The 57,671-nt window shown below is 44.5% G+C and carries 47 protein-coding genes and 1 pseudogene (1 of these 48 running past the window's edge); 31 read left to right on the forward strand and 17 right to left on the reverse strand.

Features of this window, described 5'->3' with window-relative positions; genetic code table 11:
• The first annotated feature begins 207 nt into the window (after positions 1 to 207).
• The 7 genes and pseudogenes from ACFI6J_RS11370 to ACFI6J_RS11400 all read left to right on the forward strand — a co-directional run bounded on the left by ACFI6J_RS11370 (position 208) and on the right by ACFI6J_RS11400 (position 5,937).
• Complete coding sequence (locus ACFI6J_RS11370) at positions 208 to 1,560, forward strand: alkaline phosphatase PhoX (RefSeq protein ID WP_278344175.1); 1,353 nt, start codon at positions 208 to 210, stop codon at positions 1,558 to 1,560.
• A gap of 273 nt (positions 1,561 to 1,833) precedes the next feature.
• A complete protein-coding gene (locus ACFI6J_RS11375; RefSeq protein WP_155279885.1) occupies positions 1,834 to 2,010 on the forward strand; it encodes a hypothetical protein in 177 nt (58 codons plus the stop codon).
• Positions 2,011 to 2,017: 7 nt separating this feature from the next.
• Positions 2,018 to 2,485, forward strand: a pseudogene (locus ACFI6J_RS11380) (catalase-related domain-containing protein); the annotation flags it as partial.
• Between the two features lie 161 nt (positions 2,486 to 2,646).
• Complete coding sequence (locus ACFI6J_RS11385) at positions 2,647 to 3,261, forward strand: ankyrin repeat domain-containing protein (RefSeq protein WP_278344173.1); 615 nt, start codon at positions 2,647 to 2,649, stop codon at positions 3,259 to 3,261.
• A gap of 136 nt (positions 3,262 to 3,397) precedes the next feature.
• On the forward strand, positions 3,398 to 3,538 hold the full coding sequence (locus tag ACFI6J_RS11390) for a hypothetical protein (protein ID WP_239240177.1): 141 nt from the start codon (positions 3,398 to 3,400) through the stop codon (positions 3,536 to 3,538).
• Between the two features lie 82 nt (positions 3,539 to 3,620).
• Positions 3,621 to 4,673, forward strand: a complete 1,053-nt coding sequence (locus ACFI6J_RS11395) for an aldo/keto reductase (RefSeq protein ID WP_278344172.1) — start codon at positions 3,621 to 3,623, stop codon at positions 4,671 to 4,673.
• 109 nt (positions 4,674 to 4,782) lie between these two features.
• Entirely contained in the window at positions 4,783 to 5,937 is a 1,155-nt protein-coding gene (locus ACFI6J_RS11400; RefSeq protein WP_239260144.1) for a Na/Pi symporter, read from the forward strand.
• A gap of 93 nt (positions 5,938 to 6,030) precedes the next feature.
• Here ACFI6J_RS11400 and ACFI6J_RS11405 read toward each other — a convergent pair whose 3' ends face one another.
• Positions 6,031 to 7,194, reverse strand: a complete 1,164-nt coding sequence (locus tag ACFI6J_RS11405; protein WP_014977485.1) for a DcaP family trimeric outer membrane transporter — start codon at positions 7,192 to 7,194, stop codon at positions 6,031 to 6,033.
• 257 nt (positions 7,195 to 7,451) lie between these two features.
• Here ACFI6J_RS11405 and acs point away from each other — a divergent pair, with 257 nt between their 5' ends.
• Both acs and ACFI6J_RS11415 read left to right on the forward strand, forming a co-directional pair.
• Complete coding sequence (acs, locus tag ACFI6J_RS11410) at positions 7,452 to 9,398, forward strand: acetate--CoA ligase (protein ID WP_014977484.1); 1,947 nt, start codon at positions 7,452 to 7,454, stop codon at positions 9,396 to 9,398.
• Positions 9,399 to 9,416: 18 nt separating this feature from the next.
• Entirely contained in the window at positions 9,417 to 10,061 is a 645-nt protein-coding gene (locus ACFI6J_RS11415) for a response regulator transcription factor (protein WP_014977483.1), read from the forward strand.
• Here ACFI6J_RS11415 and ACFI6J_RS11420 read toward each other — a convergent pair.
• The 4 genes from ACFI6J_RS11420 to rimK all read right to left on the reverse strand — a co-directional run bounded on the left by ACFI6J_RS11420 (position 10,021) and on the right by rimK (position 13,510).
• Positions 10,021 to 11,010: a hypothetical protein gene (locus ACFI6J_RS11420; RefSeq protein WP_014977482.1), complete on the reverse strand. Its 990-nt coding sequence runs from the start codon at positions 11,008 to 11,010 to the stop codon at positions 10,021 to 10,023. The genes ACFI6J_RS11415 and ACFI6J_RS11420 overlap by 41 nt on opposite strands.
• Before the next feature lie 68 nt (positions 11,011 to 11,078).
• Entirely contained in the window at positions 11,079 to 11,513 is a 435-nt protein-coding gene (locus ACFI6J_RS11425; protein ID WP_014977481.1) for an ATP-dependent zinc protease family protein, read from the reverse strand.
• Positions 11,514 to 11,530: 17 nt separating this feature from the next.
• Entirely contained in the window at positions 11,531 to 12,562 is a 1,032-nt protein-coding gene (locus tag ACFI6J_RS11430; RefSeq protein WP_278344171.1) for a succinylglutamate desuccinylase/aspartoacylase family protein, read from the reverse strand.
• Positions 12,563 to 12,604: 42 nt separating this feature from the next.
• A complete protein-coding gene (gene rimK / locus ACFI6J_RS11435) occupies positions 12,605 to 13,510 on the reverse strand; it encodes a 30S ribosomal protein S6--L-glutamate ligase (RefSeq protein WP_039216404.1) in 906 nt (301 codons plus the stop codon).
• Positions 13,511 to 13,786: 276 nt separating this feature from the next.
• On the opposite strand from rimK, the gene ACFI6J_RS11440 reads away from it, so the two are divergent.
• Positions 13,787 to 14,410, forward strand: a complete 624-nt coding sequence (locus ACFI6J_RS11440; RefSeq protein WP_014950819.1) for a mechanosensitive ion channel family protein — start codon at positions 13,787 to 13,789, stop codon at positions 14,408 to 14,410.
• 47 nt (positions 14,411 to 14,457) lie between these two features.
• Here ACFI6J_RS11440 and ACFI6J_RS11445 read toward each other — a convergent pair whose 3' ends face one another.
• Positions 14,458 to 17,901: a PAS domain-containing hybrid sensor histidine kinase/response regulator gene (locus tag ACFI6J_RS11445; RefSeq protein ID WP_462557540.1), complete on the reverse strand. Its 3,444-nt coding sequence runs from the start codon at positions 17,899 to 17,901 to the stop codon at positions 14,458 to 14,460.
• A 257-nt stretch (positions 17,902 to 18,158) separates the two neighbouring features.
• Between ACFI6J_RS11445 and ACFI6J_RS11450 the strand changes: the two genes are divergently transcribed.
• The 4 genes from ACFI6J_RS11450 (at position 18,159) to ACFI6J_RS11465 (ending at position 22,757) form a co-directional block, all read left to right on the forward strand.
• On the forward strand, positions 18,159 to 18,425 hold the full coding sequence (locus ACFI6J_RS11450; RefSeq protein WP_014950817.1) for a DUF4212 domain-containing protein: 267 nt from the start codon (positions 18,159 to 18,161) through the stop codon (positions 18,423 to 18,425).
• Positions 18,426 to 18,428: 3 nt separating this feature from the next.
• Complete coding sequence (locus ACFI6J_RS11455; protein WP_014980378.1) at positions 18,429 to 20,135, forward strand: sodium:solute symporter family protein; 1,707 nt, start codon at positions 18,429 to 18,431, stop codon at positions 20,133 to 20,135.
• A gap of 98 nt (positions 20,136 to 20,233) precedes the next feature.
• On the forward strand, positions 20,234 to 22,063 hold the full coding sequence (locus ACFI6J_RS11460) for a putative nucleotidyltransferase substrate binding domain-containing protein (RefSeq protein ID WP_278344169.1): 1,830 nt from the start codon (positions 20,234 to 20,236) through the stop codon (positions 22,061 to 22,063).
• Between the two features lie 4 nt (positions 22,064 to 22,067).
• Complete coding sequence (locus ACFI6J_RS11465; RefSeq protein ID WP_278344168.1) at positions 22,068 to 22,757, forward strand: 3'-5' exonuclease; 690 nt, start codon at positions 22,068 to 22,070, stop codon at positions 22,755 to 22,757.
• A 32-nt stretch (positions 22,758 to 22,789) separates the two neighbouring features.
• Here ACFI6J_RS11465 and ACFI6J_RS11470 read toward each other — a convergent pair whose 3' ends face one another.
• The 3 genes from ACFI6J_RS11470 to ACFI6J_RS11480 all read right to left on the reverse strand — a co-directional run bounded on the left by ACFI6J_RS11470 (position 22,790) and on the right by ACFI6J_RS11480 (position 25,053).
• A complete protein-coding gene (locus ACFI6J_RS11470; protein ID WP_101565962.1) occupies positions 22,790 to 23,770 on the reverse strand; it encodes a GGDEF domain-containing response regulator in 981 nt (326 codons plus the stop codon).
• A 134-nt stretch (positions 23,771 to 23,904) separates the two neighbouring features.
• Positions 23,905 to 24,324 (reverse strand): MAPEG family protein, encoded by a 420-nt coding sequence (locus ACFI6J_RS11475; RefSeq protein WP_014950813.1) that lies wholly within the window; start codon positions 24,322 to 24,324, stop codon positions 23,905 to 23,907.
• 222 nt (positions 24,325 to 24,546) lie between these two features.
• Positions 24,547 to 25,053, reverse strand: coding sequence for a fasciclin domain-containing protein (locus ACFI6J_RS11480; protein WP_462557534.1), 507 nt, complete (start codon positions 25,051 to 25,053; stop codon positions 24,547 to 24,549).
• Positions 25,054 to 25,338: 285 nt separating this feature from the next.
• Between ACFI6J_RS11480 and ACFI6J_RS11485 the strand changes: the two genes are divergently transcribed.
• Complete coding sequence (locus ACFI6J_RS11485; RefSeq protein WP_462557532.1) at positions 25,339 to 26,499, forward strand: tetratricopeptide repeat protein; 1,161 nt, start codon at positions 25,339 to 25,341, stop codon at positions 26,497 to 26,499.
• 93 nt (positions 26,500 to 26,592) lie between these two features.
• On the opposite strand, the gene ACFI6J_RS11490 is transcribed toward ACFI6J_RS11485, so the two are convergent.
• The 5 genes from ACFI6J_RS11490 to ACFI6J_RS11510 form a co-directional block, all read right to left on the reverse strand.
• A complete protein-coding gene (locus ACFI6J_RS11490; protein WP_014950810.1) occupies positions 26,593 to 27,432 on the reverse strand; it encodes an isopenicillin N synthase family dioxygenase in 840 nt (279 codons plus the stop codon).
• A 169-nt stretch (positions 27,433 to 27,601) separates the two neighbouring features.
• Positions 27,602 to 28,813: a NupC/NupG family nucleoside CNT transporter gene (locus ACFI6J_RS11495; RefSeq protein ID WP_014950809.1), complete on the reverse strand. Its 1,212-nt coding sequence runs from the start codon at positions 28,811 to 28,813 to the stop codon at positions 27,602 to 27,604.
• A 12-nt stretch (positions 28,814 to 28,825) separates the two neighbouring features.
• Positions 28,826 to 29,449 (reverse strand): uridine kinase, encoded by a 624-nt coding sequence (gene udk / locus ACFI6J_RS11500; RefSeq protein ID WP_014950808.1) that lies wholly within the window; start codon positions 29,447 to 29,449, stop codon positions 28,826 to 28,828.
• A 208-nt stretch (positions 29,450 to 29,657) separates the two neighbouring features.
• Positions 29,658 to 30,611 carry a hypothetical protein gene (locus tag ACFI6J_RS11505; RefSeq protein ID WP_462557529.1) on the reverse strand — a complete coding sequence of 318 codons (954 nt, stop codon included), beginning with the start codon at positions 30,609 to 30,611 and terminating at the stop codon, positions 29,658 to 29,660.
• Entirely contained in the window at positions 30,611 to 31,504 is an 894-nt protein-coding gene (locus ACFI6J_RS11510; RefSeq protein ID WP_014977471.1) for a PhnD/SsuA/transferrin family substrate-binding protein, read from the reverse strand. Before ACFI6J_RS11510 ends, ACFI6J_RS11505 begins: the two co-directional genes overlap by 1 nt.
• 384 nt (positions 31,505 to 31,888) lie before the next feature.
• On the opposite strand from ACFI6J_RS11510, the gene ACFI6J_RS11515 reads away from it, so the two are divergent.
• Positions 31,889 to 35,098 carry a TonB-dependent receptor gene (locus ACFI6J_RS11515; RefSeq protein WP_014977470.1) on the forward strand — a complete coding sequence of 1,070 codons (3,210 nt, stop codon included), beginning with the start codon at positions 31,889 to 31,891 and terminating at the stop codon, positions 35,096 to 35,098.
• A gap of 188 nt (positions 35,099 to 35,286) precedes the next feature.
• Positions 35,287 to 35,970, forward strand: a complete 684-nt coding sequence (locus ACFI6J_RS11520; protein ID WP_014977469.1) for a type 1 glutamine amidotransferase domain-containing protein — start codon at positions 35,287 to 35,289, stop codon at positions 35,968 to 35,970.
• A gap of 84 nt (positions 35,971 to 36,054) precedes the next feature.
• Here the strand turns inward: ACFI6J_RS11520 and argR are convergent, their stop codons facing one another.
• Entirely contained in the window at positions 36,055 to 36,519 is a 465-nt protein-coding gene (gene argR / locus ACFI6J_RS11525; RefSeq protein ID WP_014977468.1) for a transcriptional regulator ArgR, read from the reverse strand.
• Positions 36,520 to 36,756: 237 nt separating this feature from the next.
• Between argR and mdh the strand changes: the two genes are divergently transcribed.
• A complete protein-coding gene (mdh, locus tag ACFI6J_RS11530) occupies positions 36,757 to 37,695 on the forward strand; it encodes a malate dehydrogenase (protein WP_014950802.1) in 939 nt (312 codons plus the stop codon).
• A gap of 311 nt (positions 37,696 to 38,006) precedes the next feature.
• Here the strand turns inward: mdh and ACFI6J_RS11535 are convergent, their stop codons facing one another.
• Positions 38,007 to 38,819, reverse strand: a complete 813-nt coding sequence (locus tag ACFI6J_RS11535) for a hypothetical protein (protein WP_342339986.1) — start codon at positions 38,817 to 38,819, stop codon at positions 38,007 to 38,009.
• Between the two features lie 133 nt (positions 38,820 to 38,952).
• Between ACFI6J_RS11535 and ACFI6J_RS11540 the strand changes: the two genes are divergently transcribed.
• A complete protein-coding gene (locus ACFI6J_RS11540) occupies positions 38,953 to 39,984 on the forward strand; it encodes an alpha/beta hydrolase family protein (protein ID WP_342339987.1) in 1,032 nt (343 codons plus the stop codon).
• A 63-nt stretch (positions 39,985 to 40,047) separates the two neighbouring features.
• Here the strand turns inward: ACFI6J_RS11540 and ppc are convergent, their stop codons facing one another.
• Positions 40,048 to 42,669: a phosphoenolpyruvate carboxylase gene (ppc, locus tag ACFI6J_RS11545; RefSeq protein ID WP_039216389.1), complete on the reverse strand. Its 2,622-nt coding sequence runs from the start codon at positions 42,667 to 42,669 to the stop codon at positions 40,048 to 40,050.
• A 233-nt stretch (positions 42,670 to 42,902) separates the two neighbouring features.
• Here ppc and ACFI6J_RS11550 point away from each other — a divergent pair, with 233 nt between their 5' ends.
• The 12 genes from ACFI6J_RS11550 to dinB all read left to right on the forward strand — a co-directional run.
• On the forward strand, positions 42,903 to 43,523 hold the full coding sequence (locus ACFI6J_RS11550; RefSeq protein WP_014950800.1) for an FKBP-type peptidyl-prolyl cis-trans isomerase: 621 nt from the start codon (positions 42,903 to 42,905) through the stop codon (positions 43,521 to 43,523).
• A gap of 299 nt (positions 43,524 to 43,822) precedes the next feature.
• Positions 43,823 to 45,001, forward strand: coding sequence for an enoyl-ACP reductase FabV (gene fabV / locus ACFI6J_RS11555; RefSeq protein ID WP_462557522.1), 1,179 nt, complete (start codon positions 43,823 to 43,825; stop codon positions 44,999 to 45,001).
• A 512-nt stretch (positions 45,002 to 45,513) separates the two neighbouring features.
• Complete coding sequence (locus tag ACFI6J_RS11560; protein WP_278344132.1) at positions 45,514 to 46,854, forward strand: Na(+)-translocating NADH-quinone reductase subunit A; 1,341 nt, start codon at positions 45,514 to 45,516, stop codon at positions 46,852 to 46,854.
• Between the two features lie 3 nt (positions 46,855 to 46,857).
• Entirely contained in the window at positions 46,858 to 48,060 is a 1,203-nt protein-coding gene (locus tag ACFI6J_RS11565) for an NADH:ubiquinone reductase (Na(+)-transporting) subunit B (protein ID WP_014950797.1), read from the forward strand.
• Positions 48,050 to 48,814: a Na(+)-translocating NADH-quinone reductase subunit C gene (locus ACFI6J_RS11570; RefSeq protein ID WP_014950796.1), complete on the forward strand. Its 765-nt coding sequence runs from the start codon at positions 48,050 to 48,052 to the stop codon at positions 48,812 to 48,814. Before ACFI6J_RS11565 ends, ACFI6J_RS11570 begins: the two co-directional genes overlap by 11 nt.
• 10 nt (positions 48,815 to 48,824) lie before the next feature.
• Positions 48,825 to 49,457, forward strand: coding sequence for an NADH:ubiquinone reductase (Na(+)-transporting) subunit D (locus tag ACFI6J_RS11575; protein ID WP_014950795.1), 633 nt, complete (start codon positions 48,825 to 48,827; stop codon positions 49,455 to 49,457).
• A gap of 3 nt (positions 49,458 to 49,460) precedes the next feature.
• Positions 49,461 to 50,069: an NADH:ubiquinone reductase (Na(+)-transporting) subunit E gene (gene nqrE / locus ACFI6J_RS11580; protein WP_014950794.1), complete on the forward strand. Its 609-nt coding sequence runs from the start codon at positions 49,461 to 49,463 to the stop codon at positions 50,067 to 50,069.
• A 20-nt stretch (positions 50,070 to 50,089) separates the two neighbouring features.
• Positions 50,090 to 51,322: an NADH:ubiquinone reductase (Na(+)-transporting) subunit F gene (gene nqrF, locus ACFI6J_RS11585; protein ID WP_187447203.1), complete on the forward strand. Its 1,233-nt coding sequence runs from the start codon at positions 50,090 to 50,092 to the stop codon at positions 51,320 to 51,322.
• Between the two features lie 135 nt (positions 51,323 to 51,457).
• The gene (locus tag ACFI6J_RS11590; protein ID WP_334039689.1) at positions 51,458 to 52,483 is read left to right on the forward strand and encodes an FAD:protein FMN transferase; all 1,026 of its coding nucleotides are present in this window, start codon (positions 51,458 to 51,460) and stop codon (positions 52,481 to 52,483) included.
• A 9-nt stretch (positions 52,484 to 52,492) separates the two neighbouring features.
• A complete protein-coding gene (gene nqrM, locus ACFI6J_RS11595; protein ID WP_014950791.1) occupies positions 52,493 to 52,726 on the forward strand; it encodes a (Na+)-NQR maturation NqrM in 234 nt (77 codons plus the stop codon).
• A gap of 302 nt (positions 52,727 to 53,028) precedes the next feature.
• On the forward strand, positions 53,029 to 56,619 hold the full coding sequence (locus ACFI6J_RS11600; RefSeq protein WP_462557517.1) for an FG-GAP repeat domain-containing protein: 3,591 nt from the start codon (positions 53,029 to 53,031) through the stop codon (positions 56,617 to 56,619).
• A 278-nt stretch (positions 56,620 to 56,897) separates the two neighbouring features.
• Positions 56,898 to 57,671: the 5' portion of a DNA polymerase IV gene (dinB, locus tag ACFI6J_RS11605; protein ID WP_462557515.1), read on the forward strand. 300 nt of this gene lie beyond the right edge of the window; 774 of the gene's 1,074 nt are visible here — the first part of the coding sequence; its start codon is at positions 56,898 to 56,900; the stop codon falls past the right edge of the window.

Genomic DNA, 57,671 nt, shown 5'->3' on the forward strand with positions numbered 1-57,671 from the left:
AGCGCACTTAGGTGCGCTTTTTTTATGCCTGCGATTTAGTTCGTGATTGTTGTGCCCTCTGAAACAAGCCGTAAAGCCATCCATGGCGGCTTCGCAGCAGCGTCCCTGCTGCTGAGAGTTCTAGATTGAATAAGCGCCACCCCTTTGTTGTGATACTGTAACAATTAAAGGGTACTATGCTCTGTTTATCAGTTTTGCGAGATTTTCATGATTACACGACGCCAGTTTTTAGTGGGTTCTTTGGCATTTGGTGGCCTAGCTAGCAGTGCTTTTGGTAAAAAGTTGGATTTGGCGTCTATGCCGATTAGTGAAGGCTATGGTGCACTAATCGCCGACCCTCAAAAGCTGCTCGATTTACCTAAAGGCTTTAGCTATAAGGTTATATCAAGCCTTGGAAATAGCATGTCTGATGGTATGCATGTACCTGACAGAGCGGACGGTATGGGTTGTTTGCCTGTAGAAGGCAGTAGCGACAAAGTGGCGCTTATACGTAACCACGAACTGCACCCCAAACATTTGAGTGCTCAGCCACAGTCTATTCAAATGCATACTAGCGAGTTGGCCTATGACAACTATCATAGTGGCGTTGCTTTACCAGGCGGCACCACAACCATGGTGTATAACCTTACTACCAAAATGGTAGAGCGAGAGTTTATCAGTCTTGTTGGAACGGTAAGAAACTGCTCGGGCGGCACTACGCCTTGGGGCACGTGGCTAACGTGTGAAGAGTCCGTAGACCGACCTCATGGCCCGAACGGCGATGTGGTAAGCAAAGATCACGGCTACATATTTGAAGTACCTGCAAATGCTGACTCACTCATTGAAGCTAAACCACTTAAAGCAATGGGGCGCTTTAACCATGAAGCGGCATGTGTTGACCCCAAAACAGGCATTGTTTACCTGACTGAAGATCAGGGTGACAGCTTGCTATATCGCTTTGTGCCTAACGAGTACGCTAACTTGGCAGCTGGCGGCCAATTAGAAGCCCTGGTAGTAAAAAACAAACCTCAGTTTGATACACGTAATTGGAGTTCCACAACTATGCCATTGGCGACGTGGTTCGACGTTGAGTGGATAGCATTAGACAACCCAGAAAGCCCGAACGATGACTTACGCGCTAGAGGATATGAGAAAGGTGCTGCCTTATTCGCTCGCGGTGAAGGTATACATTGGGGTGAAAATGAGCTTTATTTTTGCTGTACTAATGGTGGCCAAAAGCAGCTCGGTCAGGTGATGAAACTTGTTCCTTCTGTAGATGGTAAACAGGACAAGCTTCAGCTATTTTTAGAAAGTGAAGACAAGAACTTATATAACTTCGGCGATAACTTAACCGTATGTCCAAACGGGCATCTATTGGTGTGCGAAGACCAATATACCGACATTGTTGATAATCACTTACGCGGTGTTACACCAAATGGAGAAGTGTATAACTTTGCAAAGCTCCATGCGCAAACTGAACTTGCCGGCGCGTGTTTCTCGCCTGACGGCAATACGCTTTTCGTGAATATTTACTCTCCAACGAAGACCTTAGCTATAACCGGGCCATGGCTTGAAGGTTAGAGATCAGAGGTTGGAGACCAGATATTACGGTTATCTAGAAAACTGGCGTCATTTATTCTTATTGCTTTAAAATGGCGCCGTTATCCCCCAAGTGTGAACTGCAAATTTCTATCAACCTTTCTTTCGTCACGCATCATTTACTTACTTTCATACCTTTTCTCGATTAGCTAGTATCTTTACAATCAAATAAGTTGATTATATGAATCGTTTTAACCCGTTTTAATAGTTTTGTTCAATTAATGATAATGCTCTCAACTTAAGAAGGAGAGCCAAATGAGCGCACTATTAAAAAAGCTAACAACGGCGAATAGCCACCGTGTTTCCTCCACAACCAATCAACCCATTCGAACGCAATGCAATTACGCTGATAACTATTATGGCGACCAAGTTTGCGTAGAAGTCAAAGCCCCTAAACCTCGTACCAACCTTCATGTGGGAGTACAGCTGTGAGAACCTCAAAAATGCGGTTATTAATAACCACGAACAGCATGGTCAGCTACGCACAACGAGTACTAATCGCGATGTGAACTACCAGCCAAGCCGACGTCTTGATCTTAACGAAGATCCAGCGTTCCGTTACTCAAGCAAACCGCTTGCAGGTATGACGCAACAAATTCCGTTCTACAAAGAGCAGAACTTTAAACAAGCAGGGGAGTTTTTCAGAAAACTAACCAAAGAAGGCCAGCAAAACCTGATTAATAACTTAGGTGGAGCACTGGCATCGGTGCCTGAAGAAGAAATCCGCGTCATTATTAGTGCATATATGTACAACGCAGATAAAGACTACGGCAAAGGCGTAGCGAAACTAGCAAAAGCACCAATGGCTAAAGTTCGTCAAACGGCGAAAGACTTAATGGAACAGCAAGCTGCACGTGCCGCTAAAGCAAAGCAAGTTGCTGAAAGCCTGACGGCGCTAATGCAATAAACCCAAGCTACTAAAGTCAGAGCTACTAAAATCAGAAGTACTTAAGTCAGAAGTACTAAAAGGTGGGCTATTTATCGTTGGTAAATAGTCCACCCAATGCGTAGCTACCTAATCTCAAATATTACTTTCCACTTTTTGCGTCGATAAATAAAGAGGGCACAATGTCTATTTTTAAGCACTCACTACTATCAACACTGTTCGTTATTGTCACTCTATTCAGCTTCGATGCCAGTGCTGTAACACAAGTAACTAGCGCGGCGGACAAACCTGCGCAATCAGCTTCGCTATCTATGGATGCACTAAAAGTGCGGTATTTCGACGCAGCTAGAGAAGGCGACAGCACCATGTTGCAAGCCTTTTATAACGCTGGGCTAGATGTAAACGTCGCAGATGAAAAAGGCTATACAGCACTTATTCTTGCGGCGTACCACGGTCACACTGACACCGTGAACTTTCTTATTGAGCAGGCGAAGGTAAACCCGTGTCAAGAAGACAACCGCGGGAATACTGCACTTATGGGCGCTATATTTAAAGGTCATGTCAGTGTGGCAAAGCAGCTGGTTTTTGCCGATTGCGATATAGACGAAGAAAACGCAAATGGGCAAACGGCCCTAATGTTTGCAAGCCTCTTCGATAGACAAGAGATTGTAAGCAGCCTAATAGAAAAAGGCGCAAATCCCAAGCATGTAGATAAAGCTGGTAACTCAGTGGCAGATATAGCCTTGTCGCAAGGCAATTACGCGCTGGCTGAGGCACTGAACAAAGATAATAAGTAGCTTACCTCACCGGCTTTTAGTTGCTGCGCTCACGTCTATCGTGTTAATTCTGGTATTGATCAAGAGTTTTGCGACATTTCACCGCGCTTTTGTTAACTTTCTTACTTTCTTTTATCGCTGTAAGCGTCAGTATCAAATGATTGATACGAGAAAGTTAGGGTTTGCAGAGTTAAAATCACTCGCAGAATTGGCGAATGAAATGGTCGAGTCCAAAAGAGATATTGAGGCGCGGCTAGCAAGTGTAGAAGCCGAGTTGGCCACTAAGAAAGCCTCATAACCACAGAGGGCACTTTTATTTCTTAAGCGGTCGACTCATTATTGCATCAATAAGGTATAAGCCAAGCAAGGTAGAAGCAAAAATGAAGTTTAACCGCTTAGGAAATAGCGACTTACAGGTGTCGGATGTGTGTTTGGGCACAATGACATGGGGCATTCAAAACACCCAGCAAGATGCAGATGAGCAAATGGCGTTCGCCCTGGATAAAGGCGTGAACTTTGTCGATACGGCCGAAATGTATCCTGTTCCCCCAAATGTAGATACCTATGGCGATACAGAGCGCATTATCGGCAATTGGATCTCGCGAAATGAAGCAAAGCGCTCTGATATTGTATTAATGACTAAAATCGCCGGCAGTGGCTTAAAATACATTCGCAATGCAGGGCCCATTACAGCTGACGCTATCGCAAACGCACTCACCTATTCATTAGAGCGCTTAAAGACCGATTATATCGACGTTTACCAGCTACATTGGCCAAACAGAGTAACACCACATTTCGGTAAGCATTGGCCGGATGGTGCTGATCCAACCAAAACCAGTCGAGAGAAAGAACTGGATGGTATGCGTGATATCCTTTTAGGCATTAAGCGCGCGTTGGATGAAGGGAAAATTAGACACTGGGGGCTGTCAGATGACACGCCTTGGGGCATTCACGCCTTTCTTACACTTTGCAAAGAGCTGGATATGCCGCTACCTGTTTCTATTCAAAATGAATTCAGTTTGCTCCATGCGAAAGACTGGCCATATTTAATCGAAATGTGTGAGCTAGAGAATATTGCGTATTTACCGTGGTCACCGCTAGCAACGGGTATGTTAAGTGGTAAGTATCAGGATGGAGCCAGACCGGAAGGTAGTCGTTGGACACTAGCTCAGCGTATGGGGTTATTTAGAGATAAAGCGCCAGCGCAGGCAGCTACAGCTGAATATATGAAGATTGCAGAAAACGTAGGAATAACACCTTCGCAGCTCGCGTTGGCGTGGTGTAAGCAAGTGCCTGGTGTTACCTCAACAATTATTGGTGCTACCACTGTGCCTCAACTTAAAGAAAATATAGATGCGTTTGATATTTCACTTTCGAAGGAAACATTGGACGACATTCACGGTGTACTAAGGCAGTATCCTTTAGGCTTCTAAGCGAATTTTTTTCTTCCTAAGATTGGCGGGGTAGCACTTCACTCCCCGTCATTTTTGTGTAATACGCACGTCATATTATGAGCTTTTCAAGTATGAAGTTGTGCGTATTATGTCAATGATTGACCCTCAACTAGCCAAGAACAGTGTGCTAGAAAAAGCACATAGCTGGCGTAAGTGGCTTCTTTTAGCCTTGTTAGTCTATGTGATGTTATTAGCTGTCAGCATGATCGGCAGCGGATTCAAATTTGCTACTGGCGACCACGCGAAATCTCTTTTTAGTTTTGCTTCTAATCCTGTCATGGGATTGATTATTGGTATGGTGTGTACCGCACTTATTCAGTCTTCAAGTACGGTTACCTCTATTATTGTCGGAATGGTAGCGGGTGGTTTACCCATAACTATCGCTATACCCATGATGATGGGCGCCAACATTGGGACCAGTATTACCAACACCTTGGTGAGCCTTGGTCATGTTGCAAAAAAAGATGAGTTTCAACGAGCCTTCAATGCGGCCACTATTCATGACTTCTTCAATGTGCTGTCGGTACTAATTTTCTTACCTCTTGAAATGGCGTTTGGTATTTTGGAGTTCTTAAGTGCCCAATTGGTTGCGCTTATCCATACAGGTGAAGCCATCGGTGTGTCTGGTGTTAATCCTATTAAAGCGATGACGCAACCGGTAACAGACATAGTTACACAAGCATTCTCCTTTTTACCTTCTATTTATCCGGGCGTAGCGAAAATAATTCTTGGTATCGGCCTTATTATGTTTTCAATTACCTACATGGGTAAAATTATGAAATCACTTATGGTAGGCAAGGCAAAGGCGTTATTGCATACCAGCATAGGAAAAGGGCCACTCTCTGGAATAACGTCGGGTGCTGTGATGACAGTGCTAGTGCAATCCTCGTCAACCACCACATCGCTCATGGTTCCTTTGGTTGGCAGTGGAATTTTAAAAGCTAAGGATATCTATCCGTTCACATTGGGCGCAAATATAGGCACATGTATCACTGCGCTTATCGCAGCGTTGGGTGTAGTGGGGGTTAATAGTGGATTTGCACTACAAATAGCGCTTGTGCACCTGATTTATAACGTTCTGGGCGTTACGCTTATTTACGGGCTGCCTTTATTGCGCAATATTCCGCTCAATTTGTCTTATCAATTATCAGTGATAGCGGCAGAGCGGAAAATGTACGGCGCAGCTTATATCGGTGGCTTATTCTTTATTATGCCTTTGGGTATTATCTTCACTACTATGTAGCTAATGTAGCGCGCCATTCTATTTTTCTGTATGCACAAAAAAACGGCGCTGATGAGCTCAGTGCCGTTTCTCTTTTTTAACTTAGTGCATGTATTAGAATGCGTATTTTGCTGAAACTTGGAAGCGGTTCATGTCGCCTTCAAGGCCGGCTTCAATTTCACGCTTTGCGAAAGCGTATTCAGCGCCAACGGTTAGCGCTTTAGTTGGCGAGTACAAGTAGTTTACACGTGTGCTATAAGTGCTTTCAGTGGTAGCTAAACCCGTTAATGATACGTCATTGTCTGCTTCAAACGCCGAGAACATGATGCTACTGCGCGCTTTTTCGCTCCACTTGTGACGATACGCAACGCCGTAACCTGTTGAGTCTATGGCTTCAAGGTCGCCGCTTTCGGTAAGTACTGCACCATTAACTGCGTTTAGCGCAGAGTATCTGCCTAAACCTTTACCCGTGTTGAACGTGAAGCGAATATCGTCGCCATTAGACAAATTGTATTTACCGGTTACCGATACACCAAAGCTGGTTTCGTCCGCATCAATGCCAGCGGCATTATCGTAAGACAACTGTCTTAATAAGCCCGCTACTTTTACATAACCCCAGTCATACTTTGACGTATAGGCAGCTACAAAGTCTGGAACGCTGCTGTCGTCACTCGTAATTCGGCTACCACCGCCAAATGGCGTAATGGTTGATTCTGGGTTTTCAAGCGCAAGCTGTAGGCCGCCGTTGGTATATCTCACCATAACTTGACGGGCAAAGGTGATGCCGTCAGTGGTACCAATAAAATCAAGTGATTCTGGTAATGAACCTACGTCCATAAAGGTCGTCCATGTTTGGCCCACCAACCAATTCTTGTAAGTTAAGTACGCGTGGCGTACTCGCGGAGTGTAGGAGTTACTGATTCGCTCATCACCGCCGCTAGTTACAAGGAAGTCGAGTTCGAATACACCGTTAATTGTGTCGCCTTCAGCCGTAGGCGTTGACGTTGCAAAGCGGAATCGTGACGTTCTGATATGCGCGTCAAATTGTGGATCTTCGTCAACGCCACCAACAGGTGTTAGTGAAGGAATATAGAAATCGCGACCTACGCTACCTGATGCAATGGTGCCATCTGAGTAGTCACTAACCATAGCGTCGACTTTAACGTAGCCTGTGAATTTCACACTTGTGTCGCCGATTGTTGCTGCTTGTGCTGCACCTGTAGATGCTGCCAGGCACAGCGCTACTGCTGTAACCGTATTTTTTATTTTAGCTTTCATCGTGTCTGTTCCAAAAAAGTGGTTAAATAAATGTAAATTCAACGTTAACATTGCTGATTGTGTACTTATTATCTAAAAATTAAATAAGCCAATGGTCGCATAAGACTATAGTCGTAATGCTTTTAGTCTAACTTTTTAACTAGCACCTTAGTTGTAGGCTGCTAAGACCAAAGTCTCATTTTGCTTTGTGGGTGAATGGCTAGAGTGTTTCACCATACAACAAGAATTTTACATCATTGATATTGGAGGCAATCTTTATGACCGCCAGCAAAACTTATCCTGTGCCTGAGAACATTCTTCAGTCTACACATCTAACCGCATCTCAATATGATGAGATGTATAAGCAATCTGTAGAGCAACCTGAAGCGTTCTGGGCTGAGCACGCATCCATGCTTGAGTGGTATCAAAAGCCCACCAAAATTAAAAACACAATGTTTGGTGAAAACGATGTGTCTATTAAGTGGTTTGAAGATGGTGAGTTAAATGCCAGCTATAACTGTATTGACCGCCATCTAGCTGATAATGCTACAAAAGTTGCCTTTCACTGGGAAGGTGATTCACCAGAAGATAGCCAAGATATCACGTATCAACAAGTGCACTATGAAGTTTGTAAATTAGCGAATGCACTTAAAGAAATGGGCGTAGCAAAAGGTGATCGTGTTGCGATTTACATGCCGATGGTACCCGAGGCTGCCTACGCCATGTTAGCGTGTGCCCGAATAGGTGCAGTTCACTCAGTGATTTTCGGTGGTTTCTCACCAAACGCAATTGCCGATCGTATTAATGATAGCAACGCGAAAGTGGTCATTACGGCAGACGAAGGCCGCCGTGCTGGAAGAAGCATTCCGTTAAAAGCGAATGTAGATAAAGCGCTGGCTGGCGATGCATGTCCATCTATCACTCACGTTTTAGTTCATAAGCTAACGGGTGGAGACGTAGACTGGAATGCTAAGCACGATGTGTGGTGGCATGACGCTGTTGATGGCGTGTCAGCGCAGTGTGAACCAGAGGTAATGAACGCGGAAGACCCACTGTTTATCCTCTATACATCAGGCTCTACTGGAACGCCAAAGGGTGTAGTACACACTACGGGCGGGTATCTCTTATATTCTGCGATGACCTTTAAATATGCTTTTGACTACAAAGAAGACGATGTTTATTGGTGTACCGCTGATGTAGGCTGGATCACAGGCCACAGCTACATGGTTTATGGCCCAATGGTGAACGCCGCATCACAAGTGTTCTTTGAAGGCGTACCAACTTATCCAGACGTTAAACGTATTGCTCAAGTAGTAGAAAAATACAAAGTAAATAGTTTATATACCGCACCAACTGCTATCCGCGCATTAATGGCGCACGGAGATGTTCCAACTGAAGGGTGTGATGTCTCATCGCTTCGCCTTTTGGGGACAGTAGGTGAGCCTATTAATCCTGAAGCATGGGAATGGTACCACCGCGTAATTGGTATGAGCCGTTGTCCTATTATCGATACATGGTGGCAGACAGAAACAGGTGGACACATGATCCTGCCTTTGCCTGGCGCTACGGAGTTAAAGCCTGGCTCAGCGACTCGCCCATTCTTCGGGATTCAGCCAGCGCTATTTGATGCTGACGGTAATGAGCTTGAAGGGGCAGCAGAAGGTAATCTTGTTATTAAAGACAGCTGGCCGAGCCAAGCTCGAACGGTTTATGGCGATCATCAGCGCTTTATCAACACCTACTTTAGCGCATACAAAGGTGTGTACTTCACCGGTGATGGTGCTCGTTGCGATGAAGATGGCTTTTACTGGATCACTGGTCGTGTAGATGACGTGCTAAACGTTTCTGGTCACCGTTTGGGCACCGCTGAAATCGAAAGCGCACTTGTTGCCCATCCTAAAGTAGCTGAGGCTGCCGTTGTTGGCTTCCCACATGATATCAAAGGGCAGGGTATCTACGTTTACGTAACACCAAATGAAGGGGTTGAAGCAAATGAAGCCCTTACTAAAGAGCTTAAGGCGTGGGTGCGTCAAGAGCTAAGCCCGATTGCTACACCTGATATGATCCAATGGTCTCGTGGATTACCTAAAACCCGCTCTGGTAAAATTATGCGCCGTATTTTGCGTAAGATTGCCGCCAATGAGCATGAGCAATTAGGTGACACATCAACGTTGGCGGATCCATCGGTTGTTGATACACTGATAGAGGAACGTCTAAATAAGTAGAAACTAAGGATATAGACAATGATAACCCTTCTAATCGCTGATGATCATCCGCTGTATCGCGATGCACTAAGAGGCGCGTTGTCGTTGTCACTTCCAGCCTTAACCCTCAAAGAGGCGGGAGACCTTAACACTACAGTCGATATTCTCAACAATGAGGATATCGACTTATTGTTGCTTGATTTGCACATGCCGGGTAGCAATGATTTGTTTGGCTTGCTGCATATTCGAAAACTCTTTCCCGAACTTCCTGTTGCCGTAGTCTCTGGCACAGAAGACACCACACTTATTTCAAAGATTATTAGCGTGGGCGCGCTAGGGTTCATCCCCAAAACTGCCAGTGCGCAAGATATTGCAAACGCCGTAGAAGCAATTCTGGATGGCGATGTATGGCTACCTGATAACTTAAGTGAAGACGTTGATGAGGTGAATGAAGAGTTCTCTGAATTAGCGGATAAAGTTGCCTCGCTAACGCCCTCGCAATACAAGGTGCTTTGTTACATGCGAGACGGCTTGCTGAACAAGCAAATTGGCTTTAATTTAGATATCGCAGAGGCCACGGTTAAAGCGCATGTCACTGCTATCTTTAAAAAGTTGGGCATAAACAACCGCACACAAGCGGTACTTATTGCTTCACAACTTGAGTTGGAGCCGCCAGCTCAGTAGCGTCGAACTTAAGCACGGCTTCTGAGGTAGCAAATTCCGGTAAGAACTTTTCCAATGCCAAGCGGCTTTGTTCACTTAGCAAAGGATTGTCAATTTCAATAACCGTTCGCCCTTCGGTAAGTGCCATACCTTCTCTAAAGTTATCATGAGCTAACAGTAGCTCCTGAAACTTACCCGTTTCGAAGAGCCTTAACAGACCCTCAGCTATCCGCCCTGCTAATGCCTGATTGTCGCTTCCTACAAAGAAAAAGATGGGGCTTGGGTATGAAATGATAAGGTGATCGTCGATAGTCAGACCGCGTGAGAGCGCCTTGTCAGCGAGTTCTTCTTTAATTTCCATAACACTTCTTGGAAACATATCAGCGAAGCCTTCCGAAACAATGCGAAATGACGCCCGGTAGGTCGTTTCCAACACCGGGATATCGTTTGCGCGAAATATCTTCGTATCGGGCCAGTCGTAGCCCAAAACCGCTCGGTATGCTCGTAACGCGTTTAATGACTTTACTTCTTTAAGTCGCGTATCGCCTTCTCTGACCAGCAGTGCACGCTTACCAAAAAGACCCGCCATAATGGGAATGCGAATGGGCAGGAACTGACGTTCACGCTCTGTCGAGGTAACGCTCCACGTCACGTCTAGCATGTGGTGTTCAAGGCTGCGTAGTTGACGCTCTTGCGCCGTTTCTTGGTCGCTGACAATCAGTTCAAAAGAGCCGTATTGAGGTTCAGTAACGCGCAGTGATTCTGTGAGAAGACGTTTAGCGTAGGCGTATACGGCGTCTCGCCCAGGGTGAATATTTGGCAGGCGGAGAACGGTGTGAGGTAAGTCAGTACTTACCTCGTTTGTGTTTTGCTGCTGAGCATTAGCACTCAATAGTGTAAATACACTCAACAGCAGAGAGGCAACACTTAGGGCTTTTTTCGTAACGTCCATATTTTGTATTTCATGCACTAAACGCATGCCTTACTGCAAGTTGCCGCAGGTTTTAACGCTGAATATCCATTGGCAAACTTGTATTGCTAGTCTTTTCCCGTCAGCAAAAAGTCGTGCTCGGGGTCTACAATAAATTGACCCCTCATCGCTTCTCTTCCGAGCAGCATCAAATAGGTCATTTCAGAGCGGTCCGTTAGGGTTAACTGAATATCCCACTGGTACCCGTCCATTATTATAGGCGTAATTATAACATAGCGCTTCTCAAGTGTAGCCGTTGAGCTTTTTACGCGTTTTTGTCCTTCTACACGTGCTTCTCTGCGAACCACGCGTTCAACGTTGTGAATGTCGGGATGGATATCAAATTTAATCCATAATTCACCGTCTTGATCAAACTCTTCAATGTTGTCAACATGAAGTGAAGACGTTGCCGCCCCTGTATCAACGCGTACGTTCAAATCAGAGATGGCGAGTTTTGGTAAATCGCACAGCTCTACCGCACCAACAATTTTTTTATTGTTCATCAGTTTTTCTACCAATTTTATAAAACAGGACCCTGTTCTGGTGGCAATAAATTGTCTTGTAATAATTCTACGTGTTCTGCAACAGTATCAGGCTCTGAAAAGTATGCAATGTGGTATACCGCTTCACCTTCTTGGGTAAGTGGAATATTTTGTTTACCAATTACAACACCTTCTGCAGGGCTTTCAAGGCTATCTAAATAATTGCCAAACGGATCAGCAATAATGGCCAGTTTGTCACCTTTTTCAACATGGTCACCTAGCTGTGCTAAATGCGTCACAAATCCACTTTCTGGCGCGCGAACCCATCCACTTTGGCGCGCTATAAAACGCTCGATACTGTGGCCCTTACTGCGGCTTTTATTCAGCATGCCCAAATGACGCATGGTATTAATAATGCCTCTTACGCCGGCACGAATAGAAAACTCGTCATAACGTAACGCTTGGCCTGCTTCGTAAAGCAGAATTTTAACGCCACTTTCACTGGCCGCTTCGCGCAAAGAGCCATCGCGTAACTCTGCGTTAAGTAGTACAGGTACGCCAAACGCTTTTGCCATTTCCAGTACTTCTGGGTCGTCTAAGTCAGCGCGAATCTGTGGCAAGTTACTACGGTGTATAGCGCCGGTGTGAAGGTCAATGCCGACATCGCACTTACTTACCACTTCTTTGAAAAACAAGTTGGCTAACCTACCGGCAAGCGAACCTTTTTTACTCCCTGGAAAACTGCGGTTCAAATCGCGTCTATCGGGTAAATAACGAGACTGGTTTAGTACGCCGTACACATTAACCATAGGCACCGCGATAAGGGTTCCTCTTATCCGCTCAATCGCTTTTGAGCGGATAAGTCTGCCTACTATTTCGATGCCATTTAATTCGTCACCGTGAATGGCTGCGCTGACGAACATAATGGGACCTGGTCGCTTTCCTCGTTTAACGTAAACCGGAATGCTCATATTGGTGGCCGTGTACAGCGGCGGCATTTCTAACTCAATCTTTTTTGTTTCGCCAGGAGCAATGTTTTCACCCCCAATTTTTAAAACATCATTTACCACTAACGTTTTCCTATAATTACGTTATTGCATAGGTTAAAAGGGTTAGCCTTTTCCACGGGTTTTCGTTTTATGCGGCTCGGCACTCTTTTCAATGAACTCAATAATCATGCTGGCAACGTCTTTGTTAGTTGCTTTCTCGATACCTTCTAAGCCCGGCGAAGAGTTTACTTCCATTACAACAGGGCCGTTGTTCGAACGAAGAATATCCACGCCACAACAATTTAGTCCCATCGTTTTAGCCGCATCTACCGCTGTTTTGCGTTCCGCTGGACTTAGGCGAACTAAACTTGCCTGACCGCCACGGTGAAGGTTAGAGCGGAATTCCCCAGGTGCTGCTTGGCGCTTCATCGCTGCTACAACTTTTCCACCTACCACAAAGCAACGAATATCTGCACCGCCCGCTTCTTTAATGAACTCTTGCACTAAAATACTGGCGTTAAGACCCATAAAGGCTTCAATGATCGACTCTGCCGCTTTTTGCGTGTCTGCCAATACCACGCCAATACCTTGCGTGCCTTCAAGTAACTTAATAACCACTGGGGCGCCGCCAACCGTCTTAATAACATCGTCGATTTTGTCAGGGTGGTGTGCGAAGCCTGTTCTCGGCATACCGATGCCTTTACGTGATAAAAGCTGCAACGAACGCAATTTATCTCGAGAACGGCTGATAGCAACCGACTCGTTAAGGCTGTATGTGCCCATCATTTCAAATTGGCGAACGACTGATGTGCCGTAAAAGCTAACAGACGCACCTATTCGAGGGATCACTGCATCATAGTAAGGCAGTTTTTTACCATTATAGCGAACAGACGGTCGCGCGCTCGTGATATCCATGTAACAGTGCATAGTGTCGATAACGTCAACTTGATGCCCGCGAGCCTGCCCAGCTTCGACTAAGCGTGAAGTAGAGTAAAGACGAGGATTTCTAGAAAGAATTGCAATGCGCATTATAAAAAAGCCTGTAGTTTGTGTTTTATTTTGTCGTTTTATCGACCAATCTACTACCACGTTAGAACGTGATTATTAATTAGACAAGTCATTTTTGCGCGCATACTAATAGAAGTGATAGGGAGTGTCTTACGAATAATTCTTGTTGTGTCGATTGCTTTTAATGCATGAACTTGTCTGTTATTCACGTTAGCATTAGAGCGCGTCGGCCTTTTTAACGTAAAATCAGAATTTAAGGTCAGTCTGCTTAACGAAAAAATGTAAGGATTTGGGTTAATGAATGAGTGGTGGCATGGTTTTTTGGCGTGGTTAACTCAGTACCAGTCAAATGTCGTGTGGAGTGGTTTGGTTTTACTAATTTATTTGGCGATGTCTCGTAAGTTGCTGCCAAAATTAGAAACCAACATCGTAAAGTCAAAGCTAAAATCAAATAGTGCTATTAAAGGACTTTTTGCTGCACGGGTTATTGTCGCTACAGTATCGTTAGCCTTGTTGTTGCTAGCGTGGGGGATCGATTTTTCTGGGCTCTTAGTGCTTTCCACTTCTATCATCACGGTAACCGGTGTTGCGCTTTTTGCTAGTTGGTCACTCATCAGTAACATCACTGCGTACTTTATTTTGCTCACAAACGTAGCGTATCGCAGAGGTAATTATGTGCGCATTCTCGACGGCGATAATTTCATTGAAGGTGTGATTGCCGATGTAGGGCCGTTTAGCACGCGCTTGCTTACCGCTGAGCGTGAAACCCTCATGTATCCTAATAACCTAATTTTAACCCGTCCTGTTTTGCTCAACCCTAAAGAGAAGTGGGGAGCAATGGGAAAAGTGGTGGCAAAGTCGAGCGTAGAAACGCCGGTGGTTAAAATTGAAGAAAGTAAACCACACGACGAATTACTCTAGACGTCTTTCCTTACGCATATAGCGAAAAACCTGCAGCGAGCTACTAGCTACACGTTTTTCGCCTCCCTGATGTAGCGCGTCATACTTTGAAGTAGTGCGCGCAGTTTCGCTGGTTTTAGCGGTTTAGCTAAGAAGTTTACGCCTTGGGCTTTACACTGTGTAACTAAGCTTTCATCTGGTGTCGCCGTTATAAGCGCTGCTGGCACCACAATATTAAGTCGATGTCTTATCTCTTCAATCAAAGCTAGCCCATTTTTCTCGCTGTCATGACTGAGCTGATAATCCATGAGTAAGATTTGAGGCTGAATAGTCTCACAGACTTTCAACGCGTCATCCCAGTTGTTCGCAAGCACCACATTGATTCCCCATTTCTGTAATAGGGTCTGCATGGCATCTAAGTTCTCTCTTTGATCGTCCACGCAAAGCACGTCCATACCTGTAAATGTTGTACTGCGTGGCTTTGCTGTAACGTTGGATATCTGTTTTGGCTCAGCTTTATCCAAGCTAAACGCAAAGCAGCTGCCTTTGCCTATTTTCGAGGTAACACTAATATCGCTGTTCAACTGCAGACTTAAACGTCGAACAACCCCCAAGCCAAGACCTATACCGTGTTCCTTGCTTTCGTTTGCGCGGAAAAAGTCACCAAAAATGCTGTCTTTTTTATCGGTAGATATGCCAATGCCTGTGTCGATAACTTTGAAATAAACGGTGTCTTTGACAGGCTTGATAATGAACAAGACGCGGCCATTTTCCGTGTACTTCACCGCATTTGAAAGCAAGTTTTGCGTTATTCGGTATAAGTACGTTTTGTCAGCTTTAACCCAGCACGGACGTATAATCGCTTTAAAACCAAGTCCTTTTTCCCGCGCGCGCATTGCCATTTCGTCCACAAGTGGTGACAGCAGGGTCCTTACATCAATAGACTCAATATCGGGTTTCATTTCACCTTGGTCTAAGCGTGCAATATCCAGCAAAGTGCCAATCAGTGTTTCACTAGACGTCACGCTATGGCTAAGCTTTTGAATAATGGCTAGCGCTGACTCAGTCAGTTCTTGTTCTTCAAGGGCGCTCACGTAGAGCTTGGCCGCATTTAGCGGCTGCAACACATCATGGCTTGCGAGCGCCAAGAAACGGGTTTTACTGGCATTGGCATCTTCTGCAGCCTTTCGTGCCCTTATCAGTTCTTTCTCGGCATCAGAGCGCCGTTCTATTTCAAGTCGAAGCTCGGCGTTTATGGAGTGTACTTCTTCAGTACGCTTCTTAATACGAGCCTCAAGGTCAATGTTTGATTCTTCAAGCGCTTGCTGTATTTCCATGTGTCCGGTGATGTCGTTGAAGCTTGTTACGAAGCCTCCGCCAGGTAAAGGATTACCTACCATTTCAATAACCCGTCCATCCATTCGTTGTCGCGTGAAGCGATGGGGCATACCAGAGCGCAAATGAGCCAGCCTTTTTTCTACTTCACCGTCTACGTTATCTGCGCCGAACTCACCTTGTGATGCGTTATACCGAATAAGCTTTTCTATAGGCGTACCCACTGCCAACAAGTTATCCGGGTAAGTGTAGAGGTTGGCATAGCGTTTATTCCACGCTACTAAATTTAAGTGTTTGTCGACTACGCTAATGCCTTGGTCCATGTTTTCAAGTGAAGTGAGTAGTGCAGTCATATTAAATTGCATGGCTTGCGTTGTGTCATCGAAGAAGTTGATAACCTCGGTAAAGTCCATCTTCTTACCACGCAATGCGCTGTCTAGCAGTACTTTGGCACTCGATGCGCCAATAACGCCACCCAAGGCGCGTTCGCAAAATGATAAAAACGACTCATCCGGCGTATCGTCGTGCTTTAATTGGCAATTATTGAGTTGCTGATATTGCTCTAACAATTGTTCACAACGCCCAGATCCCATAAAGGTCGACAATAGCGTTATGAGATCGGAGACGGTCACGTTAGTTGCCTGAGCTTTAACGGTGTTGTTAGTGGAAATGGCAGGGGACACAAAGGCTTCAGCTTGCATTCTGTCGATAAGACGCTGCGGTGCAAAGTGTGAAAAGAGTATGTAAACAAAGGTGTTTGCCGCTAAGCTGATCATAGCGCCTTGGCTAATGAGTTCGTTTTGCTCCATTTGTGAAACTTGCTCGCTCACAATAGGAAGCACAAGCCATAACACCCAAATCACTAATCCCACCATTAGCCCTGCGTAAACCCCGTGCGCATGCGCGCGCTTCCAGTAAAGTCCGCCAACAATGGCTGGCATAAGCTGGATAACTAACGAGAACGCAATAAGCCCAATTGAATGAAGCGAGCGGCTGCTGGTCATTTGCTGGTGGTACAAAAACGCCATAAGCAAGATAAACGCGATGACGATACGGCGAATAAGCCTGATTTTGCTCGACACGTCCTGTTTGTCATCGGTATTGCCTGTAAATGCAAGAATACGCGGCAGAATCACATCGTTGGTGAGCATAGTACTCAGTGTGAGTGTTGCCACAATGATCATAGCTGTTGCGGCAGAGAGCCCACCTACAAAGACAATCACTTGAAGAAGAACTGACTCTGAAAATACAGCTAGTGATAGTACGTAAGAGTCGGGCTCGATATTAGCGCCAGCAAAAATAGCTTTGCCTGCAATGGCGATAATAGGAATTACCGCGGAAATAATGGTCAGGTAGAGAGGGAATAACCACCTTGCCGTGCGCAGATGACCTAGGCTTAGATTATCAATAATGGCAACGTGAAACTGCCTAGGCAAACAAACAATGGCCGCTGCCGCCATGATAGTTTGAGCGATGAAAGTAAACGAACCAAACTGCGCCAAGGCTATTTCATTGGTGAAACTTTCGAAGAATGGACCAGACTGGGTGCGCTTCCACGCACTATAACCAACGATGGCAACCAGCACTAACGCCAGCAATTTAATGGTCGATTCGAAGGCGATAGCCAGCATCAAACCCCGTCGGTATTCGGTGACGTCCGTTTGCCGGGTACCGAAATATATTGCGAATGCCGCGATGAAGCCAGTGGCGGCAATAATAATGCCGTTGCTGTTAGGCTGCTGAGTAAGAAGTTGGAAAGTAGCGCCCACTGCTTTTAATTGGAGCGCGATATAAGGAATAGTGGCAAGGAGCGCGATAAGCGTAACTACCAAAGCTACGGTTTGGCGCTTTCCATAGCGCGACGCGATGAAGTCGGAAATGGTAGTGATGTGTTGCTTCTTGCTGACGAGGGTTAACTTGTAAATAAACTTATAACCCAAGACGTAAACGAGAATAGGCCCAAGCATGATTGGCAGGTAAATCCAGGTGTCTCTACTTGCTTGGCCTACCATGCCGAAAAAAGTCCATGCGGTACAATAAATAGCGAGGGCCAGCGAATATATAGCGGGATGTGACGTTAGTGCTCTAGCGGTGGGCGAGTTCTTTTCACCCCAACTCGCCAGTGAAAACAGCAAGAAGAGGTACAGTACTGCAAGTGTTACCCAACCAAAAACCATAACGTTCCTTTTAACTTAGTTTTAACAATGCTGTCGCTATTATAATCATTTCGACCATGGTCTACCTACGACCATGGTCTCATTTTGAAATTTTAAAGGCAGGTCTAGAGTAATGCGCGAGCTCCTAAATGCTTGACTTTGCTGCCTGTGATTGTCTTTCCTCAATCACGTAACACGCAGCAATAACGTTAACAAAGCCGGGCGTTAGGAATATGTAAAATCATAACAATCAATTAACCTGACATGAGGGTGAAACAATGGCATTTAGAAACGAAGAGGACAAAAAAGCGTATTGGAGGGAGAATCTCGCTCTTCTCGCCAAGCTTTTAGTCGTTTGGTTTATCGTATCATTCGGTGCCGGCATTATTTTTGTCGATATCTTAAATGAAATCCAATTTTTTGGCTTTAAATTAGGCTTCTGGTTTGCGCAGCAGGGCGCAATTTACGTATTTGTTGCATTGATCTTTGTCTACATGGCGAAGATGAACGCCATGGACAAACGCTACGGCGTAGATGAGGAGTAAATCATGGACGTTCAAACTTTAACGTTTATTATCGTCGGCGCATCGTTTGCGCTTTATATCGCTATCGCTATTTGGGCTCGCGCAGGCTCAACTAACGATTTTTACGTTGCAGGTGGCGGCGTACCTCCCGTTATGAATGGGATGGCAACGGCAGCAGATTGGATGTCGGCAGCCTCGTTCATTTCAATGGCGGGTCTTATCTCATTCATGGGGTATGACGGTGCAGTATATCTAATGGGGTGGACAGGTGGTTATGTTCTACTTGCGCTTTGTTTAGCTCCCTATTTACGTAAATTTGGCAAATTCACGGTACCTGACTTCATTGGGGATCGTTATTACTCACAAACCGCGCGTACGGTTGCTGTATTTTGTGCAATCTTCGTTTGCTTTACATACGTTGCAGGTCAAATGCGTGGCGTAGGTGTGGTATTCAGCCGCTTCTTAGAGGTTGATATTGTGTCTGGCGTGGTTATCGGTATGGTTATCGTGTTCTTCTACACGGTACTTGGCGGTATGAAAGGCATTACTTACACGCAAGTTGCACAGTATTGTGTAATGATTTTCGCCTACATTGTACCAGCGGTATTTATCTCTATGATGGTAACAGGACATATCCTGCCGCAAACCGGCTTTGGTGCAACCTTAGCAGACGGTTCGGGGGTGCATATGCTGCAGAAACTCGATAATTTGTCTGTCGAGTTAGGCTTTAACGAATACACCTCAGGAACAAAAAGTACCATTGATGTATTCTTTATCACCTTTGCGTTAATGGTAGGTACAGCGGGTCTTCCACACGTAATCGTTCGCTTCTTCACTGTGCCTAAAGTTCACGATGCGCGTAAATCTGCAGGCTATGCACTAGCGTTTATCGCAATTCTATATACCACAGCACCGTCACTAGCAGCGTTTGCCCGTGTGAATATGATCGAAACCATTAATGGACCTGAAATGACGGGAACTAGCTATGAAGAAGCGCCGTCGTGGATTAAAAACTGGGAACAAACTGGCCTTATCTCATATGAAGATAAGAACGGTGATGGCAAGATGTTCTATTCGGGTGACGAGCGCAACGAAATGAAAGTTGACCGCGATATCATGGTATTGGCTAACCCTGAAATTGCGAACTTACCTGCGTGGGTTATTGCACTCGTTGCAGCGGGTGGTGTGGCAGCAGCACTGTCAACGTCCGCAGGCTTGCTGCTGGTTATTTCAACCTCTGTTTCCCATGATTTACTGAAACGAAACTTTATGCCAAACATTACCGATAAAGCCGAGCTCATGTATGCGCGACTTGCTGCTGGGGTGGCCATTGTCATAGCAGGTTACTTCGGTATCAATCCGCCAGGCTTTGTTGCACAGGTGGTGGCATTTGCCTTCGGCTTAGCGGCGTCGAGTTTCTTCCCGGCAATTATTATGGGTATCTTCAGCAAGCGCATGAACGATAAAGGTGCTATTGCTGGTATGATTTCAGGTATTGCCTTCACTGCGGCTTACATTATTTACTTCAAATTTGTAAACCCAGCGGCCAATACGCCTGACAACTGGTGGTTTGGTATTTCTCCTGAAGGTATTGGTACCTTAGGTATGATGGTGAACTTCATTGTGGCTTTCCTTGTGTTCAAAGCAACAGATGAAGCGCCAGAAGAAATCCAAGAACTGGTTGAAAGCATTCGTTATCCTAAAGGAGCGGGTGAAGCATCAGCGCACTAAACTAATGTTGCCTTAAGATAGGCTTTAGCAAAATAAAACCAATCTACTGGCGAAAGTGAGTAGGTTGGTTTTTTCTTTTTGTGAACTGGACATTTCCTATGACTGCGATGGCTAAACAAGTTGAAGACTTTCTCAACACATCAGCACCTTTTGACGTGCTGGATAAAGAGCAAAAGCTTGAGCTAGTAAAACATACTGAATTGATTTACCTGACAGCGGATAATGTGGGCGACCTGCAAAAGGGCAAATCGTCACTTTTTCTTATTCAAAATGGACAGTTTTCTGTCCAAGATTCAGATGCCCCTTTACGCCATTTAAGTGAGGGCGACTACTTCGGCTACACCAATATAATGGAAAAACGTAATTTTTCATTAAGCATCAGTGTAGACAGTCCAGGTCTGGTTTACTGTTTTGAAGCGTCTGCTGTTACCCCGTTATTTGAACTGCCAGCAATTCGAAATTTTTTTGATGGGCTGCGCAATAATGCCCTTCAAAACCATGCTATTTCCGATAGTAACTCCATGTGGCTTTATAAAGGGCTTGAGGATGTTATTAATAAGTCTCCCGTGTCGGTGGACGTAGAAACGTCAATAACAGTGGCGGCGCAGATCATGACGAATCAAAAGGTATCGTCATTACTGGTTACACGAGAAGATAAGCTTATTGGCATTATCACCGACCGAGACTTACGTTCAAGAGTGGTTGCCGCCTCTCTCGATATTCATCTTCCAGTCAGCCATATAATGACGCCTAATCCTGCACAGATAATGGGAAATAGAACGCTATTTGATGCCTTGGCGCTTATGACCGAAAGGAACATCCATCACCTACCCGTTATCGACCAGCAAACGCTTGTGCCATTGGGTATGGTGACAGCCAGCGATATCATTCGTCATCAGCGTGGTAACGTTCTTTTTATAATTGGAGAGCTAAGCAAAGCGGAGAACCTTTACGAATTAACACGGCTATCCTGGCAGTTGCCGCATTATTTCTCTGCTCATGCGAAAAAAGCAGGGGACTATGACATTGCTGGCAAAATTTTATCTCAAGCTACCGATATTATGACAAGAAAGCTTATTGGCTTTTTCCAACAGGCTAACGGGAAAGCCCCCATGATGTTTGCGTGGCTTGTTTATGGATCACAGGCAAGAGAAGATCAGACGATGGGTTCGGATCAAGACAATGGACTGCTTCTTGCTGAGCGGCCAAGCGAAGCGCAAGCAGAATATTTCGCAAAAATGGCTGATTATGTGTGTAACGGTTTGGCCAAATGCGGCATTAAACTGTGCGATGGTAATATTATGGCGAGCAATTCTAAACTTAGACTCTCGCTTGAAGACGCCATTGAAGAAGCTAAGCGATGGGTAAAAGCACCAACTAAAGATGCGATTATGCACTTTAATATTTTTCTTGATGTTCGCTGCGCAGCCGGGGATATAAGTTTATTTAAGCAGTTGCAGCGTCAAAGAGCCCCCTTGATGAAGCAAAATATGTTCTTAGCAGCGCTTACGAGAAATAGTAACGAAATATCGGTTCCGCTTTCCATGTTTCAAAAGTTCATTTATGAAAAAGGCCGTAGAGAGAAGGACGTTATCGACCTTAAAACCCGAGCCGTGGCCTTAATTAACAATATCGCCCGCATATACGCGCTAGCTGATGGTGTGACGTTGCCTAACACACTTGCCCGGTTAGACGCGCTATCGGAAAATTCACAGCTCTCAAAAAGAGATGCGACTAACCTACGTGATATTTGGCTGTTCTTAAATCGTTTGCGTTGGCGTCATCAGTTGGAAAATAAAGTAACGGACAATCGTGTGTCGGTTTCAAGTTTATCATCGATAGAAAAGCATCAGCTAAAAGCCGCATTCAAGGCTATAGAACGAACCAATCAAGCAATGGTTATGAAGTTCTCTGGCGGCGTAAGTTAACCCCATGATAACGCGAATAATCGAAGCCTGTGCATCGGTACTGTTTGGGAAGCGTCAATTCAGAAAGTCATTACGTGATAAAACGTTGGGCGACACCCCTTTGGCGTCTGTTGATTTAGAGCTCACATCGTTAGACCCTGTGACAACTCAAATTACATCGATTGGCTATGTAAGTGGTTCAGCTGGAAAAATTACGCTTTCCTCCAGTGGCTATCACGTTATTAATACGTCAGCAGACTTAGGACAAAGCCCTGTAATACACGGATTGACCTTAGATATTTTGCAACAAGGCGAAGGCTTAGCAGACGCCATCAATTCATTGCTACCACTACTGAAGACACATGTTCTAATTTTTCACAATGCGCGATTAGATTTGATGGCGCTTGATAGTGCCTTCAAACGGTGTGGATTACCGCAGATGGAAGTGCTCTATGTTGATACGCTTCAGCTCGCACTTTATCAGTTAAACAAACAACATCAGGTGCTACCGAGTAATAGTGCAACGCTAACGGTTTGTAGGCAACGGTTAGACTTACCCGCGTTTCCTGAACACAACGCACTAGATGATGCGTTAGCGACAATGCAGTTGTTTTACGCCCAGCTAAATGAATTGGGAATTACTTTGGAGAATTCACTCGAGTCTTTGGCTCACACGAATGCTGTTGGCCGTTTTAAGCTGGGAGTACCGCATTAGCGTCTAAAGCAAGGCAATGCTAATTATAGTGCCTAGGCCTTAAGTTTTGTGGGGTGACTCGGTGCATTTATTTTGCCAGCGCTTACCGCTGTCGGCGCCACGAGTTGATTCCGTCCAGAGGTTTTAGCCACATACAGATTTTTGTCTGCTTCTAACATGACGTAGTCGATAGTTTTATTGTCATCAGCATGCTTGACGGCTAAGCCTGCACTTAGCGTAACGCGCTCATACTCAGATGCCGCATGAGGAATATTCAGGTCATAAACCGTTCGCAATAAGCGCTCAGTGACGGCCTTCGCACCGTCTACATCGGTGTTAGGCAGAATAACCAAAAACTCTTCACCGCCAATTCTTACTAATTTGTCCATAGGTCGAAGTAGGGCGTCGTTGATCGTTTTACTGACCTTCCACAAACAGCTATCGCCATCTATATGACCATACATATCATTAAACAGTTTAAAGTGGTCAACATCAAAAATAACCAAGGAGAGAGGAGTAACATTACGCAATCCATCTCTCACTAAACGGGGTAAATAGTCGTCTAAATAGTGACGATTGTAGGCACCTGTTAACTTATCTACATAGATAAGCTTTTCGAGCAAATCGTTTCTAAGCTTGTGATTGATGTGTGATTTTACACGATTGCGTAGGGTACAAGCGTTTACCGGCTTCACCACAAAGTCAACGCAGCCAGATTCCCAACATCTCGACTCTTCTTCATCACTTGACGAAGAGGTCACGAAAATAATAGGAATGTGAGCACACAACGGCTTTTTTCTTAACAATGCGGTGGTCTGATGCCCGTCTATTTCGGGCATTGAAACATCCATGAGGATTAGGTCAGGCGTATGGTACTTGCAATATTCAATTGCTTCTTTACCTGAGCCCACAGAGGCGCAGGCGACTGTGTCTTCAAGTAAAGTTTCCAGAACAAGTCTGCTGCTGGCTTGGTCGTCGACAATCAGTACTTTGCAATCTGCTAAAGTTCGGTCGCCAACTTGTTCAATATACACAAGTACTCCTAAACACAAAGGTGAGTGTTCAGGTTCAAGAGTACGCCTAATTTTAGAAAATGTGGATTAACCAAAAGTTTAATATTTAACCATTTGGTTCAATTTCACTCTTATCTTCTTACTTTATATCGTTTCTAGGAAAACAAATTAAACACTGCAAGACCAAATACGCCGAAGGTACACAGCGTGCCTATCATATAAAAATAGCTTCTTGGGCTTGGATTTTTTTCTGTAGCGATTGCGTAATACAGTCCCATATGAATGATGCGACTTAGCGCGTAAATCCAAACAAGTGCTGCAAGTATGCTGGTTGATGCGCCAAGAAAAATGCAAAGAAGAGCTGGGAGCGTAAACTGATGAATATTTTCGAGCGAATTGTGAAATGTTCTGTGGCTTCTGAATACGAAACTATCATGACTCAATTCCTCGCTGACTTTCCCTGGAATATAGCGAGACTGTTTTCTGTGAGCGATAGCGGCAACGATGTTTTGCACGAAAACGGTAAAGCTTATAAGCAAAAGGCCCGCAATACTATATGTGTAGACTGTGAACACGTGAACTCCTTTCTTTATTCCTTGAATGGATTCAGACGACTGGTTAGATGACAACGAAGGCCTGTTTAAACATGCGTATGTTAAACATGCCCGTGACCAACTAACCGTTTAATGTTTCTACGCCGAGACTTGTTGAAGAGATCGAAGCACATCCATAAATCGATGAACGAAAGCACTAATTTTTAGTGCTTTCGTTTTCAGCGCTTTTCTTTGCAAGAGGGATTACAGCGCCGCTTTAACATCGTTTGGAAGCAACACGGTATCGATCACGTGAATAACACCGTTACTCGTCATGATGTCGGCTTTGATCACATTTGCGTCGTTTATCATAACCTTATTCATATCAGTTGAGACCATTACCTTGCTTCCTTCGACGGTAGTGGCATCAGATAGCCCAGCTACATCTTTTGCTGTGACTTTACCCGTTACTACGTGATAAGTGAGAATTTTAACAAGGGTTTGCTTATTCTCAGGTTTCAATAGCATTTCAATGGTGCCTGCCGGGAGTGCAGTAAAAGCTTCATCGGTGGGAGCGAAAACAGTGAATGGCCCGTCTCCCTTTAGTGTAGTGACCAAGTCTGCAGACTTAACTGCGGTGACAAGTGTTGAGAACATGTCGTTGCTTGCTGCGGTGTCGACAATATCTTTATGTCCATCCTTGGCATGATGGCCAGCAACCGCTGAGGCACTCAATACAACTAAGAAGAACGCACTAATTAACTTTTTCATATTCTTTCCTTTTACCTATTAAATTACGTTAAGTGAAATTCAACATCCTTCGTTTCGCCAACTACTGACCTACGCCACTGAAAGCTACTGAATTGAGAATTGTTACGGCACTTCATGGAAATTTGATGATTAACTTTGTGTAATGCCAAGTCGCAATTTATGAGCACCTAAGGAAGCGAGAAAAATTATGCGTTGAACGAGCTTTAAAGTGAGATGTAAATAAAATGTAAATTAAAGGTGCGCTGCTATACTTAATCTATCGAGTAAATAAGAAAGGTGCCTATTATGAATGCTCGACTCGCTGTTCCTTTGTTGTTATGCATAGTGCTTGCCGCTTGCCAATCTACTGATAATCAGCATGTAAAAGCTGCGCCCACTTTGTTAAACGACAGTCTCTTTCCTTCCTATACGTTATTTCCCGTAGAGTCTTCAGATGAAATTTTTTACTTAGACGAAGACGCACAGTTTTTTGCTGAGCAAGCAGTCTATGAAAAAAGCGCGCTGCAAAAAAATGTAAAAGGGTTAGTGAAGGCCATATTTGACCATTCTGATCAGGGAATGCTTTACAGAAACGGCGCTAACACCACAGCAAATACTACGTTCAATAATAGAGCCGCGAATTGTTTGTCTCTTTCCATTATGACGTATGCGTTAGCGAAACATGTAGGGCTACAAGCCACGTTCTACGAAGTAGAAATCCCTGAATACTGGACTCGTCGAGAAGGGTACAGTTTACTAAATGGTCATATCAACTTACGAGTTCAACTTCCAGAAGATCCCAATGTCGTCTCTATTGGAGGAAGTTTTGCGGACGTGGATTTCGACCCCCAAACCCTCAGAAGTTACTTTCCTAGAATCGCTGTGTCAGAGGAAAAAGTTATAGCGATGTTCTACAACAATAACGGAGCTGATGCGCTTGTTGCCAACAGTTATACCAAGGCCTATAGCTATTTTAGGGCTGCTGCTACCATCGCACCGGAACTGGCCCAAAGTTGGGTCAATCTTGGAGTACTTTATCGAATGGCCGATGCATACGAACAAGCAGAGGCGGCCTACAAGCATGCTTTATCTTTGAATAGTGAAAACCTCACAGCATGGGAAAATTTATCGATACTTTACCGTTATCAAGATAGGTTTGAAGAGGCGAAAACAATCAACCAAATGGTGGATACTAAACGCCAAAGCAATCCCTTTTACCACTATATATTGGGTGAACAAGCTTTCGATAATGAAGAGTACGAGGCAGCGATATCATATTATTTAAAGGGACTAAAACTTGATAATACCCGTCATGAAATTCTGTTTGGATTAGCGAAAACGTATTTTGAAAGCGGAGACATAACCAACGCTGAGCAATACTTGTCTCGCGCTATCAAGCATGCAAACAACAGGCAAGACAAGTCTCGTTATCAGTCCAAATTATCAGCTTTAGCGAATAATCAATGAAGTGGGTGTTGAGAAGGTAGGCGGTATAATTTAGGCAAAAAAAAGCCGCAGACTAGCTGCGGCAAAAGAATAACACTACAAAAGGAACTTAATTTATATAACGCCCAGCTCACGAAGGCGCTCTTGCAGGTATGACCCTGCGGTATGACGTTCTGAAAGAACAACATCCGGTCTAGGGTGTAAAAATAATGGCAGTGAAATACGAGATTTCGTCATGTCAGCACCATCTGGGTTTACAACCCTATGCGTAGTTGATGGGAAGTATCCGCCAGACGCTTCTTGAAGCATGTCGCCAATATTCACAATCAAGTTCCCGAAATCACAAGGAACTTCAATCCAACTACCGTCTTTAGCTTGTACTTGCAATCCAGGCTCGTTGGCTGCAGGCAAGATAGTAATCAAATTAATATCTTCGTGAGCAGCTGCGCGAATTGCGTCTACTTCTTCATCACCTTTTAGTGGCGGGTAGTGCAGTATACGTAGCAAGGTCTGATCAGAATCTTTGATCATGTCACCTAGCGGTTGACTGTACTTATCGCTCACCTCTGAAGGAGAATGTTTTTCTATCCAACCCAATAGCTCTTTCGCTAGTGTGTTTGCTTCCCCATAGTATTGGGAAATCTGCGGGTGTAGTGCTTCTGGACACTGACCCCACGGATAGAAATGGTAATACTCTTTAATGTCTTTTTTCGTAAAGCCTTTGGCTACCTCAGATACGCTCTGAGGGAAAAATCCGTCTTGTTTACCCTTGTTGTACAGGTAATCGTTCTTCTCTTCACTGTCGAAGAAGCCCTGCCAATTGTCGTAAATACCTTGAACTAATGACTGTTGGATAGGGTGATTTTTTAAAACACCGAACCCTGTCTCGCGAAGTGACTTCACGAATTCTTCTTGTGCGTTTTCCGCTTGGTAATCAACAGCAACTAATTGCATAACTTTATCCCGTATATTTTGACTGCGGCATTATAAAGGTAGACGGGCTACAGAAAAAAGTCGCAGAAATTGACATAAATCAACCCCGCGAGGAATTTGCGCGTAATTTACAGAAACCTGACCAGTTAGTCTAGTAAAATCTTGACCAACTGGTCCAAATTAATGAAATTTAACCAAGAGAGAGGTAAAAGCCCGCTAGCGCGGCACTCATTAAGTTAGATAACGTTGCAGCAATAACAGCTTTTAACCCCAGTCTCGCAATTTCTTTTCTGCGTGTTGGTGCCATGGCACCAATTCCACCCATCAAAATAGCGATAGAAGAGAAGTTTGCAAAACCACAAAGTGCAAAGGTGATAATGGCCTGAGATGCTTCAGATAGCTGTGATTGGTTCTCTAGGAAGTTTAGGTAGGCAACAAATTCGTTAACTACCATTTTCTGACCAATAAAGCTGCCTGCAAGTTGCGCCTCCTCCCATGGTACGCCGATTGCCCATGCAAGAGGTTGAAGCACATAACCCAGGATCCCTTCAAACGTCACGTTTTCATAGCCAAATAACCCTGCTGTCCAGCCAATAAGGCCGTTAAACATGGCTATAAGTGCTATGAAAGCGAGTAGCATTGCACCTACGTTTAACGCAAGTTGCATGCCTGATGCAGCGCCACTGGCGGCCGCATCAAATACATTGGCGTAGCCGGTATCTTCCGCATCTACGTCATGTAAATCTTCATTTGGCTTACTGGTTTCTGGCAACATGATTTTTGCCATAAGTAAGCCACCTGGCGCAGCCATAAAGCTGGCTGCTAGTAAATACTTAAGATCTACCCCCATGCCTGCGTAGCCCGCCATTACTGAACCAGCAATTGACGCCAAACCACCCACCATAATGGCAAATAGCTCAGAGCTCGTCATGTGCGGAATAAAAGGGCGAACCACAAGAGGCGCTTCTGTTTGGCCTACAAAAATGTTGGCAGCAGAAGACATGGATTCAGGTCGGCTAGTTCCCAGCGCTTTCTGTAAAAAGCCACCGATAACCTTGATGATCAAACCCATTACTTTGAGATGATAAAGAACGGCAATAAGCGCCGAGAAAAACACGATAACTGGAAGCACGTTAAAGGCAAAAATAAACGCGATCGACTTGTCGCCAATAGGACCGAACAAGAAATTAATGCCTTCTTGGCTATAAGCAATGATGTTGGCGACAAAACGCGTCGCGCTCAACAATACTTCTTTACCAGGTTCAGAATACAGGACAAACGCGCCAACGGATGCTTGAATAGCAAATGCGCCACCAACGGTGCGCCAATTTATATTGCGTTTCGCTGATGATAACGCGAAGGCAATACCCAGAAGGACTGCAATGCCCAGTAAACTCACCATAGTAATGTTCCCTTAAAGAAGCGCTTGCTGAATGTGTGATTTGATCACATCTAATGCAATTTGGTTTTTGCCACCTTGCGTCACTACTACGTCGGCAGTGAAGCGGCTAGGTTCGATAAATTGATGATACATAGGCTTAACAGTTTCTTCGTACTGTTTTGCCACAGATTCAATACTACGACCGCGTTCTTTTAGGTCGCGCATCATTCTGCGCATCAAACAAATATCAAGAGGAGTATCAATGAAGATCTTCACGTCGTACAAAGGAAGTAGATCAGTACGAGCAAGTAGCATGATACCTTCAAGAATAATGACTGGCGCAGGATTTAGACGCTCAGTTTCAGGCAAACGTGTATGCGTTTTGTAGCAGTAATGTGGATAGTCAATAGGCTGACCATCGCGCAATGCTTGCAAGTGTGCTTTTAAAAGCTCATGTTCAAAGGCATTCGGGTGATCATAGTTGTTCTTCTCACGTTGCTCCATGGGAAGATGATCTTGCGCACGGTAATAGTGATCCTCGCGCAGCACTTGAACAGGGCGGCCTTGAGCACTGAAGCCGTTAAACAAATTTTTTGTAAAAAGAGACTTCCCAGAGCCAGAAGCTCCAGAAATGGCAATAATAAGTGGCGATTGCATAGTACTATAAAGCTGATTTTGTTGGTGCAAAGATACGCGTTTAGGCCTCGCGAATCAATGTTATATTCACAAGTTCTCGGTTTTTGGATCGGTCTTTGCTAGAACTTTACCGTATTTTCAAGGTATTGAAGGGCGTTTAGTCAGCTTGCAAAAAATACCAAAAAGTTCTCCAAGTGGTCAGTTTTTATTTGAACAAGTCAAAATATCGCTAGTTACCAATTATCTCTATATCGTCGTCTTTAATACTCGGTAATGCATACGAATGCTGCTTCGAGCGAGAGCCCTCACCTTGTGCTCTGGGCGGGTAGTAGGTTTCTTTTTCATCAACATAACCAGAGAATACATCATCGAGTGCAGCGCGTATTTCGCTGAGGGTTTTATCTAAATTTGCATTGAAATCTGGGCGTTTTCGCTTGGTATGGCCCAATTCGATTAATCGACCAAAACACTTGTTGGCCAGAGCCAGTAGTTCAGTCGGAACGTCTTTATGTGGCTGTAGAGGCTGATCGGGGTGCTCTATACAATATTTTACTAGAGCCGTGTAAAAGCACAGTGGTTTATTCTGCAACGTGATGGCTTTGTCATCGATTCCGTTAGAAATCGTTTTATCTTTTAAGTTGATTACGAGTTTTGGGGAAGGAGGGATAACTTCTTCTAAGGTTGCGCGTTTCCTTTTGGTTTTACTCGAAACAGCAAAAAATGGTGTAACGAGTAATGATGCGATAAGCGCAGTCCAACTAAAAGCAAAAGTACTGGTGACGGCTTTACTTCGCATCTCTACCTTAATGACTTGTTCAGCGTTGACGAAATTTGCCGTAAAAGACAAAGGGTAACCCGTAAAGTCTTCATTGCTCGTCACAATATCTTGGATTCCTCTGACTAGAACGGGGTAGTTTTCGTCCTTAAGCGTGCCGTTTAGTTTTCCAAGATAACGGTAAATGGCGAACTGATTTACAGGCGTGTTAAGGGTGTTGTTTCCAACGTCTAAAAACGCGCTGTCTAGGCTTACCCTTCGCTCTACCTTATCAAGTGCACGGTGAAGAGAAGTATGGTGTGAAAAGTATTGTGCAGTCAAAGCGATGCATTGGAAACATGCTAACAAGACAAGACCATTAAAGATGATAAAGGCTTTGGGCTTAAAATATATTCTCTTACTACCCATTAGTTACACCCTTCCTCTAATGTAATAGTTTTGTAATAAGGTCTAGGATGAGACATTGCAACTTCATGAATTACCGACTGTATAGCGCAAAATAAGTCTGTGTTTTGCGTCTGCATTTTCAAATACCATTGCATTCCACTTACACTTTCCTGCAGCGGCGTTGCATAGTTTCTTGAGAAGTTGTCTTTGTCTTCTTCTGCCCAATATGAGGAGATAATATCAATATCACCCGCGAGCAAAGCTCGTCGCAGTTCTTGGTGAGAACTGAAGTAAACAATATCTAAATTGGAGTCACTGAGTCCGAGGTTCTGCAAAACAGTTTTGGGAACAATATGACCAGAACGGCTGCTCGGATAATCGAGCAATCCTATCTTTTTACCTAGCAAGTACTCTTTAGATAGTAGAGGTCGTTCTCTTAGCGCGATAAAAAAAGCTGAGTAGTCAGGATGCGATGCTACTTTGGTTAATCCATAAATTTGGTCAGCCCCGAACGCATCTACGACATTACTTTTCACCAGCGCTAAATCAACAACGCCATGATTAATGTATCGAAAGGTATCGTAATCACTTTGGCCTATTGTAACTTTAACTTCACCGTATTGGCGCTTAATCGTTTTATCATTGCATAGGCGCTCGCTTGCCATTTCAGCAATTCTACCGTCAGTAACATACACAGAAAAGACGTCGCTATTGCCCTGTAAATCAGTTTTGCAGGTCAAATATTGACCGGTTTGTGGGGCGATGTCACTATACTCATCGGAATTTTGAAAATAGTTTATCGAACCGCACACAAGTGCAGCTAAGATAAAAATTATCCACTTTCCGGTAGCAACAATTCTGAAATTCGTCAAAAAAACGACCAAATGAATTAACGATTTATATAGTGATTTCATCAGTTAAGGTTATTTATTGCAATAGGTAAATTTATTTTATTGTGTTAACTCATTGAAAAATTACGTATTTTTATAAGTAAACCTGATTTTTATTAAACGCTGTTTATTAGTAGCATATCTGCCAAGAATAGAATCAGCTATTCGTCGCAGATTGACAATAATAATAACAAGTAAATTAACCTGACCATGTGGTCAAGTATTATTTTGCAAACTCAATAGCCTCGGGCGATTGCTGTTAAATAAAAATATAAAATTGTAATAAATTTGACACGAACCTTTACGACAATTTGTCGGGTTCAGTGAAAGTCATAGGTTTTATGTAGTACTTTTTGCACTACACTAGGCCGAGTAAAAAAGAATTTTAAACAAAAGGGAAACACACACATGAACTTCAAAGCAAAGCTAAGTCGCGTAGCGATCGCTGTTGCTGTTGCTGCAGGTTTGGCTGGTACAGCCACGGCACAGACAACAACGTCGTCTATTCGAGGCAATGTTGTCACTGAAGCTGGCTCAGACCTTTCTGGCGCGACAGTCACAATTAAACACGAACCAACAGGTACTTCCTCGGTCGCGACCACAAATGAAAACGGCACTTTTTCTTCGCGCGGTCTTCGCGTGGGTGGCCCTTATACTATCACTATTTCAGGTGATGGTTTCGTTCCTGCGAAAGTAGAAAACGTTTATCTTTCTCTAGACCAAGCGTTGGATCTTCCAATTCAACTTGAGTCGTCTCGTAGCACTGAAGTTATTACTGTAACTGGTAGTACTGCAGGCACTGGGTATACTAATGAAGCTCTTAGCACAAGTCTAGGTCTTCAAGCGCTTCAGCAAGTAGTATCGATTGACCGTGATATTACAGATGCGGCTCAACTTGACCCTTTTGCATCAGTAAACGTTCAAAGCGGTGGTTCAAAAGAGCTTAGCATTGCGGGTGCGAATAATAAGTTCAATTCTTTGACAGTGGATGGTGTAGCATTAAACGACCGTTTCGGCCTTAACGCTAACGGTTACCCTACTCAGCGCTCTCCAATTTCTTATGATGCAATTGAATCTTTGTCAATCCAGACCGCGCCGTTTGACGTTGAGTATAACGGGTTTACCGGTGGTACAATCAACGCTGTAACCAAATCAGGCACGAACGAATTCCACGGCTCAGTTGGTTACTATTACACTGACGATTCATTCGCTGGCGATAACAATGGTGATGAAGAATTCAATCTTGATTTCGAAGAAGAAACGTTTGTTGCCACTTTAGGTGGTCCGTTAATAAAAGATAAGCTCTTTTTCTTTGTAGCTTACGATAAATTTGAATCTGTAGCACCGCTTAATCGTGGGCCTGCTGGGTCAGGCGCCGTTAATGAAGTTCCAAATATCACGCTAGATGATGTTGCCCAAGTTTCTCAAATCGTTTCTGACGTTTGGGGCTTTGACATAGGCAACTTCCAGAAAGACGATGTACAAGACGAGAAAGTTCTTGCAAATATCGATTGGAATATCAACGATGATCACCGCGCTAAGTTTACTTATATGCTTACCGACGGTAACTCAATCAATGAGCAAAATGGTAACAACTTCCTAGCGCAAGACGAAGTACTTGGCGCATCTTCTGCGTGGTATGACCGCTCAGAAAAGGTTGAAAGTTTCATTGCACACGTCTTCTCTGACTGGACTTCAGACTTCTCTACACAGTTCAAAGTAGCAAAAACAACGCAAGCTACAGGCCAAGAGTCGCTAAATGGTTCTGAGTTCCCTAACTTTGCCGTTTTCCTACGTGAAGTCGATGGCGATGAAAATTACTTGACGATTGGTCCAGACCGCTTCCGTCACGGTAACTCTCTTGATCAGGACTTCTTCCAAGTTAAACTAGTTGGTATTTACACAACTGGCGACCATATCATGAAGTTTGGTTATGAGCGTGAAGAAGTTGACGTAAATAACCTATTTGCACAAAACTCTGAAGGTTCATACCTATTTAACAGCCTAGAAGACCTTGCAAATGCTGAAGCTTCTGCGCTGCTTTACAATAATGCTATTACAAACGATGAGAACGACCTTCGTGCGATCTGGGGTTACAACTACAACTCACTTTACTTCCAAGATTCTTGGGAAGCGACAGCTGAGTTAACTATTGACGCTGGTATCCGTTATGACTGGTATGAAGCTGAAGGCTCTATCCGCGAGAACCAAAACTTTGTAGACCGCTACGGCTATTCAAACACCAATGATGTTGATGGGCTGGATGTAATTCTTCCTCGTGTGTCATTCCAGTGGTATGCGTCTGATTATACAACTGTACGTGGTGGTATTGGTCGCTTCTCTGGTGGGGCGCCAAGCGTTTGGGTATCAAACAGCTACTCAAATGACGGCGTAATTTCTGACAATTATCAAGACTTTGGTTCTGGTCAGACATACCAAGTTCCTACTACACCAGATGCTGCTACAGGCCAGTACATTCCACAGAACATTCTTGACCAGCTTGCTAACATTGACCCAGATGGCGATGTGAACGCGCTGGCAGATGACTTTGATATACCTACAACTTGGAAAGTAAGCTTAGGTGTTGCGCACGAGCCAGAGATGGAAGAACTAGAAGGTTGGTTGTTCTCTGCTGATGTGCTTTACAACAAGCTTGAAAATGCTACTTACTGGTATGATCAACGCTGCGAAAACCCAGTTAGTACAGCGCCTGATGGTCGTGGTGTTTATGACTGTAGCGAAGGTCCAGAAGCTATCGTAACAAGCTCAATTGATGAAGGTGATTCAATATTATACGCCTTGTCTGCTTCAAAAGCTTGGGATACCTCTTATGGCTCATTCGACTTCTTTACAAGTTATACTTATGCTGACGTAGAAGATATCGGCTATGGTACATCTTCAACTGCGACATCTAACTACTCCGACTTTGCTGCTTATGATCGTCAACAACCACAAGCTGGCACGTCTAACTTCCAGACCGAGCACCTTTGGAAAATGCGCTTCAATTGGAAGAAAGAGTTAATTGACGGCTATGAAACGACTGTTTCAATCTTTGCCGAGCGTCGCTCTGGCCAGCCTTATAGCTACACATTCGATGAAAACAACGCATGTGTGCTAGATGTTGGTGGTGGTCGTTGTGCGCGTGAAAGCCGTAACGATGATGCAGGACACCTGCTTTACGTTCCAGATGGCATCAATGATCCATTGTTTGCAGCAACTTCATTTGGTGGTGACCTAGCAGCTCAGCAAGAGTTCATCGACTATATTAATAGTTCAGAGCTAGCTCAGTACAAGGGTGGAATTGCTGAACGTAATGGCGACAACTCTCGCTGGTCAACAATCATTGATGTGCGTATTCAACAAGAACTACCAGCGCTTTACCCTGAGCATAAGTTGACGGTTTTCTTTGATATAGAAAACTTCGGTAACCTACTGAATGACGATTGGGGCCGCATCGAGCGTACTCGCTATGAATATGAGCGTGCTGTAGTTTCTGCAAATATCGTAGATGGTCAATATGAATATTTTGACTTGAACAGTGATTCACGTATTAAAAACCTAGAAGTGCTTGACCAATCAGTATGGCAAGTTCAGTTCGGTATTAAATACGACTTCTAATTACTTAGTTTAAAAAAGTTGTAGTGTTAGGTGCCACTCTCCTTAACAGGAAGTGGCACTTTTTTATGTCTGCGATTTATCTCACACACCTGTTACTTACCGCGCATAGCCTTTGCTTATGATCTAAGTCCCTCCACTACACGAATTAACTGACGAGAAAATTTTTTAAATGCTCGCAAGGAGGGCTTATGACAAAACGTATGCTAATGGTAATGACGTCTCATGAAATAATGGGTGATACGGGTAAGAAAACAGGCATGTGGTTAGAAGAGTTCGCAGCGCCATATTACGCATTTAAAGATCAAGACTATACGATTACCCTTGCGTCGCCAATGGGAGGCCAAGTACCTATCGACCCAAATAGCCTTGCAGATGATGCGATGACAGACGACGCAATAAGATATACAAAAGATGAACTGGCGCGAAGTGCAATGGCGTCGACCATACCGCTTGAAGATGTGCGTGCTGAAGAATTTGACGCCGTATTTTACCCGGGCGGTCACGGCCCTTTGTGGGACCTTTCTGACAACGCGCACTCGATTAAGTTAATCGAAGACACAATTGCAGCGAATAAGCCTGTTGGTGCAGTGTGCCACGCTCCAATCGTGCTTAAGGACGTTAAAACTCCAGATGGCAAGTACTTAGTTGATGGTAAACAGGTAACTGGATTTTCAAACAGCGAAGAAGCGGCAATGGAACTCACTGACGTAGTGCCTTACTTAGTTGAAGATGAGCTAGTCAAAAAGGGTGGAAAATATGAAAGTGCCGACGATTTCGCCGTAAAAGTGTGTACTGATGGCTTGTTGGTAACGGGACAGAATCCACCATCGTCACGCCCCGCAGCAGATGCGCTAATTAAGCTTTTATCTTAGGAAAGCTTCAGTTAATTACCGAGTCAGAAACCGCATCTTGTATGCGGTTTCTTATTTTTTGATTGTCAGCTTTTGGAGCCATGGCTAAACGTTTTCAAATAAATCTTCAACGCGTTGTCTTAATTCTTCAATTCTTGTCACGTCAGCAGGGGCAATAAAAATCGTGTCATCACCCGCAATCGTCCCTAATACGCCATCTTTTTTACTCAATGAATCAAGTAGACGAGCAATAAGCTGTGCAGCACCAGGGCTGGTTCTAATGATTACCATTACGTTGTTGTGAACGATATCCAGTACTAGCTGTTTAAGAGGGCTTTTAGCCGTAGGCATACCTAGCTCTGGAGGCAAGCAATACACCATGTCACCTCGGGCATTTCGCGTGCGTACCGCGCCGAATTTGCTTAGCATTCTAGAGATTTTAGACTGGCTGATATTGTCGAAGCCTTGTGCTTTTAATGCATCAACAATTTCACCCTGTGAACCGTAACTTTCTGCTTTAAGAATTTCTTTAAAAGCTTTGATGAGTAGCTCTTGTTTTGCGTTTGCCATTAGCGCTCTTTTCTTTTTTGAGGGTTATCGTTAGGAATTATATTTAGTATGCGTATATTGTGCCGTACAGGTAGACTTTGCGCAATTTCTTTGCATAATCATTCATGATAATGAATATCGAGATAAAATCGCCATAAATAACGTTAATAAGACGATCCGGTGATTGAGTTTTCCCCCGCGTTGCATTAGTGTGACGTTCCGTTTAAATACGTGAAGTAATCCCATAGGAGAAATGGTATGAAAGTAGCCGTGTTAGGTGCTGCCGGTGGTATTGGTCAGGCGCTGTCTTTGTTGTTGAAAACACAATTGCCAGCAGGTTCAGATTTAGCGCTTTACGACGTAGCGCCAGTTGTTCCTGGTGTTGCCGTTGATTTGAGCCACATCCCCACTGCGGTAAAAGTAACCGGTCACGGTAAAGATGACCTAGCTGATGCACTAACTGGAGCAGACGTTGTTCTAATTCCAGCGGGTATGCCTCGTAAGCCAGGTATGGATCGCTCTGATCTATTCAACATCAACGCCGGCATTGTTAAAAACCTAATCGAAGGTGTAGCTGATAACTGCCCGAACGCGTGTGTTGGTATCATCACTAACCCAGTTAACACTACTGTTGCTATTGCAGCTGAAACGCTTAAAGCAAAAGGCGTTTACGACAAGAATAAGCTTTTCGGTGTAACGACACTAGACGTTATCCGTGCTGAAACGTTTGTTGCTGAACTTAAAGGTGTAGACGTATCTTCTGTGCACGTACCGGTAATCGGTGGTCACTCTGGTACAACTATCCTTCCTCTACTTTCACAAGTTGAAGGCGTAGAGTTCACAGACGAAGAAGTTGCTAGCCTAACTACTCGTATCCAAAACGCGGGTACTGAAGTTGTTGAAGCTAAAGCGGGCGGCGGTTCTGCAACCCTATCAATGGGTCAAGCAGCGGCACGCTTCTGTCTATCTCTAGTTGCAGCAATGCAAGGTGAGAACGTTGTTGAGTACACTTATGTACAAACTGACGACAGCGACGACGCAGCATTCTTTGCACATCCAGTTCGCCTAGGCGCAAACGGTGTTGAAGAAATCTTGCCATACGGCGAGCTAAGCGCATTTGAAGAAAAAGCGAAAAACGACATGCTTGAAGGCCTACGTGGCGACATCAAGCTAGGCGTAGACTTCGTAAACGGCTAATTGGTGAGTGTCATTGGCAGGCCTTTGAACGTAGGCACGCCGTGAATACTTCCCTGTAGGCTTCGCCACCGCATCCCTGCGGTGGAGAGCCTACTTATCAAAGCCCCGCCAACTCCGAATATCTCAATAGCCTAATCACTGAAGTTTTTTTAGAAAAGAGCAGTCTGTTACGACCTTACGTATCCAGCCTTTTTTGTTGCGTCTTTGTAGGCTTTGTCGCGGCATCCTAGGCACAGAAGCGCCTATTTATTAAAGTACCGCCAATTAAGCATTTTACCCATAGCTAGCAATAAGTTTATTTCCTAATTGACTTACTGTGTCTGTAATGGCTCTATTCTAAACAACTTTATTGGGCCCATCGCGACTGGGTAGCCTTTGTGTAATGCGTATGTATAGCCGGAAATCATGTTGTCCGTAAGAACGAATAGGATAATCTTTGAAGCGAAAGTTGTGTGGGAAGCTTCAATTTCGATGACTCGAGCATCTATGCTTACATCGTCAGCAGTAAATGGTGATTGGACTTCCCTAAATGCGTCTTCCCCTTTTCTATAAACGCGCAGTGAGCCTCGTTCGCTTTCGTACAATTCGAGTAAAGCTAATTCGGGTCTATCTAAATACTGCATAACACCAATCCAAGTGCCAAAAGGATGATTAGCGATATGCTGCTTTGCATTAGATAGTATCTGCTTGCGGTTTTCTAAAAACTTTCTCGGCGTTGACTTTGCTTCCTGTTTAACGATTAGATAAGTCTGAGAAATATAACTTTCTTTGTCCTTATAGCTCGACTCTAATACGTTAAAAGCGTTATCTAAGTGAGGCGAAAGAGTAAGCGTGCGTGTAACATCACCTTCGATCGTTGTTTTAATTGTGCACCGGTTTTCTATGCAAGTGATGTCGTCATTGGTAAACGGTGTGCGACGCATTTTTTTGAAGCCTCCTGGGATGGCGATTTCAAAAAAGCTGTGTTCGCCACTTTCTTGTATTTGAAGCAACCTAAATGTCGTTTCATCTTGACTTATGCCTTCCCACAAACCCGGGGGTAATTCCATTGTGCTTGCGAAAGAGAGCTTATTAAACGAAAGCAAAAGCAAAGTAGAAAAGGTTAGTAGTAAAAATGTTCGCACTTTTTATTCCCTTAAAATGTATGGGGTACAAATTTTGTTACTAACTATATGCGTATTTTGTTGAGTCACAAATACATTCGTTATTTACTAGTGACTTGAAGCTCTTTTTGTTCGAATTAAACAAGGATGTGTTATGACTTTTTTTAAATGCGCTAGTTTACTTTCCATCACATTTTTTAGTTTATGCATTAACGCCAATACGGTTGCGGCAACAAGCAATACGGCGTCATTGGCAGACACTGCGTTTGCTCAGTTGCCTGAAGCATTAACGCTCAAAGGCGATGCACTTCCCTTTACCGATTACAAGGCATGGTTAGCACATGTGCAAAGTAATAATCAAAAAGTTGCGTTTGTGGATCGATGGCAAAAAGCGGTCAATCCTAAAAAGTTCAATGCACTCATGAAGGATACAAGTGCCCAGTGGATTGAATACGAGTCGGATGGATTGAAAATTTCAGGTGTTATGGTGTCGCCAAAGCATGTTGGTGACAAAAAACTCCCCGTGATTATTTATAATCGCGGTGGTAACCATAAACATAATGTAACGCGCATAGCCGTGGTTGAGCGTCTAATGCCGCTTGCGCAGCAGGGTTATATTGTCTTAGCGAGTAACTACCGCGGTGCTAAATTTAGCCAAGGTAAAGATGAATTTGGCGGCGATGATGTAAACGACGTTTTGCGACTGATTGAAATAGCCAAACAGTTACCTAATGTCGACTCTAACAAGATTGCCTTATATGGCGTGAGTCGTGGCGGCATGATGACATGGCAGGCGCTTCGAAAGAACACAAGTGACATTGCCAGCGCAGTGATTGTAGCAGGCCCGTCTGATTTGCATACAACTGTGGCGCGCCGTCCAGACATGCAGGCGCTGCTTAATAAACTTGTTCCGAATATGGAGCAAAACCAAACAAAAGCCCTTGATGAACGCTCAGCGGTAAAATGGATTGATGAGCTAAATCCTGATGTACCTATTTTGCTAGTGCACGGAAGCGCAGATATGCGCGTTGATGTTTCACATTCGCTTAAGGCGGCACAGCATCTAAAAGACAATAACCACTCGCATAAGCTGGTTGTTTACGAAAACGGCGATCATAGTTTAACTTTCTATCGCGATAAAGTGGAAAGCGAAATCAATAGTTGGTTAGCGGTGCACTTTCAATAACGCAATAAAAAAGCCCGCAACGAAATACGAAGCGGGCCTCTTTAATTTAAAGGGTTAGCGTACTTAACCTGTGTTACGCATACCAATGGCAATACCGGCAATAGTTACCATCATGGCGCGTTCTAGGCTGGTGTTCTGTGCATCGTCACCGGCTTTACGGATACGATCTAAAAGCTCAATTTGCAGGTAATGAAGTGGCTGAAGGTATCCTGCACGGATCTCCATCGACTCTTTACCCTGCGGGTCGTTCTTCATAATGTCGTCATCGCCTGTGATAGCCAAGAGTGACGAGATGCTTTCTTTAAGCTCGCTACGTAATGCTTCACCAAAGTGTTTAAGCTCTTTTGGTACCAAGCGCTCGTCATAAGCTTCGCTAATACGTGGGTCAGCTTTATGGAACACCATGTCTAGCATAGAAAGACGTGAACGGTAGAATGGCCATTCGCTGAACATCTCGTTAACCACTTTCTCATTCTCAGGGGTCTTCACGCTATCAATAGCACGCATAACGCCTAGCCAGCTTGGCAGTACCAAACGGGTTTGTGCCCAAGCAAATATCCATGGAATCGCACGTAGGCTCTCAATACCGCCTTGAGGCTTACGCTTCGCAGGTCGGCTACCTAGTGGGAGTTTGCCTAACTCTTGCTCTGGCGTTGCAACACGGAAGTAAGGTACGAACTCTTTATCGTGACGCACGGTTGCACGGTAGTTATCGCGACCTTGGGCTGCCATTGCAGTTATAAGCTCTCGCCACTCTTCTTTTGGTGCCGGAGGCGGGAATAACATGGCTTCAATTATAGCGCTAGCGTAAATACCCAAGCTGCGTTTAGCCAGCTTAGGCATACCGAATTTATAGCGAATAGTTTCGCCTTGTTCTGTTACGCGGAAACCGCCTTCTAGTGAGCCAGGAGGTTGTGAGTAAATAGCCGCGTGTGCTGGCAATCCACCGCGGCCAATTGTACCGCCACGTCCGTGGAATAGGGTCAGGCTTACGTCAAACTCATCAGCAATGGCAACCAATGCTTCTTGCGACTGATACTGTGCCCAGCCAGCAGCCAATGCACCAGCGTCTTTCGCTGAATCAGAGTAACCGATCATAACGAATTGACGGCCTTTAACGTAACCGCGATACCAGTCGATAGACAGAAGTTTGCGCATTACGTCAGGTGAGTTGTTCAAATCGTCTAGCGTTTCGAACAATGGTGCCACTGGCATAGGCCAATCTACACCACTTTCTTGAAGTAGAAGCTGTACGGCCATGACATCTGACGGCTCACTGGCCATAGAGATGATATAAATACCAAAGCCGTGCTTGCTGTGCTTCGCAATTACCTTACAGGTATCAAGCACTTCTTTCACGTCGTCAGACGCGTCCCATTGCGCAGGGAAAAGCGGGCGTTTTGAGCCAAGCTCGCGTAATAAGAAAGCTTGCTTGTCGGCTTCGCTCCACTGAGCATAATCACCAAGACCAAGATAGCGAGTGAGTTCGCTAAAGACGTCTGCGTGACGCTCAGAGTCCTGACGTACATCAAGGCGCAGAAGGTGAATACCGAATACTCGAGCACGGCGAATAGTGTCTAGTAACAGTCCGTTTGCCACGACCTGCATACCGCAGTCTAACAATGACTGGTAGCAAAGCATTAACGGCTCGATTAGCTCATCGTCGCTTTCTATCCAGTTTGAAGTATCTGGGTTCTTACCTGCTAAGTAGTCGCTAATGCCATCGCGGGTTGCGATGAACTTGTCAACGAGTGGACGAAGAAGGGCGCGGTATGGCTCGTTGGCGTCGCCGACTTTTTCGCGTAACGCGTCGTTGCAGTCGTACATTGAAAGCTCAACTTGTAAGCGATCAAGATCAATAGCGAAAAGTTTGGCTGCACGCTTTCTGGCAAGTAAGAGTACTTGCTCAGTCACTTTTGACGTTACAAATGGGTTACCGTCTCTGTCGCCGCCCATCCAAGAACTAAATTGAACAGGAGAAGCATCTAGCGGCAGTGAAACCTCATAATCTTCATTTAAACGGCCGTCAAGCTCGCGCATGAAATCAGGTACCGCTTCCCACAATGAGTTTTCAATAACCGAGAAGCCCCAGCGCGCCTCATCAACAGGTGTAGGGCGTACAGAACGAATTTCTTCAGTGTGCCAAGCCTGTGCAATAAGGTCGGCAATGCGGGTTTCAATTTTTTTACGCTCAACGTCATTAAGCGATTCTTGGTGAATGGCCTGAAGGCAGTTCGCCAATTCTTTATGTTTGTGGATAAGTGTACGGCGCGTAACTTCAGTAGGATGCGCGGTCAGTACAAGATCGATGTTTAGCTTAGCAACCGCATCTTGAACTTTCTCTGCGGTTAACTCAGCTTTATCTAGGTGTTTGAACAGTGCATCTATCGATGCATCAACATTCATTGCTGCGTTGTATTCTTGCTCGGCAATATTACCTAAGTTCAAGAATTGTGCGAAGGCACGGCCAACAGTAAGCAAATCGCTGTCAGACATTGTTTTGAAAGTTTCTTTCAGTTCTTCGCTACAAGTAGCGTCTCCCTGATAAGAAGCTCGGCCGCCTTTTCGAATCTTTTCAATACGGTCTAGCCACTCCTGACCTAATTGATTTTTGATTGTTTCACCAAGGGTTTTACCAAGGTATCGAACGGTATCTTTCAGTTCAGCATCGTAGTGTGTTTGCATGCTTTCCTCCTAAATATATGGGCCTAACCATACTGTGTCCTTTGCGACTTGTCTAACCACTTTCGGTTATAATTTACAACATTTTGATACTTTTGCACCCTAGTTAACATTGCTCAAAGCAAGATATTTTATGGTGTGGTACACTCTTGCACCGGAAAATGCAGAAACATTCTCGCGTTATGCGTTTTGTTTGAAATTTGTACTGCATTTGTAATTTAATTTCAGGAGTTCTTGTGACTGACACATTCAATACAGTAGAAACCCAAGCAAGTTACGGCATTGGTTTTCAAATGGGTCAACAATTACAATCAAATCCGTTTGACGGACTAGCGATTGACGCTGTTGTAGCTGGCCTAAAAGACGCCTTCGCAGGTCAAGCGCCTCAGGTTGATAACGACACACTACGTGATGCGTTCGGCGAAATTCACAAGCGTATGCAAGCGGCTAAAGAAGAAGCTAGCAAAGCGGTTATTGAAGAAGGCACAAAGTACCTTGAAGAAAATGCGAAGCGTGACGAAGTAACCGTTACTGAATCTGGTCTTCAGTACGAAGTTATCGCTGAAGGTGACGGTGAAACGCCAGTTGCGGCTAGCACTGTACGTGTTCACTACCACGGTACACTTATCAACGGTACCACTTTTGACAGCTCTTACGAGCGCGGACAGCCAGCTGAATTCCCAGTAGGCGGCGTTATTAAAGGTTGGACTGAAGCACTTCAACTTATGAAAGTAGGTGCTAAGTACCGTTTATACGTGCCACATGATCTTGCTTACGGTGAGCAAGGTGCGGGCGCAGCTATTGCACCATACAGCACGCTTATCTTTGACGTAGAGCTTCTAGACGTTCTAGGTTAATGTGTTGTTCACAGGTGTGCAGTTCTGTACACCTGTGTTCCATCTTTTCTTATTCATAGTTCATAACGTTTTAAAAACTAGCCCGCACTTCGTTAAATTTAGCGATATGGCCTAATGTTTCTTTTTCCTATCTCTTTTCTTCTCTGTCTTTTCTCGTAAATACAAAGCAAACCTAAATTTGGCACGTTGTTTCATTGGTGTCGCCTTGCGTTTGCGATATGCTAGGTTTCATCTGCTCCGAGTTGTTATCAGTGGCTTCGGCATTACAATAGCCCCACGCTCAAATAAGGAAAATTATTATGGTTATCAAGCCTAAAGTGAGAGGCTTCATTTGTACAAACGCGCACCCGGTAGGCTGTGCAAAAGCGGTTGAAGAACAAATTGCTTATGTAGAAGCAAAAGGTGACTTAGGCGAAGGCCCTAAAAATGTATTGGTTATTGGTAGCTCAACGGGATACGGCTTAGCATCACGCATTACTTCTGCGTTTGGCTATGGCGCTAAAACGTTGGGTGTGTGTTTTGAAAAAGCACCAACGGAACGCAAAACGGGTACTGCCGGTTGGTACAACACCGCTGCATTCCACGAAAAAGCCAAAGCAAAAGGCTTGTATGCAGAAACTATTAATGGCGATGCGTTTTCCGATGAAATCAAAAATGAAACCATCGAAAAAATCAAAGCTGAAATGGGCAAGGTTGATTTGGTCATTTATAGCCTTGCATCCCCGCGTAGAACCGACCCAGAAACAGGTGTAACGTATAAATCTACGCTTAAGCCTGTAGGGCAGGCGTACACCACAAAAACTTATGATACTGATAAAGACAAAGTACATGAGGTATCGCTAGAGCCAGCCAACGACGAAGAGATCCTTAACACCATTAAAGTTATGGGTGGGGAAGACTGGGAGCGTTGGATGGACTTTTTACGTGAAGCCGATGTGCTTGCTGAAGGCTGTAAAACCACCGCATATACCTATATCGGTAAAGAACTAACATGGCCTATTTATGGTCAAGCGACGATTGGTAAAGCGAAGGAAGACCTGGATCGCGCTGCCGCAGCCATTATTGGTAAAAACAGCGACCTGTATGTACAGGCGAACGTGAGTTCATTAAAAGCTTTGGTAACGCAGGCAAGCTCAGCCATTCCTGTAATGCCTTTGTATATTTCACTTATTTACAAGGTGATGAAAGAGGAAGGCACCCACGAAGGGTGTATTGAGCAGATTTATGGCTTGTTTACACAGTGCCTGTTCGGCAATACACCAACGTTAGATGAAGCAAATCGCTATCGCATGGATGGCAAAGAAACTAACGACGCAACACAGGCAAAAATTAAGGCGCTATGGGATCAAGTGACACAAGAGAACTTTCATGACTTAAGTGACTACAAAGGTTACAACCATGAGTTCTTAAAACTGTTCGGTTTTGACATTTCAAGTGTTGATTACGACAGTGAAGTTGACCCAATGGTTAATTGGTAAAACCTAAACTTACCATTAATTAACCTAATGCTTATATGCGCAAAAGCCGTCTGATTTGACGGCTTTTTTGTACCTGATTACAAGTTGATACGGCATATGGATTTGCAAAATGTAAATGAATAAGACCAAAGGTTTACATTAAATTGTAGAAAAATTTGCCTTTATCTAGAAATAGCGTGGCACAAACGTATAGGTTAATGCTAAAATCCCGAAATTAAGTAGGGGTCTTTTCTGCCTCTACCAAAACAGCAGTAGCGATTGCAGCTACACAAAAACAATAATAAGCGTAAATTTCTGCTGGTGGTCTATAAAGAAAGGGCGAATTAAGCGTCCGCAAAAGGAATTATGCGTTACGGCTTCATAACAGGCTGACCGTAGCAATTGCAGCAAGTTCCATCAATCAACAACGAAAAGGTGTTCTACACCTGTTAATAGTGCGCTTTTGCATGCTGACAGGCAGGTTTTCTGCGGTCATGCAAAAGGGTATTTCTATTAGAGTAGTGCGATTACATATGATAAAAATCAAGAAAGGTCTCGACCTCCCAATTGAGGGAGCGCCAAAGCAGGAGATTGCTGATGCATCTGCTGCAACGCGCGTTGCCATTCTGGGAGAAGAATATGTGGGTATGCGCCCTACCATGCACGTCCAAGTTGGCGATGTAGTGAAGAAAGGTCAGGTTCTTTTTGAAGATAAAAAGAACCCTGGCGTTAAATTCACTGCCCCAGCAGCGGGTGAAGTGGTAGAGGTTAACCGTGGTGCAAAACGTGTTCTTCAGTCTGTAGTTATCAAAATGAACGGCAGCGATGCTGTGACATTTGATAAAATTGCAGCTGACCAGATCGCGAGCGCTTCACGCGAGCAACTTCAGTCAATCCTTGTAGAGTCAGGCATGTGGACAGCGTTCCGTACACGTCCATTTAGCAAATCTCCTAAGCTAGACTCTGTTCCAAGTTCAATTTTTGTTACAGCAATGGATACCAATCCACTAGCAGCAGATCCTGCTGTGATTATTGCTGAGCGCCAAGACGATTTCGTAAATGGTCTTAAAGCGTTAACGCAATTGAGCGGCGGCAAGACTTACGTTTGTAAAGCGGCAGGTGCATCTGTTGCTACTGGCGATGCGGCAGTTGATGTTGAAGAATTTGGCGGTCCTCACCCTGCGGGCCTACCGGGTACTCACATCCACTTCCTTGATTCTGCTGGCATGAACAAAACGGTTTGGCACATCAACTACCAAGACGTAATGGCAATTGGTGCATTGTTGACCTCTGGTGAGCTAGATAACCGTCGTGTTATTTCACTTGCAGGTCCTGCAGCAACTAACCCACGCCTAGTGCGCACCGTAATGGGCGCAGACTTGACCGAGCTTACTGCTAGCGAGCAAGTAGACGGTGAAGTACGTGTTATCTCTGGTTCTGTACTTAGCGGTACGACAGCGATGGGCGTTCACGGCTTCCTTGGTCGTTTCCACACCCAAGTTTCACTACTAAAAGAAGGTCGCGAGAAGAAATTGTTCGGTTGGATCCTACCTGGTTCAAACCAACACTCAGTGACTCGTGCTTACTTAGGTCATCTAAGTGGCGGCAAGAAATTTGATATGACAACAACTACCAATGGTTCTGAACGTTCTATGGTTCCAATTGGTAATTACGAACGCGTTATGCCCCTAGATATCATTCCTACGCTTCTGCTTAGGGACCTGATTTCTGGTGATACTGACGGTGCTCAGACGTTGGGTTGCTTAGAGTTGGACGAAGAAGATTTGGCATTGTGTACTTATGTATGCCCTGGCAAATACAACTACGCTCCTATCTTACGCGACTGTTTGACCACGATAGAGAAAGAGGGTTAAGTCATGGGTTTAAAAGCGTATTTAGAAAAGATCGAACCAAACTTCGAACCAGGTGGTAAGCATGAAAAGTGGTATGCGCTTTACGAAGCTGCGGCGACCATTTTCTACACCCCAGGTAAAGTAAATAAAGCTAACACGCACGTGCGTGACAGCATTGACCTTAAGCGCATCATGATCATGGTATGGATGGCAACATTCCCAGCTATGTTCTTTGGTATGTATAACATTGGTTTCCAAGCGCAAGAAGCAATTGCTGCTGGCGCAGGAACACTACCTGATACGTGGCAAGCAGGCCTATTCGCTGCCCTTGGCGGTGACTTGGCAAATGCGGGTACACTAGGTCTATTCTTCTATGGCGCATGTTTCTGGCTGCCAATCTACGCGGTAACGTTCGCGGTAGGTGGTTTCTGGGAAGTATTGTTCGCGTCTGTGCGCAAGCACGAAGTTAACGAAGGTTTCTTCGTTACATCGGTACTATTCGCACTAACACTTCCAGCTACTATTCCTCTATGGCAAGTTGCACTAGGTATTACCTTCGGTGTTGTAATCGCTAAAGAAGTATTCGGTGGTACAGGTCGTAACTTCCTTAACCCAGCATTGTCTGGTCGTGCATTCCTTTACTTTGCGTATCCTGCGCAAATTTCAGGTGACCAAGTATGGGTAGCGGCAGATGGTTATTCTGGTGCGACGTCTCTAAGCCAAGCGGCTTCAGGCAACCTTGATTACGCGAACATGGATCAGTGGATGAACAGCTTCATCGGCACTATCTCAGGTTCAGCGGGTGAGGTGTCTACCCTTGCTATTATTCTTGGTGGCTTGTTCATCATGTACATGCGTATAGCAAGCTGGCGCATTGTTGCTGGTGTAGCAATTGGTGTGGCGTTCTTCGCAACCTTGCTAAACCTAATCGGCAGCGATACGAACCCTATGTTTGCAATGCCTGCTCATTGGCACTTTGTTGTTGGTGGTCTTGCTTTTGGTATGTTCTTTATGGCGACAGACCCAGTTTCTGCGTCGTTCACAAACCAAGGTAAGTGGGCTTACGGTATCTTCATTGGTTTCATGACGGTACTAATCCGCGTCCTAAACCCAGCCTTCCCTGAAGGTGTAATGCTAGCAATTCTATTTGCTAACTTGTGGGCGCCACTGTTCGACTATTTCGTCGCACAAAGCAATATCAAGCGGAGGGTAGCACGTGTCGGCTAAGAAAGAATCTTTAGGCAAAACGGTAGGTATTGTTGTTGCCGTATGTTTAGTTTGTTCAATTGTTGTTTCTGGTGCGGCTGTTGGCCTTCGCTCTCTACAACAAACAAACGCAGCTCTAGATAAAAAGAGCAACATTCTTAATGCTGCAGGCCTTTATGAAATGGGCATGAGCAATAGCGCAATTGAAAGCACGTACAGCGAGCGAGTAGAACAGCGTTTTGTTAATCTTGACGAAGGTACTTTCGTAGAAGCGCCTAAGCCAGATTACGATATGTATAAAGCAGCCAAAGAAACTGAGTACAGCACTAAGGTAACTAACAGCAATGTTGGTTTCCAACGCCGCCCTAACGTGGCAAGTGTTTACTTAGTTCGCGACGACGCAGGTGATGTTTCTCGTATCATCCTTCCTGTACACGGCAGCGGCCTTTGGGATCTTATGTACGGTTTCTTAGCGGTAGACGCAGACGGCCAAACGGTTCGCGAGCTTATTTACTATCAGCAAAAAGAAACGCCAGGACTAGGTGGTGAAGTGCAAAACCCTGCTTGGCAGGACAAATGGGACGGCAAAGAGCTTTACGAGAATGGCGAAGTTGCTATTCGCGTAGTGAAAAATGCTAACCCTAGCAATCCTCACACTATCGATGCGCTTTCAGGTGCAACCCTTACCAGCAACGGTGTTGAAAACACAATTCGTTACTGGGTAGGCGAGCAAGGCTTCGGCCAGTTCCTGAAGAACCAAGCATGGCGTTCATAAGGGAAGTCTCATGGCAGATACTAAAGAAATGAAAAAGGCCCTCTTTGGGCCAATCCTGGACAACAACCCGATCGCCCTACAGGTATTGGGTATCTGTTCAGCACTGGCAATTACCACTAAGCTGGAAACAGCATTGGTAATGTCGCTTGCGCTTACAAGCGTTGTAGCGTTCTCAAACTTGTTTATTTCACTAATTCGTAACCAGATCCCATCTAGCGTTCGAATTATTATCCAGATGACCATCATCGCATCGTTGGTAATCGTTGTTGACCAAATTCTGAAAGCGTATTCGTATGAAATATCGAAGCAGCTGTCGGTATTCGTTGGTCTGATTATTACTAACTGTATCGTAATGGGTCGTGCTGAAGCTTACGCCATGAAGAGCCCACCTCTGATGAGCTTCCTTGATGGTATTGGTAACGGCTTGGGTTACTCTTTCATTCTAATTGTTATTGGTACAATTAAAGAGCTATTTGGTTTCGGTACTATTTTAGGTTTCGAAATCCTTCCACTGGTTCAAAACGGTGGCTGGTATCAGGGTAACGGTTTGTTAATCCTACCATTCAGCTCATTCTTCTTAATCGGCGGTATGATTTGGTTTATCCGTACTATCCGTCCAGAGCAAGTAGAGCCTAAGGAGTAAGTCATGGAACATTATTTGTCGTTATTTGTTCGCTCAATTTTCGTTGAGAACATGGCGTTATCACTTTTCTTAGGTATGTGTACATTCCTAGCGGTATCTAAGAAAGTTAAAACTGCTATGGGTCTTGGTGTTGCAGTTATCGTGGTACTAGGTATCTCTGTACCCGTTAACCAAGTTATTTATGTAAACATTCTTGCTCCAGGCGCACTAGCATGGGCAGGTTTCCCAGAAGCTGACCTAAGCTTCCTTAACTTCCTAACGTTTATCGGTGTTATCGCGGCGTTGGTACAGATTCTAGAGATGAGCTTAGACAAGTTCTTCCCTGCGCTTTACAACGCACTAGGTATCTTCCTTCCGCTAATTACCGTTAACTGTGCAATCTTCGGTGGTGTGGCGTTTGCGGTACAGCGTGAATACAACTTCACTGAAAGCATCGTTTACGGCGTTGGTAGTGGTATGGGCTGGGCACTAGCAATTGTATTGCTAGCGGCAGTACGTGAAAAGCTGAAGTATGCTGATATGCCTGATGGTGTTCGTGGTCTTGGTTCTGTATTCATGATCGCTGGCCTAATGGCACTTGGCTTCCAGTCATTCACTGGTATTCAGCTGTAATAGAGCTCGGGAGCATATAAATGAATAACGTAGAAATATTTCTTGGCGTCGGCATGTTTATTGCCATCGTATTGGCGCTAGTATTTATCATTATGTTTGCCAAGTCTAAATTGGTACCAAGTGGTGATGTAACTATCACTATCAATGGTGACCCAGACAAGGCAATCAAAACTGCACCGGGTGGCAAACTTCTTGGTGCACTAGCTGACGCAGGTTACTTCGTATCATCTGCTTGTGGTGGCGGTGGCTCATGTGGCCAGTGTCGTGTAGATGTACACTCAGGTGGTGGTGAAATCCTTCCAACTGAACTAGACCACATCACCAAAGGTGAAGCACGCGAAGGCTGCCGTCTTTCATGTCAGGTTGCTATCAAGCAAGACATGGAAATCGAACTAGAAGAGTCGGTATTTGGTGTTAAGAAGTGGGATTGTGAAGTTATCTCTAACGATAACAAAGCAACCTTCATCAAAGAACTTAAGCTTAAAATTCCTAACGGTGAAAGTGTACCTTTCCGTGCAGGTGGTTATATTCAGATTGAAGCGCCAGCTCACCACGTTAAGTACAAAGAGTTCGATATTCCTGAAGAGTACCGCGGTGACTGGGAACGTTTTGGCTTCTTCGACATCGAGTCTAAAGTAGACGAAGAGACCATTCGTGCTTACTCAATGGCGAACTACCCAGAAGAAGAAGGCATTATTATGTTGAACGTGCGTATCGCTACGCCGCCACCTAATAACCTAAGCCTACCTGCGGGTAAAATGTCATCGTACATTTGGAGCCTGAAAGAAGGTGACAAAGCGACTATCTCTGGTCCATTCGGTGAATTCTTCGCGAAAGAAACTGACAACGAAATGGTATTCGTAGGTGGTGGTGCAGGTATGGCCCCAATGCGTTCACACATCTTCGATCAGCTTCGTCGCCTTAAGTCTAAGCGTAAGATGAGCTTCTGGTACGGTGCACGTTCACTTCGTGAAATGTTCTATACAGAAGACTTCGACGAGCTAGCAGCAGAAAACGATAACTTTGAGTGGCATGTAGCACTTTCTGATCCTCAGCCAGAGGACAACTGGGAAGGTTACACTGGGTTTATCCACCAAGTACTTCTTGAGAACTACTTGAAAGATCACCCTGCACCAGAAGACTGTGAGTTCTACATGTGTGGACCACCTATGATGAACGCGGCCGTAATCAACATGCTTAAAGATTTAGGTGTTGAGGACGAAAACATCATGCTAGATGACTTCGGTGGCTAAGGGTTTGATTTAAGAGCTACTTGCTTAAAAACTCAAGCATATTAAAAGGGGCGTAAGCCCCTTTTTCGTTGAAGCAAAACGCAGAATGCACATAATAGCGATTGAATAATGTGCATATTAGCTAAGGACAACATCGTGATTCGATTTGCTATTCGAATTTTCCTCGCCTTTGTTGCGGTAGGTATTCTACTTCTCGCAAGCTGTAGCGACGAAAAAACGCCTGTAGTACACCTGCAAGGGCAGACAATGGGCACAACCTACAACGTTAAGTACCTTGTAGCGGAGACACCGGTAGAAGGCTTACAAGCTGAAATAGATGCCCGTCTTGTTGAGGTTAACAAGATGATGTCTACTTACGACCCAACGTCAGAACTATCAAGGTTCAATCAATATCGCTACACCGACAATTTCGCCGTATCACCAGATACGCTAACCGTAGTTAACGAGGCATTACGCTTGGCTAACCTTAGTGGCGGAGTACTTGATGTTACCGTTGGCCCATTGGTTAATTTATGGGGGTTTGGACCAACTAAGCGTCCTGAAAAAGTACCAAGCCAGACTGACATCGACGATATTCGCGAATATGTGGGTTATAAGAAGCTGTCAACCACGCCTACAGGCTTAAAGAAAAGTCACCCAATGCTTTATGTCGACCTGTCGACTATTGCAAAAGGTTTTGGCGTTGATGAAGTGGCAGAGATCCTTGAAAAGCACAACATTGAAAACTACCTTGTTGAAATAGGTGGTGAAATGCGTGTGAAAGGTGAACGAGGCGACGGCAGTGAGTGGCTGATTGCCATTGAAAAGCCAGTTACCACTGAACGTGCTGTTCAAAAAGTTGTCTCAATAGGAGAAAACGCGGTTGCTACATCAGGTGACTATCGCAACTATTACGAAGAAGACGGCGTTCGTTATTCGCATCTAATCGACCCCACAACGGGCAAACCTATCTCACATAACCTGGTTTCGGTTACGGTAATTCATCCTTCTTCAATGACGTCTGATGGTTTGGCTACGGCGTTTAATGTAATGGGATGGGAACAAGCGATAGCGGTTGCTGAGCAAGAACAACTCGCTGTATTCCTCATTCGTCGCACAGAAGACGGATTTGAAGAGTATGCATCGCCAGAATTTGATAAACTGGTCACAGTTCATAATTAGGGGGTAGCAATGTCTACATTCATTCTTGCTTTTGGTTTCTTTCTAACAATGGTACTGGCTATGGCCGTAGGTTACCTTTTTCAGAAAAAATCAATCTCTGGAAGCTGTGGTGGCTTAGGTGCACTAGGCATAGAAAAGGCCTGTGACTGTCCAGAACCGTGTGACCGTAAAAAGTCACGCATGGAAAAAGAAGAAGCCCGCCAGAAAAAGCTAAACGAGTGGAAGCAGAACCAAATTTTGTAATGCTTGGTCTCTCGTTGGCTTAAGTTATAAAAGCGCTGTTTGAGTAATTCGACAGCGCTTTTTTGTATCCGTCAGGCAAGTATGTTTCATTGAATTTGGTCAGTTAATTCGATGTTACGTTAGGTTTGCTTAATGGGCTAATGATCACAGGGATAGTTATCTACACAGCGCGCCTATGACAGGCTTTTAAACTTGGAAACGTAATTTAGGTCACCCCAATTTCGTTGCTCTAAATTTGTAATTAGGTTAAATTTAAGCCTCATAAAATACCTATACAAATAATAAAACATCAAGGAAGAGCTATGACACGCAGTGTACGTCTCGGGACCTTTAGTATAATCGCATTATCCCTCGCCGCATGTGGAGGCGGAGGTTCAGACTCTGAAGTGCCGGATAACGGAGGTTCCTCGCCGGTTTCATCCTCATCAATCATCTTGAACGCAAAAGACTACAACCAGTCTCGACTTAACACTGCTGCCAAAGCAATCGCAAACGCCCAATACAAAGGCGAAACAGTCAATGCGGAAGTGGACATAGAGCTGGTCCAAGAAGCATTCAATTTATTATTTAATGATTCCGTAATGACAGTGCCAGAACTGGCAGAACAGGATTTTTCTGATGACGTGAACAACGGCACGATTAAGAAAACGTATGCCTGTGATCTAGGCGGTAGTGTTGCTTATGACGGCAAAGTATCCGATACCTTAACAGGTACCATCGCCATGAATTACCAAAACTGTTGGTTGCATAGCAATGGCGTTGCTATTTCCGGGTCGACGGCTATTGCCATTGAAAGTGTGTCAGATAGCGCAGCGAAATACAGTATGTATTTCGACAGTCTTACATGGAATATCGAAGGTATACCTTATACTTTGTCAGGCGTTGTCTCAATCGATGAAGGCTACAACGAAACTAACGGTAACTATCACTTCCACGTAGATACCAACCAACATGTCGCGTTCACTATTGGCTCAGAGCAATATAAATTGATGGGGAATTACAACATATCTGATTCACCCGGTGAAAGCGTTAACCATGCTGAATTAGACTTCTATGTAGGCTCTAAAGGTAAATTAGCGATTGAAGCAGAGGGCCCTGAGTATTTATCGCCGTACATGTATATGGGTGGAGTAGTGGTAGCGGGTGATAAAACTGCAACCTTACTATTTGAAGAAGGCATTATTCGTTATTTAGAAGATTCTGATAACGACGGTAACTACGATGTAGGTACATTTATAGTTGATGCCTATGACTTAATTGGTGGTAACCTTGCAGACAGATCACTTGTCGCTATTGCTGACATGTCCATACCACCCACTGTCTATGCACCTGAATTTTACACCTGGGACACGGTCGATACAACGACACCTATTACCGTTAGTCCCGGCTATTATAATGATAGCGATACAGACTACGAAGATTTATCTGTCAGTTTCCGCTGGTACATCAACGGTGTCCTAGTAGAGGACATATCAGGGGATACCTTACCGGCCTACCGCGCTGTATTTAACGATGTAGTAGAAGTGTCTATGGTCGTCTCAGATAGCGCTAACGCTGTAGAGTCAGGTCGCACTTCAATCACTCTGTCGGATGCACCAGCACAAGTAGCATTCGAGAATTTACCAGAATCAGTGTCTCCTGGAGAATACATCGAATTCAGAGCAATTGTGTCTGACCCTGATCTTGGTGACAACCAAGGGGTTCCCGCCTTAGTGTCAGCGCCTTCAGGTGCTACCATTAATGAAGATGGATTAATTTCATGGCAAGCGCCGAGTAATCAGTTGTTTAAAACCCAGCTTTACGCGTTTGGTTTTTCTACTGGCGAAGAAGGTGCTGAAGTAGTCAAAACTCATGTCTCAGTAACTAATAATGAGGTTCAAGAGTTAGCTCGCTCGGGTATTGAAGTGCCTAAAATGAACAATTCGATGGTAGTGGGTGATTTCGACCACGACGGTGACAATGAAGTTCTCTCCACCGATTCTGCAAATCGCGTGTTCTTGCTGTCTTATCAAAACGGCAGCTACAACCAAACTTGGATGTATCCCTACAAAATCGAGCAAGGTGGAGCAGTAAAACAAGTTCTCAGTACTGATTTTGATAACGATGATTATCCCGATATTTTAGTGATATCTGAGCACGGCGTATCCGTTGTTACCGACATTGACGAAACGGCAACAACGATTTTCACCACTGATAATTACATACATAGTGCTGTTCTCGGTGACATAGATAATGATGGTGACGATGAACTGGCCTACCTGTATTCATCACGTGATTACGGCGAAGCCAGTGATATTGTGGTGGTAGATCTTAGTTCGCCCGAAACACCTTTATTTACGTTTACCGCTGAAGATACCTATGAAATTGCTCTGGGTAATGTGGATTCCGACACTCAGTTAGAACTGGTTACCAATTCAGGTTTGGTCTATGACCTTGGATCTGGTGAAAACCAGTGGTTTTTGAATTCAGGATTTGGTAGTCATCACATTGCCGTTGCCGATATAAATGGCGACGGTATTGATGAAATTGTAGGCGCTGACAGTTGGTCTTACATCTATGTATACTCAGCACAAGACAAGTCTCAAATTACGAGTGTTGAGAATTTTAATACTTGCGACATTAGCGCAGGAAAACTGACTGACGATAGTAACCCTGTATTGCTTGTAGGGGACTGCCAATGGGGCAACGTCCACGCCATGAAGCTGTCTAATAATACGCTCACTTCAGTATTTAGCGTTGATATGGTTGATCACGGTTCAACCTCGCTGACCCTTGGCGATGCCGACAATGATGGCCTTAACGAACTGTTATGGGGCACTGGCACTACTTCTTCTGGTGAAGATTTACTCGTAACGGCAGATGTCACAGCCACTTCTGCAACAATAAAAACGACGGCAACCACACATCAACTAGACAGCTTTAACGCGGCTGGGTGGGCAGATTTGTATCCTGGTGACGAACGTGCTGTTTTCTTCGTGCCGAGTACGGGGAGCGGTTATGACGGCTCCAAGGTCTTACTAATGGAGAACTCAGGGAATTACATTACGAGTGAAGAGATTTCATCTAACTGGGATAACTCTAGTATTGCTGTAACTACCGATTACAACAATGACGGTGCTGGTGATTTATTCCTACCTAGTGCAGAAACCTATGATGGCGCCTTCGCCGCAATGCGATTAAATGATTTCTCTATTCAATACGAGATTACAGGCGATTATTCAAACGACGTTTCAGTTATTAAGGCATTCGACTTCAATAACGATGGTTTCGATGATGCAGTGTATGTTGATGGTCGCACACTAAAAGCGGTCGACGTGAACAATCAAGCTATGTTGGCCACTTACACCATGCCTCAATATTTCCGTGATTTTGATATTGTCGCGATGAATGGCAATGTATATGTGGCGCTTTCTCAAGGCGACAACATAACGCAATTACTCAAGCCAACAACATCAGGTTTCTCTATTCAGGCAAGCGCCGATATTTCTTGCGCGCGCCTTGCCTTTATTAACGCTGATAGTGACGCTGCCGCTGAACTGGCCTGTTATAACAACCAGAACCAATCACTGGTTATATTTGATGTAACTGACACTAGTTTGACTAAGACATCAGACGTTTCGGTGAGTAAGGTTATTGTAGACATGGTAGCTAATCCAGTAACCGCTACTGAACAAACACTTCTTGTGACAACGGCGCATGACGATGATTGGAGCTACTACAGTGCTTCTGAACTCAGCGAAATGACGGTTGAAGGCATCAGTATTTGGAAAAGCCCAGCGTTGATTGGTCCGGCCCGCAGTCACTCTTTACATGCGAGAAAATCTGCTGAGGGAAGCCTGGAAGTGATGATGGCGACATCACGGGTAATGTATTGGTTGGGCCGAGCGAAGTAGGTAATTCCGCATGAGTCAATTTTGATACTCTTCTAGGCGTTTATATGATTGAGCGGCGACACTTCCACATTGGAGTGTCGCCGTTTTTTATTGACTACTCTCGTTCTGTCAACCTCCCTTATAAAATGCATTCGTTTTAACGCCTGCCTTTTATAAGACACTAAGGACCCGTTAATCTCATCAATATTCCATAACGAGGTAGTGTAATTAAACGCTTTTAATAATATACTGTCTTTTTATACAGTTTTGCGTAAGCACGTAAAGAACAAAGGCAGGTAATGCGAAAAATTATCCACGTCGACATGGATTGTTTTTACGCCGCAGTTGAAATGCGCGACAACCCAGCCTTGCGCGATATTCCCATTGCGATAGGCGGCAGTGCCGACCGTCGAGGGGTTATTTCTACCTGTAACTATCCCGCCCGTAAATTTGGTGTGCGCTCAGCTATGGCTACAGCGTATGCTTTAAAGCTATGCCCAAACTTGACCCTCGTAAAAGGGCGCATGGATGTGTACGCTGCCGAGTCGCAAAAAATACGTAAGATATTTGCTGATTATACCGACCTCATTGAGCCTTTATCATTAGATGAAGCCTACCTAGACGTGACTAACAGTGAATTTTGCGGTGGCAGCGCCACGTTAATTGCTGAAGAAATACGTGAACGCATTAAAAATGAACTTGGGCTTACAGCTTCAGCGGGTGTTGCGCCTTGTAAGTTTGTGGCGAAAGTGGCGAGCGATGAAAATAAGCCCGATGGAATTTGTGTTATTACTCCTGATAAGCTCGATGAGTTTGTACGCGAAATGCCACTAAAGAAAATTCCAGGCGTGGGCAAAGTTACTATGCAAAAGCTTCAGCGTATGGGGCTTAATACGTGTAACGATGTTCGCCAGTATCCTTTTGAGCGCATTCAAAAAGAGCTGGGTAAATTTGGCAGTGTGCTTTGGGAGCGAGCTCATGGTATTGATGAGCGAGAGTTGTCAGTATCGCGAGAGCGCAAGTCTATAGGCGTAGAGCGCACGCTAAGTGAAGATATACACACTATTGAGCAA

The organism is Alteromonas sp. G4i13 (assembly GCF_054960505.1).

Bases quoted from the DNA above. Each gene is read 5' to 3' on its own strand.
- ACFI6J_RS11460 (WP_278344169.1), top strand. From the start codon at position 20,234: ATGACTGCGATGGCTAAACAAGTTGAAGACTTTCTCAACACATCAGCA.
- ACFI6J_RS11600 (WP_462557517.1), top strand. From the start codon at position 53,029: ATGACACGCAGTGTACGTCTCGGGACCTTTAGTATAATCGCATTATCC.
- ACFI6J_RS11505 (WP_462557529.1), bottom strand. From the start codon at position 30,611: ATGGGTAGTAAGAGAATATATTTTAAGCCCAAAGCCTTTATCATCTTT.
- ACFI6J_RS11465 (WP_278344168.1), top strand. From the start codon at position 22,068: ATGATAACGCGAATAATCGAAGCCTGTGCATCGGTACTGTTTGGGAAG.
- ACFI6J_RS11480 (WP_462557534.1), bottom strand. From the start codon at position 25,053: ATGAAAAAGTTAATTAGTGCGTTCTTCTTAGTTGTATTGAGTGCCTCA.
- argR (WP_014977468.1), bottom strand. From the start codon at position 36,519: ATGGCAAACGCAAAACAAGAGCTACTCATCAAAGCTTTTAAAGAAATT.
- ppc (WP_039216389.1), bottom strand. From the start codon at position 42,669: ATGCAAACACACTACGATGCTGAACTGAAAGATACCGTTCGATACCTT.
- ACFI6J_RS11375 (WP_155279885.1), top strand. From the start codon at position 1,834: ATGAGCGCACTATTAAAAAAGCTAACAACGGCGAATAGCCACCGTGTT.
- ACFI6J_RS11490 (WP_014950810.1), bottom strand. From the start codon at position 27,432: ATGCAATTAGTTGCTGTTGATTACCAAGCGGAAAACGCACAAGAAGAA.
- ACFI6J_RS11440 (WP_014950819.1), top strand. From the start codon at position 13,787: ATGAATGAGTGGTGGCATGGTTTTTTGGCGTGGTTAACTCAGTACCAG.
- ACFI6J_RS11540 (WP_342339987.1), top strand. From the start codon at position 38,953: ATGACTTTTTTTAAATGCGCTAGTTTACTTTCCATCACATTTTTTAGT.
- ACFI6J_RS11575 (WP_014950795.1), top strand. From the start codon at position 48,825: ATGGCAGATACTAAAGAAATGAAAAAGGCCCTCTTTGGGCCAATCCTG.
- ACFI6J_RS11400 (WP_239260144.1), top strand. From the start codon at position 4,783: ATGTCAATGATTGACCCTCAACTAGCCAAGAACAGTGTGCTAGAAAAA.
- udk (WP_014950808.1), bottom strand. From the start codon at position 29,449: ATGCAATCGCCACTTATTATTGCCATTTCTGGAGCTTCTGGCTCTGGG.
- ACFI6J_RS11405 (WP_014977485.1), bottom strand. From the start codon at position 7,194: ATGAAAGCTAAAATAAAAAATACGGTTACAGCAGTAGCGCTGTGCCTG.
- ACFI6J_RS11445 (WP_462557540.1), bottom strand. From the start codon at position 17,901: ATGGTTTTTGGTTGGGTAACACTTGCAGTACTGTACCTCTTCTTGCTG.
- ACFI6J_RS11520 (WP_014977469.1), top strand. From the start codon at position 35,287: ATGACAAAACGTATGCTAATGGTAATGACGTCTCATGAAATAATGGGT.
- rimK (WP_039216404.1), bottom strand. From the start codon at position 13,510: ATGCGCATTGCAATTCTTTCTAGAAATCCTCGTCTTTACTCTACTTCA.
- nqrM (WP_014950791.1), top strand. From the start codon at position 52,493: ATGTCTACATTCATTCTTGCTTTTGGTTTCTTTCTAACAATGGTACTG.
- ACFI6J_RS11395 (WP_278344172.1), top strand. From the start codon at position 3,621: ATGAAGTTTAACCGCTTAGGAAATAGCGACTTACAGGTGTCGGATGTG.
- fabV (WP_462557522.1), top strand. From the start codon at position 43,823: ATGGTTATCAAGCCTAAAGTGAGAGGCTTCATTTGTACAAACGCGCAC.
- mdh (WP_014950802.1), top strand. From the start codon at position 36,757: ATGAAAGTAGCCGTGTTAGGTGCTGCCGGTGGTATTGGTCAGGCGCTG.
- nqrF (WP_187447203.1), top strand. From the start codon at position 50,090: ATGAATAACGTAGAAATATTTCTTGGCGTCGGCATGTTTATTGCCATC.
- ACFI6J_RS11370 (WP_278344175.1), top strand. From the start codon at position 208: ATGATTACACGACGCCAGTTTTTAGTGGGTTCTTTGGCATTTGGTGGC.
- ACFI6J_RS11425 (WP_014977481.1), bottom strand. From the start codon at position 11,513: ATGAACAATAAAAAAATTGTTGGTGCGGTAGAGCTGTGCGATTTACCA.
- ACFI6J_RS11510 (WP_014977471.1), bottom strand. From the start codon at position 31,504: ATGAAATCACTATATAAATCGTTAATTCATTTGGTCGTTTTTTTGACG.
- nqrE (WP_014950794.1), top strand. From the start codon at position 49,461: ATGGAACATTATTTGTCGTTATTTGTTCGCTCAATTTTCGTTGAGAAC.
- ACFI6J_RS11495 (WP_014950809.1), bottom strand. From the start codon at position 28,813: ATGGTGAGTTTACTGGGCATTGCAGTCCTTCTGGGTATTGCCTTCGCG.
- ACFI6J_RS11565 (WP_014950797.1), top strand. From the start codon at position 46,858: ATGGGTTTAAAAGCGTATTTAGAAAAGATCGAACCAAACTTCGAACCA.
- ACFI6J_RS11390 (WP_239240177.1), top strand. From the start codon at position 3,398: ATGATTGATACGAGAAAGTTAGGGTTTGCAGAGTTAAAATCACTCGCA.
- ACFI6J_RS11455 (WP_014980378.1), top strand. From the start codon at position 18,429: ATGGACGTTCAAACTTTAACGTTTATTATCGTCGGCGCATCGTTTGCG.
- ACFI6J_RS11485 (WP_462557532.1), top strand. From the start codon at position 25,339: ATGAATGCTCGACTCGCTGTTCCTTTGTTGTTATGCATAGTGCTTGCC.
- ACFI6J_RS11515 (WP_014977470.1), top strand. From the start codon at position 31,889: ATGAACTTCAAAGCAAAGCTAAGTCGCGTAGCGATCGCTGTTGCTGTT.
- ACFI6J_RS11415 (WP_014977483.1), top strand. From the start codon at position 9,417: ATGATAACCCTTCTAATCGCTGATGATCATCCGCTGTATCGCGATGCA.
- acs (WP_014977484.1), top strand. From the start codon at position 7,452: ATGACCGCCAGCAAAACTTATCCTGTGCCTGAGAACATTCTTCAGTCT.
- ACFI6J_RS11385 (WP_278344173.1), top strand. From the start codon at position 2,647: ATGTCTATTTTTAAGCACTCACTACTATCAACACTGTTCGTTATTGTC.
- ACFI6J_RS11450 (WP_014950817.1), top strand. From the start codon at position 18,159: ATGGCATTTAGAAACGAAGAGGACAAAAAAGCGTATTGGAGGGAGAAT.
- ACFI6J_RS11560 (WP_278344132.1), top strand. From the start codon at position 45,514: ATGATAAAAATCAAGAAAGGTCTCGACCTCCCAATTGAGGGAGCGCCA.